The following is a 57,671-nucleotide window of genomic DNA, read 5'->3' on the forward strand; positions in this document are numbered from 1 at the left end:
GGATGACTCAGGTCTTCCAGAGAACTACGAAATTCAAGATATTCCTGCTGATATGGTTGACGACGTTGAAGCGTACCGTGAAGAGCTAATCGAAACAGCGGTAGAGCAAGACGACGATCTAATGGAAGCGTACATGGAAGGCGAAGAGCCGACTATCGAACAGCTAAAAGCTTGTATCCGTAAAGGTACTCGTGACCTAGCATTCTTCCCAACATTCTGTGGTTCTGCGTTCAAGAACAAGGGTGTTCAGCTAGTACTAGACGCTGTTGTAGATTACCTACCATCGCCAACAGAAGTTGACCCTCAAGATCTGACTGATCCAGAAACTGGTGAGCCAACTGGTGAAGTTGCAACAGTATCTGCAGATGAACCACTACGTGCACTAGCGTTTAAGATCATGGATGACCGCTTCGGCGCGCTAACTTTCATCCGTATCTACTCTGGTGTAATGAAGAAGGGTGACACAGTCCTTAACTCTGCGACAGGTAAAACTGAGCGTATCGGCCGTATGTGTGAAATGCAAGCGGACGACCGTAACGAGATCACCGAAGCTCAAGCGGGCGACATCATCGCTGTTGTTGGTATGAAGAACGTTCAAACTGGTCACACTCTATGTGATCCTAAGCACGAATGTACTCTAGAACCAATGATCTTCCCTGAGCCAGTTATCTCTATTGCTGTAACACCAAAAGACAAAGGTTCAACTGAGAAAATGGGTATCGCGATCGGTAAAATGGTTGCAGAAGATCCATCTTTCCAAGTTGAGACTGACGAAGATTCAGGTGAAACCATCCTTAAAGGTATGGGCGAACTTCACCTAGATATCAAAGTAGATATCCTAAAACGTACTTACGGCGTTGAGCTAGAAGTAGGTGCCCCTCAGGTTGCTTACCGTGAAACTATCACTCAAGCAATCGAAGACAGCTACACGCACAAGAAGCAGTCTGGTGGTTCTGGTCAGTTCGGTAAGATCGACTACCGCATCAAACCAGGTGAGCCAAACTCTGGCTTTACGTTCTCTTCAACAGTTGTTGGTGGTAACGTACCTAAAGAATTCTGGCCTGCAGTAGAGAAAGGCTTCGCGAGCATGATGGACGAAGGTGTTCTAGCTGGCTTCCCAACTCTAGACGTTGAAGTTGAACTATTCGACGGTGGCTTCCACGCAGTTGACTCTTCAGCAATCGCTTACGAAATCGCTGCGAAAGGCGCATTCCGTCAGTCTATGCCTAAAGCGGGTGCACAGCTTCTTGAGCCTATCATGCACGTTGACGTATTCTCTCCAGAAGATAACGTTGGTGATGTAATCGGTGACCTTAACCGTCGTCGTGGTATGATCAAAGACCAACAAGCTGGTGCTACTGGTGTTCGTATTAAAGCAGACGTTCCTCTATCAGAAATGTTTGGCTACATCGGTCACCTACGTACTATCACTTCTGGTCGTGGTCAGTTCTCTATGGAGTTCGCACACTACGCACCTTGTCCAGCAAACGTTGCTGAGCAAGTAATCGCAGAAGTTAAAGAGCGTAACGCTAAGAAGTAATTCTTAAGTTAACTCTATGATTTCAAAGCCCCGCCTAGTGCGGGGCTTTTTATTAATCTCGAAACAGACTCCCTTATCATACCAATCTGGAAAATTAACTGTTCAGGGAACAGGGTTCGATAAACAAACTCTATTTGCCATGGATGGCAAATCGAAGCCTCATGGATGGGTTCATGTGTGTTTGTGTTCGATGCCTGTTTTCTGGTTCTCTATAATTAAGTATGACCTCTTTCTTACTTAGGTTGGTATCAATTAACATCCTTCAGTCTGCAAGCGCGATAGTTTTAAAGTCTCTAGTAATCGATTTTTCAAAACTGTCGATCTCTTCCTTCAACCACTTTGAAAACAGCTGTGCTTTAGGCCTCTGCAGGTAGCCTTTTGGAGCGCATAAGTAATAAGCGAATTTAGGCTTGATGGCAATGTCGCCAATTCTAACCAACTTGCCAGTTCGAAAGTATTGGTTGGCTAAACTGTGTTTCACCAACGCTACCCCTTGTAATGATAAGGCAGCCTCAAGTACGAGATGAGAGCCGCTGTATTTTAGCGCTGGCTTTGCGGCACGTTGCCCCAGTCTTTCTAACCACATATTCCAGTCGAGATCAGGCCAAAGATCTTCGATTAGTTCAGCTTTACTCAAATCTTCAATGTTAAAAATACCGTGCTGTTTTTGATACATCGGATGACAGGCGGGATAGAAAGCTTCATCCATCAACCACTGCGATTCTAAATTCGGGTAGTTTCCTGAGCCGTAACGAACGCATAGATCTATCTGACTATCCTGAAAAGAAACCAGTTCATTCGTCGGTTCCAGTAGTAGAGAAATATCAGGGTGGCGCTGTCGAAACGCCGTTATTTTGGGAACCAGCCAATGATGAGCAAACGAAGGAAGTGTTGAGATAGAAAGCTGGTTTGGATTGGGATCCTGGTTAATCAGACGAACACCCTGCTGTATGTGACTAAATCCTCTTTCTGCTTGAGCAAATAGCAATTCTCCCTGCGGTGTTAGGAGTATCTTCCTATGCTGACGAACAAACAGATCAGTGCCCAAAAACTCTTCTAATTGACGGATTTGCTGGCTAATCGCCGCTGGCGTAACAAACAAATGTTTTGCAGCGCTTTTAAAGCTGCCTTCTTTTGCAGCAATGAAGAAATAGTATAAGCCCTGTAAAGGTGGCATTCGATCTTTCACATTAGTTTTCCTTAACTCAATGGCAGATTCTATCGTTTGAGAATAATAGGGTAGTCGTTGATTATTAAGTGGTCAATAAAACGTGAGGAGCCGTAGAGATGGAAAGCACTACATGTACTTGCGAGCAAAGCTTGCTAACGAGGCCGCAAAGCTGGATTGAGTTAATTTTTTCTAAACTCTATCTGTGGAGAAGAAATTATCGAACTCGTCGTCACTTAAGCGAAGTACCTGAACATCTTTGGAATGATATTGGTTTGGAAAAGCATGAGGTGTTAAAAGAAACACGTAAACCATTCTGGAGGACGTAGTTTGAAACAAGAGTAAGTGGCACTCCCCAACAGCTATTGAGGAGTGCTGACTTAATTATAAGTCTTCTTCCCAAAGCACTAGTTGCCCTTTAGGCCAATCATGGCCAAGCTCGTGGTACTTTTGTTCTAGTACATGGCGTTTTATTTTGAGAGTTGGAGTAAGGATGCCATTTTCGATAGTCCAGGGCTCTTTAATCATCAACACACCTTTGATTTGCTCGTGAGATGCCAGCTCTTGATTCATTCGATCAATGACTTTACGTGTGGATCGTTCATAGCGTTGTTTGTCGAAATGAGGGAAATCATGCGGCACGACCAACAATATTGGGCCAGGTAAACCAAGACCAATCAGGCACATCATTTCTATGCGGCTGTATTCGAATAATTTCTTTTCAATCGGAACGGGAGATACGAACTTCCCTTTTGCGGTTTTAAAGGTGTCTTTTTTACGGCCTTGAATGGTGAGGTAGCCATCAGCATCAATCGCTCCGATGTCACCAGTGTGCAACCAGCCTTCCGAATCAAAGGATTCCTGAGTCGCTATGTCATTTTTATAGTAGCCGGAGAATAACCCTTTACCTCGAACCATAATTTCACTGTCATTAGCAATTTTCAGTTCAATACCTGGACCTGCATTACCCACCGAACCTATTTTGTCTGCTCTGAAAGGATAATTAAGAGTGCTGTAAGCAAATGACTCCGTCATCCCCCAAGCTTCAGTAATATTGAGTCCGACGCTGTGGTACCACCTTAGCAGTGCTGGTGATACAGGCGCAGAACCACAACCTAATACTCGGGCTTGATCCAGCCCCAGTCCAACCGCGAGCTTCTTCTTAATCAGTGAGTTTACCAATGGTATCTTAAGAAGAATATTCAGCGATTTTTGCGGTAACTTATCCTGAATACGCTGTTGGAATAACGTCCATAACCTTGGTACTGAGATGAACAGAGTTGGGCGGTGCATCTTCACATCTTCAATAAAGGTGTCTAGAGACTCAGGAAATGCGGTGGGAACGCCACCCATAATTGAAGAACCGAAAATATAGACTCGTTCTGTAATATGCGCGAGTGGTAAGTAAGAGAACAAGCGGTCATTTGGCTGGATACCAATATGATTGATCAACTGTTGAACAGACCAACTGAATGCGCCGTAGGTCAACATGGCCCCTTTTGGTAAGCCTGAAGTACCGGATGTGTAAACCAGCGACATCAGTTTTTCATCATAGTGCTGAGGACGCTCCACACTCGGCACTTGATTTGCAATCAGCTCAGTATATTGATACTGACACATAGGCGCAGTGTTGTATGGCAGTGCGATACTGATCAGATCGCCCAGGTCATTAATCACTTGCTGCGTTGCTTTGGCGTCATCCAACTTACCACATATAATGGCTTTACTCTCGCTGTGTGTGAGGCAGTATTCGATGGTGTCCACCCCAGCGGTTGGGAAGATAGGGACACTCACATAATCACCCAGCATCATCGCCAGATCACAAATAAACCATTCGGCGCAGTTTTTGGAGATTAACGCGACTTTATCGCCGGGTTGGATACCCAGCTCACGTAGCGCGCTGACCAGCTTAAGCGCCTGATCGGCCACGTCAGCGTAAGTGAATTCAACGAATTTCCGATTGATGATTTGTTTTAAGTAGACCTCATTTGGGCGCTCCGATGCCCATTTTAGAATCATTTCGTTAGGTGGCGGGAGAGCGCAAGTCTGCTCATTTAACTTGTTAGCTTGATTCATTCTCTAACTCCATGTTAATCGCAGGATTTATAGTTGTTAATTTTTTGTTAACAATAGCATGGGTGAGGTAGTTTGGGTATATGCACCATTCCACTTTATAAAAAATAACTCAAAACTATCGACAGATAGGGTATTGGTCTCACGTTTCACTTAATCAATAACGCTGAATTGTCGTAGGCAATGACTCGCAGTTGATGATAGATGGATAGCTGGATGCTGGTTATTTATTGATATTCAATACCACGGTAGCGTTCATACAAGTGCATGACTTTTTCAACGTAATGACGAGTTTCTGCGATAGGCAATGTTCGCGTTAACTGAAAATACAGCGCATCTTCGCTTAATTGATTCACATTATGGGTGAAGGTTGTCAGTGATTGTGTAAAGGTAAGTGCACGCATTAGGTTAGACAAACCACAGTTGTATGCCGCAATCATCAAAAGCCGTCTGTTTTTATCTGACCTGACGGCGTGTAAATAGTCATTGCTCAGAATATGTAAATACGCGCTACCGATCTCTATATTAACCTCAGGCAGAGATAAAGTATCGGTTTCTATCTGGCGACCAGAGTAGTACTTTTGCACCACCTCTAAAACAGCACCCTGCGGCATAATTTGCATCAGCCCAATTGCGCCTTTATGCGAGTGGGCATTCGGGTCAAATGCACTTTCCGTGTGCATAATGGCAAGTAGCAGGGCACTTTCAACCTGCCATTTTTCTGCTCCCTCCAGGACGAACGGTAAATACGTCCAACCCGCCGCGGGAAGGTTTGATGCCCATCTTGTATCAATACGGTATGCGACAGGGTTAGTGCTGCCTCTTAGTTGTATCACCGCTGAAGATGTGCCGCTATTAAGGGCTGGGCGGGACTTGGGTGCTGTGACGGTTTTAGAGTTTGGTATTGCCTTTGCGGCTGTCAAAGATTGTTGCGGTCTTTTTAGCATTTTTGCGCTGAGAGATTGATGCTGTTGCTGCTTAATCGCATGTTGATCGACTACGGTTGTTTTGGCATGAGCAGAGAAAGAACAGATGAGCAGCCCTATGACAAGTACAAACATCAACTGCCACTGCAGATCCAGCAAGCGTCTATCCAGTAAACCTCGATCAAGAAAACCTCGCTGTCGATGAAAAATCGGTCGGAAATACGCTTTGGCGAAAAGATTGCAATACAAATCCTCAATCACCGTTGTCCCTCGCTGTTAAGAATGACCCGTTACTCTTGGCTTATAGCGGTAAGCGTCTCATTCTGAGTTTGTCATGAAACCATTGATGGTACTTTCCGTAATCCACGCTACTTGGCCAAATCAAACAGGCGTAGATATGCTTGCTAAATAGACCACTTTCATTGGGCAGCTTTGCCAAGACCTCTTGTTGCCTAATGTGAGTAATGGCATGCTGTGGCACAAAAGCGATGCCTTTTTGCGCGATACAAAGATCGACAATCATATTGATGTCCTCGAGCACCCAAATCTGGTTATTTGCCATATCGGATAGATCGAGTTCGTACTCATAGCCATCTAACAGTAACAGTCGAGATTCGGTCACTTTTGGCATGTTAAGCTGTTGTTGGTGCACAACCCAATGACAATTCACAGGAAACAGTTCGTCGATATTAAAATTCAACGTGGTACGGTGATAGGGGTTACCAATGGCGAAGTCTATCTCATCTTTGTCAATGCATTCGATGAGCTTATGGCTCGGTTTTGTTACAACGGTTAATTCTACACCCGGAAAGGTATCGCAGAATTCGATCAGCGCCGATTTTACCGCAGGGCTGAACAGTAAAGGATCAATACCGATACACATACGCACCAACTGACCATTCATTAAAGACTCAGCGACGTGGTTGAGATCTTTGTATTTTTTAATAATGGGCGAGGCAAGCAGATAGAGCTTTTTCCCCGGCTCGGTCAGTGCGATGGGTTTAGTGTCACGATCAATCAATGCGTAGCCTAGCATCTCTTCGAGGCTTTTTACCGCGCCACTTACGGTCGATTGTGATTTACCTAACTTTCTTGCTCCTGCACTGAACGAGCCATAAGTTACCACCGCATGAAAAGAAATCAGATTATCGAATGCCAGCTTCATCGTGCGCCTACTCTTGTTATCGTTGTTACTATTAGCGTAATTGCTATTTGGCAAGTTGAATAAAGTAGTAATTAAATTGTGATAAAAATCAAGAACTTTGTCAGAGGAAAAAAATCTTATTTTTTATTGATAAATTTCAAATTGAAAGTAATTGATTGAATTATAAGAAATTTTAATAAGTATCTCTAAATAATGAGAATTATTTATAGTATGAGTGAGTGCTAATCATCGGTAGCACCGATATGTTTCATTATTGAGACGGCATTCCTCGATCTATGCTCATAGAGAAAACCAATAACATACAAACACGGAAGAGGGTAACACCATGATTACTAAACTTTATGTCACCGCAAGCAACTACTTACACGGCCTTAAAAATGACGAGCGTGGCGTAACCGCCATCGAATATGGTCTTATCGCTATCGCTATGGCGGTGATGCTGGTAGCTGTATTTTATGGCAGTGGTAATATTATTGAAGAATTGAGAGAGGGCTTCGAAAAAATAGCCACAGCACTGGATACAGCTAACAAAACGAAATAGCTGTAAACCAAAATCACGACAACTAAGACTGTGTTGGTGATTTATGCCCTACTAGCGCTGTTCTGTGCGATGGTGTCGCTGTCGGATCTGCGCCATCGCACCATCAAAAACAGCCACGTAGCGGTGATTGCCGTGTTGGCCATGGTCATTGGCAGTGCAGACTTCTCGCTGGCGAGCATCTGGATACTTGGCATCTGTTGGTCTGCGCTGCTAGTTCTGCATATTTTTAATGTAATGGGAGGGGGAGACGTAAAACTCATTGCTGCTTTCTCTTTGGCACTCCCGACGACTTTTCTGTTGCCTGCGCTTGTGTTGGTGACGGTGTTTGGCGGGATACTCGCCATCATCTATCTGCTCAAATTCTGGTGGATGTCACGGCGCAAAGAGCATGACAGTGCGCAGATCGGTCTCCCTTACGGAATTGCAATTTGCTGTGGTTTTTATTTGGCACTTGTTTTGAACGCAGCCGTTTAATCAGTGGGAGGGGCGTATGCGATCTCGTATCGGGGTGGTGCTGGCTCTGTTAGCGTTGGTGATTGGTGGATTTGGGCTGTTCAGCCAAATGTCTAATCAACCAGAGCAGCAGGCAAGCGTTGCCCAAGACAATAACTCTAATCAACCTCAGGTGCACTACGTTCAGGTATGGCGCGCTAAGCAAGATCTTACCCGTGGCAGCGCCATCGGTATTCAAGATGTTCAAAGAGAGCAAATGCAGCTCAACATGGCGTTAGAGGAGGGGATAAACGCCGATATTCAACTCGATTTTTCACCGACCACTTTGCTGTTTAACGATGTGCCTGAGGGTGAAATCGTATTCGCAGAATACCAAGTCAAGCAAAACGACCCAAGGCACATTGACTTGTTGATTACGGCAGGGAAAGAACCGTATTCACTGCTGGTCAGCACCCGCAATCTAGTCAAAGGCTATATTCGCCCTGGTGTGTATGTGGATGTATTGTCGGTGGGGTCGCCACAAGAAAACTTATCCGATGAGCGCAAAAGCAACATTGAGTTTAACGGGGTCAGCGCACGCCACATCTTACGTAACGTGAAGGTACTAAGCGTGGGCAACTCTAAAGAGCCAGTGGACTCTCCGGTCAAATCTAACGTCTCCAGTGACGACGACAATCAAATTGTCATCGTGGTCGAAGTCGAGCCGAGTGAGATCGCCAAGTTATCCATCGCGCAAAAAACCATGTACCTCGAAGTGTACAGAACCCATCACTACCAAGAACCTGTATTTGCAGAAGTGCGGGATGTGATAGGCAATTACAGCGGGGTTGCTGAGTTAAGAGGGGCATCTCGACAATCTGCACAAGGAGAAGAGCTGTGATGGTATTCACAATAAAAACGACTTGTCGAATGGCGGTGTGTGCGTTGCTGGTGTTGCTATGTAATGCCTCCGTCTATGCGGCCGAGCGATACATTACTGTCGGCGATGGGCAACACATCGTCGTCGACGAAGCCATCTCAACCATTTTTATCAGTGCGCCAGAGGTTGTGGACTACAACGTCGTGAATGAAAACACCGTCGTGGTATTCGCCAAAGGGGTCGGGCAAGCACGGTTGATTGTTTACGGTAAGTCGAACAAGGTTTTGCTTTCTGAGCGAATCATTGTCGATGTCGATCTCTCACTGGTGCGCCGTCAGATCAAGCTGATGTATCCGGATCTGGATATCAAAGTTGAATCGGTGGGTGAGCAAGTGGCAGTGAGCGGTATCGTGGAATCAGAGCAACAACGTGATGACATTTATCGCATGGTTGCGACCTTGCTCGGGCGTGACAAAGTCGAAAAGTGGGAAGCGACACAAATTCTTGAATTTGAGGGTGACGGTTACGACGTAGAAGAGCCGCAAAGTATGATCTTTGCCCGCAATATGACTTGGCAAGGTATTTTGGAGCTGCTTGAAGTCGCCATGGATCAGCAAGTTAACGTTAAGATCTCGGTAGCGCAAGTAACGGAAAGCTTCTCGAAAACGGTGGGGGTAGATTGGTCTTCTGTCGGAGCAGATGTTGGTGAGTTCCTGTTTCAACAATTTGATGCCGCGGATTTAACCACCCTGATTACTGCTCTCGGGAATGAAAATGTGGCGCAAATCTTGGCAGAGCCTAACCTGACCGTCATTTCTGGCGAATCTGCGAGCTTCTTGGTTGGGGGCGAAGTTCCGGTGGTGGTGAGTACCAATAACAACATTAATATTACGTTCAGAGAGTTTGGTATCAAGCTCGATCTCACCGCGAAGGTATTGCATGAAGACAAGATCCGTATGCGGCTTATGCCAGAGGTGAGTGAAGTCGAAAGGTACATTCGTGCCGCAGGGATCGAAGTACCTCAGTTTGCCACCCGACGAGCTATGACCACGATAGAATTGGGAGACGGAGACAGCTTCGTGCTTGGTGGTTTAATGAGTAGCGCCGACTTAGAAGAGCTACAGAAAACGCCACTTTTGGGGGATGTGCCTATCTTGGGAGCGGCATTTCGTAAAGCCTCTACAGACCGACGCCACACGGAACTGATTATTGTTGCCACGGTAAATCTGGTTAAGCCGATGAAGAACAAAGACATTCAAATGCCATACATCAAAAAAACCTCGACACTGCACCGTTGGTTTAATGTGGCCGATGCCAATGATGAAGGCAATAAAGGCAATGACCCAACCATCAAGTTGCTATCTCAGGGAGGGTTTATCCAATGAGACGAACACTAATGACATTGCTAGGTGTGGTATTACTCTCCGGTTGCGCAGAGCGTTACTTTAACGGCCCCGGCGCCGAGGCCCTGATTTATCCAGAAACCCACGTGTATCAATTGACGATTAAATCGACAGCCGAATCCGCCGCGCAATTGGGTGAAATTGTCGACCAAGTGGATGAAATCGATTCAGGTGCCAGCTATTTACTCGAATATCGCAATAGCAAAGGGAAACAGGTGGCGTTGCATACACTCAAAGCTCGCCCGGCATTACCACAGCGAGCCGAAGCATTCGCCCTTAAACAAAACAGTACCTTAGCCAGCGATTTGCAATTGACGGTCACTTACCATGCTCTGATGACAGCGGCGTGTAAACCAGCACAAATCGAACAGGCTAACCCAAGTCGAAACTGCTTTTCTGAAGTCGCCAGGATGAAGCAAGTTTCTCACAAGGAACGCATAGTGGAGGGGCTCTAATGTTTGATTTAGGAAAATCGCTTAAGCAGATCAAACCACCCATTTTAGAGGGCGGACATGGCCCTTCGGGTTGTGTGTTGCTGTATCAAAGCGCCGAGTGTGTCTCTCTGGTAAAGGAAATGTTCGGCTTTGAAGGTTGGAGTGAGCCAACCTGCATCAAGCAAAACTCGGTACCGAAAAACTTCTTTTCTGAACAGAGCGGTAACATTGTGATTCTGGAGCTTTCTGAGTCCTCTGACATCGTTGCCGATGCACAACGGTTAACCAACCAAATGCCGACGCATAAGGGTATTGTGGTGATCGGCACGGAAGATTCGATCAGCGTTTTGCGCCAGTTGAAAGATATCGGATTCTACTATCTATTTTGGCCAATCAATAAACATGAGTTTGCTGACTTCATCATGAACGTTCATCGTAACTTGCAAACCTACACCGGGGTGAGCAAACAGCGCAGAGCAAAACGTGTGGCAGTGGTAGGCAGCAAAGGTGGTATCGGCACCTCTTTTATAGCCACGGAGATCGGCTCAAAACTGGCAGAAAATGACATCGATAACGTGCTGGTAGATCATCAGTATAACAACAGCAATATTGATGTATTGCTGGCGTTAAACGATTATAAACCACGCTCGATAGACGAGTATGCGGTTCCTGTCCATGAGCTCGATACGGAAGGGGCACTCAGCTATCTGACTAAAATCCGCAAAAATTTACGCTTGTTATCCCTTAACAGTGAGCGTTCTCAGGCCGAAATTTTTAACTACAGCCAGGCATTGTGCGAGCTACTTAGCCGCAATACCAACTTCATCATTGAGGATTTTTCCGGCAGTGTCGATTTTAAAGTTGACCCGCATATGCTAATTGATAATTACGATGTGGTGGTGGTGGTTTTTGAGCCTTCTATTGCTTCCATTCGTAATGCCCGCTCTCTGCTTGAACACCTGGAAAGTAAACAGCTTTCCATGAGCAAACGGGTTCGGATCATCACATTGGCCAATCATCATCGCCCAGAAAATACCTTTGTGATTGAGCAAAAAGACCTGAAAAAATACTTAGGATCAGAGGTTAACCTCAATATGGCCTATTGTCGCTCGTTGGCGCATCTGCTGCTGGAGGGTAAACGTGCGCACAAACATGATCGCAGTATTAGCCACACAATTGATGATCTCACGCGTCTTATCAATGGCCAGCCGGCCCAGCACATTAGCGGTTTTCTCGCTAGATTGGGGGTAAGATGAGTTCAAATAAAGAGGTTTATTCTGCGTTCCGGGCCCAGATCTTTGAAGCGTTGGATGTGGAAGCGATACAGTCCCTTGAACGGTCGGAGATCGAGGGACAAATTCGAAATGCCGTGGATGTGTTAGCGCTCAACTTTGATCGCCCCATCACCAGTATGATGAAGTCTAGTCTGGTTAAAAGCATGCTAGATGAGCTGTTTGGTTTGGGGCCGCTCCAGCCTTTGGTGGATGATAAAGCGATCACCGATATCCTGGTCAACGGCCCGAATAATGTCTTTTATGAAAAGCACGGCAAGCTAGAAAAATCCGACATCACTTTCATTGACGAAGACCAAGTACGCACAATCGCCAAGCAAATTGCCGCTCGGGTCGGACGTCGTGTGGATGAACTTTCACCCACGGTGGATGCTCGCCTGGAAGATGGTAGCCGGGTAAACGTGGTTATTCCTCCGATTGCCTTGGATGGCACCTCCATTTCCATTCGTAAATTCCGTGAACAAAACATAGGGCTTGAGGAGCTGGTGGAATTTGGCTCTATGTCCATGGATATGGCGAGGCTGTTGTCTATTGCTTCTCGTTGCCGGATGAACATCTTGATTTCTGGCGGTACCGGGTCAGGTAAAACCACGCTACTGAACTCGTTATCTCAGTATATTAGTGAAGATGAGCGCATCGTCACCATTGAGGATGCCGCAGAGCTGCGCTTGCAACAACCAAATCTGGTGCGTTTAGAAACCCGTGCTGAGAGCATTGAGCATACAGGCTTAGTGACTCAGCGGGATTTGGTGATCAATGCGCTGCGTATGCGTCCTGACCGAATTATTCTCGGTGAGTGTCGTGGCTCGGAAGCATTCGAAATGTTGCAAGCGATGAATACCGGCCACGAAGGTTCGATGTCGACCTTACATGCTAACTCACCTCGTGACGCGATATCCCGTGTGGAATCTATGGTGATGATGGCGAATTTAAACCAACCTCTTGATGCCATTCGTCGTGCGATTGTCAGTGCCATCGAATTGGTGGTTCAGGTTAGTCGCCTGCGTGATGGGTCGCGAAAAATCACCAGCATTTCAGAAATCGTCGGTCTTGAAGGCGAAAGTGTGGTGATGGAAGAGATCTTCCGCTTCCAATACGAAGAAGTTGGCTATGGCGAAGCCGTTCGAGGACGTTTCCTTACCGAGGGCTTAATGCAACGTTCTGAGTTGGTGAAAAAAGCCCATTTCTATGGCTTGTATGACGAGCTGATGAAAGCGTTTCAAGGAGCATGAACATGATGTTATGGATATCTTTCATACTATTTTGTATCGCTATTTTGTTCTTATTGAGCGGTAAAAAGAGCAAGATCGAGAACTATTTCCCGGAAACGGAAGTGGATGAAGATATCATTACGGCGATTAACCTCAATGCACTCCTGGATCAAAACTTGTGGCAGCGGTTAAAAAACAGTGTATCGCCTGCCATTAAGGTGCTTGGTCCAAGAGCGTACTTGATTACTTTTCTATTCTTGTGCTTGTCTGGTTATGTCAGTTATTACGTCGTTTACCAGCTGCTGAATGTTAACTCTGCCATTTTTTCATTCGCCATCTTTGCTTTCTCTATACTTTGGGGCTACTTCTGGCTGCAAAATCGACGCCGATTAGATTTTGAGAAAAAATTCCCTGATGCATTGAACATTCTAATGAGTGCGGTTACGGCTGGGGAAAGTTTGATGCACGCTTTTTCCTTTGTGGGTGACAACATGGGTGGGGAAGTCGGCAGAGAATTCCGTGAAATGGGCGAGCGACTCAAACTGGGGGAAAACCCAGAAAAGGTATTGCTACGCTCGTGCAAAGCGTTCCCTTACCCAGAATACATATTTTTCACTATTACGGTGCGAGCTAACCTCAACCGTGGCGGACAATTAAAGCATGTACTCGCGCGCTTAATTCGTATTCTGGTCGATGCAAGAACGTTAGAGTCGAAAAAAATGGCAATGACGTCAGAGGCAAGAATTTCAGCCAAAGTGGTGGCAGCCATTCCGGTGGTGTTCGCCATCATTATCAGCCAAATTAATCCTGATCATATCGATTTTGTGCTTAATGATGCTCGTGGCCGAATCGTTTTATATTACGTCGTCGGCAGTGAGCTGCTTGGGTTATTTATTGTTTGGCTTCTGGTAAAAGGGGTAAGACGATGATTGTAGCAATAAGTGTATTACTGATTGTGTGCGCGCTTACGTTTGTCTTTTACGATTACTATTACACGCGCAAACGAGAAGTGGCATTAAATAAATATTTAAAACACAGCAGAAAAAAGCAAGAAAAACAAAAGCTGGATACCTTTATTGTTAAGTTTGGTGAAGGAAGTAAAAAAGATTTAGAGCAAAAATTATTAAACGCGGGTTATTACAATAAACAGCTCGCCAAATATTACTTCCCATTTAAAGCCTTATTGTTTGTTGCAGCACTGATCTTTATTTTCTTTATGCAGACAAGTTTTAACAACAAGATAATTCTGCTTCTTGCCGCTGCGGTTTCTATTATTATCTTGCCGGATTTTTTGCTGGAAGTTCGCCGGCGTTGGCTGGTGCGTAAAGTGTCGAAAAACCTGCCTTATGTGCTCGATATTATGGCGATATGTGTGCAAACCGGTATGACGATAGAGGCATCTTTTGCCTATTTAGCCAAAGAGCTGAAACTCTTCGATAAAGATTTGTGTTATCAAATTAGCAAAACTTCAGAATCAGGCAGAGTGCTCGGGATTGAAAAAGCCCTGCACGATCTCTCGCAGCGCTTACCCGCCCCAGAGATCAACAGCTTTGTGCTGACTATTATTCAAAACCTGCATTATGGCGCCTCTGTTGCTGGCGTGTTGAGTGATTTAGCAGAAGATATGCGCCGTATTCATTTGCTCGAGGTAGAAGAGAGAATGGGTAAATTATCAGCAAAAATGAGTGTGCCTTTGATTTTGCTGATCATGTTCCCAATCGTAATTTTCATTCTTGCCCCGGGCTTTTTGCAAATTGATTTATCGACGCTATCGGGGAATGGATAATGAAAATAATCGCCGTTATGAGCCTCTCACTCTTTTTAGTTATGGGTTGCAGCACTACCACACACAATGAAGAAAATGTGGTGACAAGTATGCAGCGGGTAGAAAACCACTCAGGGCTGATCAGTCACTATAAATTGCTTCTGGAACAGAATCCGGATGATGTGCAGGTGATGCAAGAGTTGGCGCATGTCTATTTGGAAAAAGGGGATGTTGAGTCGGCTAAATTTTATGTGCAGTACTTGCTCGATAAGGGTATTGAAAACGCGTTGCTCGTTCAGCTCAGAGGACAAATCCATAGTCAGGAAGGAGAAGACAGCTTGGCGTTAGAGCAGTACCAGCGTGCCATTGCCATGGGACATGATACAGGAGAGATCCAAGTGTTGTCTGGTATTGCCTACAGTAATCTTGGCGATTTTTCGTTGGCAGAGCGTGCTTTCAACCAGGCTCGCCTCAAAGGTTACAACGATGTGGCGATAAAAAATAACCTTGCCGTCGTGCATTTAGCTCAGCAACAGTATAACGATGTGATTGTGCTGTTAGCACCGGTTTACCAAGAGAATCCAAATAACGAAAAGGTGCGCGCGAATTTGGCAATCGCACTTTTCAAAACCGGTGAAGTGTCTCAGGCGAGGGAATTGCTTGAGGATGCCTTTACCGATGCTCAAGTTGCACAAATATCGAGAAAGTTACACCGTTAAATAGGGTGAACGATATGAACCATTTATCTACCAGATATAAGGTAACAAAAACAACGATGTCGTTATCTCGATCACGTTCATTAGCAAGATCGAAAGGGATAACAGTAGTGGAATTTGTTTTGGGCGCATTGGTGCTGGCAATTTCATTGCTCATGTTGTTTGAAATGGGGCTACGTATTTATACCACCAGTGTGGTTGAGTATGCGCTAAGAGAAACCGTGCGTAGTACCAAGATCTTTGAGGGTAGTAGCACTTACAGCAGCTATAACAATACCTTACGAGCTGCGTTAGATGAGGGTGGTACGCTTTGGTCTGCTTTTACCCCTGCGGACAATTTCACTATTACGGGTAAGTATTACTTAACTTATGCCGATCTGATTGCGGACGCCAGTTTGTCCGATGCAGAAATGCTGGAAGATGATTTAGGCTATCAAATTGCTGAAATAACCCTAACGTACAACTACCAGCCTGTTTTGAATGTATTTTCCAGTGATCCTGTTCCTATCACCAGAAGCACTTTGATTAACTTAGAGCATGAAGGTTGGGGGGAATAATGATGAAATTACCAACCCGACAAAAAGGCGCGTTCACCATTGAGCTGTTTTTTGTGTTGATTGCGATTGTGACCATTTTTTATTTTATGACCGATCTTAGCGATAAGCTAATGGCAAGAGCACAACTCGATCGTGGTAGCTTTGCCCTGGTGAATATACTCAAAGAGCGCAGTCGTTATTACGATGAAAGGGTAAATATAGACGCTACGGATACGTCACAGATGCAAATACTGGCAGCCCGTTTACTGAATACCACGGAGAGTAGCGTGGCAATCAAAATTGAAGCGCTGCACAACAAAACCGATTGGCAAGTGTTCGAAAGTCAGCAATACACAAATTTAGGCTGCAGTGCCGTTGCGTTGAAAGATAAATCGGATCTTGTCCCTGTTGAAAATGGCGTCGTGTTTCCCTTGTATCAAGTGACGCTGTGCCAAAAGAAAAACTCTTGGTTTGCAACACTTTGGGGGGAATCTAGCCAACCGACAATGACAATCACATCCAGTTCTGTTGTGGTGGGGAGGTAATCATGAGTTCCATTATCAGGCAACCGTTCAGAACCCCGTCCATACGCAAGCAGAAAGGGGTAGCGGCTATTTGGTTTGCGCTCAGTCTTGTCCCTGTCCTTGGAATCACGTTTTTTGCTGTAGAAGGCACACGTTATATCCACGAGACCAGTCGTTTACGGGACGCAGCGCAAAGTGCCGCACTGGCCATTACGATTGATGACAAGGCAAACCAAGCGGATGCCTTAGCGACGAAATACATCCAGGATTATGTGCGTGATATTTCTCATGTCGATATTCAAACCGTTAGGACCTATCAAGAGCCGACAGAGGCGAACGATAATACTGAGAAAATTCAGTATTCGGTGCAAGCGGTAACGACGCACAATTCTTGGTTTGCCAGTAATTTGATCCCGTCATTTAACGCACAAGAGAAGCTGGCCGGGCAAGCCGTCGCGGCTAAATACCCATTCTATTTAGGCGATAAAATCATTGATTTGGTTTTGGTGAGCGACTTTTCAGGCTCGATGAATAGGGAATGGCAGGGCAAAGTGAAAATTGCTCTGTTGAAAGACGCAGTACAGCAGATCTCTGAGCGTATTTTAGTGCCAAGAGCTGGTGAAACTGAGGTGCTTAACCGAGTGGCGATTGTGCCGTTTAACCTTAGGGTACAAGAGAAAATACAAGACAGATTATATTCAAGTAGCCAGGTCAGATACAAAAATGATGTAAATCCGGATATTTCACCAGTGTCATTCGAACAGGTGGACTGGTCATACTGGGCAGACTTCTCAAAGAGTGAGGTAAACGACTGTGCTAATGAATCGAGTAAATGTCCGGGTGAGGAAGGAGAACAAAGTGAGGCAAAACGAGTCATTGATGTACTTAATCAAAGCTACGGTTATTTAGAATCACCAAGATACGTTAGCTATTCAAAATCTGTGAACGATATGTTTAACGACAAAGTAGCCGATCCTGATTTAACTTTCCATTTTGATTCCAACAATAACAAACTCTACAGTAAGAGCATCACTAGCCCCAAGCCTAATGGCTTTTATACCATTCCGCTTACGGCAGATAAAAGCACACTCGAAGAGATGCAAAGCATGAAAGCGGATGGTGGTACTGCCGCTTATCAAGGATTGTTGCGTGGTTTTCAGATGATGGAAAGCGGTCGCCCCTCCACAGGCAGTAGTGAAGACGATATTCAGCAATATAACGAGCGTCTCAAAATGCTGATTGTGATCAGTGATGGTAAGGAAGATCCATTTACAAATATTTTGCCAAATCTTGTCGATAAAGGCATGTGCGATAAAGCGCGAGAGCATTTTGCAACCGCTGAGGGCTATTTATATATCGGCGTGATAGGGGTGAATTTCAGTGCTTCTGCGCAAAGTGGTTTCCAAGACTGTGTGTTGAACCCGGATGAAGACATCATTGATGTGACAGAAACAGAAGACTTTATTAAGAAAATCGAAGAGTTAATTCAAAAAGGATCTCGTGGTAGTGGTGTGTCGAGACTATATGGGTGAAAAATATGACCAAAACAAGAGTAATAACAGGGATGCTGGTGGTCGGTTTTACAACGTTAAGTGCCAATGCCAGCGACGTAAGCTCAAAAGTGACAGAATATTGCGCGACCGCTTTTTATGAATACTCGCACTCGATTGAAGTCGGAGAAGTGACCGGTGTTGCTACTCACCGCAACGGTTTTTTGCAAGTCACTGAAAGCAGTAATGAGCCTGAGCTAAAACAGGCGTTGATGAGGAATTCTTCACTTTTGACCAACCCAAGCGATTGCCTAACCTATATCTCTAACTTAGGCATTGCGCAATTTAGCGGTGAAGTGGGAGACAAAGGTCGTTTGATTGCCCGGGTTCACTTTGCTTTTGACCGCTTTAATCTCACGCCATTAGCCAGAGAGGTATTAAGTGGGGTTGCCCGTCAATTAGCACTAAGCAACTACCGAGTGACTGTTGAAGGCCATACCGACTGGATCGGTACTGAGGCATACAATCAAGGGCTTGGTTTTGACCGTGCGAAAAGTACCGCCAGTGAATTGGTTAAATATGGCGTGAAACGGGAAAACACCGAGCTGAAGTCGTTTGGTGAATCCGAGCCAATCGCAACTAATGAAACCTCTCAAGGACGTTCGAAAAACCGCCGAGCTGATGTGTACATTCCCGCTAACGAGCAAGAGCAACCTCAAGCGATGGAGTAGACGGTTTTCCATACCTCAACAAAACCGGGCACTTATTTTGTTGTGCCCGTGGTTTGTCTGGAGGTAATTATTTGTTCATATGAGTTCTACATTGCGCCATTGATAAAACCTGAAGCAACAAAAAGCACAATCATCCACAGTATTGAAACCTTTAGTTTGTTAACTAAATAGAAGCCAGTAATAACCAACGCCATATCTATCGGGGTAACTACTGCGCTGCTAAACACTGGCTGGTAAAGGGCCGCAAGTAGTAAGCCAACAACGGAAGCATTTACCCCACTGACGGCACCGGAAACAACAGGTTTCGCTGCCAGTTGTTGCCAGTCTTTTAATACGCCCAGTAGTAGTAAGAAACCTGGCAGGAATACACCCAGAGTTGCTACGATCGCGCTTAGCACTGGTGTGTTAGATAGCTGGAACCCGATGTAAGTCGCGAAGGTAAACATCGGTCCAGGCACGGCTTGTGCGGCTGCATAACCGGTTAAAAATGCGTCCTGGCTGAGCTGGTCACCAAGGATATTTTCTAGTAGGGGAAGCACCACATGGCCACCGCCGAATACTAGGCTCCCCGCCTGAAAGAAGTCATTGAACACAGCTAACATTGGCAGTGTATGGGCTATGAGAGGTAGGCCAAGTAACAACACCGCAAAAATTACCAAGGGGGTCATGCTTGGTTTAAATACTTCTTTTGGTACATCAGAGCTTGTTTTTAAGTAGCGTACGCCTACCATACCAGCGATAATCAAAACCAGCATCTGAGTTGTTATGCCTGGCACAAGCAAAAGGGCGATGGCGGTTGCCACACATAACCCAGCTGTCAATTTGGTTTGGCAAAAGTTCTTGTACATCCCCCAAGTCGCATCGGCCACAACCACAACGGCTAATAGCTTTAATCCGTGAACGATGTTTTGGAACCAAGATGTATCGGTGACTTGGCTGCTTACCATGGCTAATACCAGCATGATCAGCACTGAAGGTAGCGTAAAGCCTATAAAAGCCGCGCATCCTCCTCCTAAACCACCACGTTTATATCCTAATGCAAATCCCACCTGGCTTGAGCCTGGGCCAGGTAAAAACTGGCTCAATGCAACGATTTGGGCATACTCGCTATCATCCAGCCATTTGAGCTTTTCAACGAAAGTTTGCCGAAAATAGCCGATATGAGCAGCTGGCCCACCGAAGCTAATCCAACCGAGCCAGAAGAAAGTTTTAAAAATGGTCAACATGTTGAGCCTATTTAAATGAAGACAAGTTGTATGTTGATAATTTATCGAGTGGTTTTGAATGACTCAAATTGATATTCTGAATTTAATCTATGAATCAAATAGGATTAGATAGCAAGTGAAAGACGAAATCCAGTGGCGTAATATCGACCTGAATCTATTGGTGACATTTTCTTACCTATATCGCTACCGGAGTGTGAGTTTAGCGGCTGAACATAGCTATGTGAGCCAATCCGCGATGAGCCATAGTTTATCCCGTTTGCGGTTACTTTTTGATGATCGTCTATTCGAGCGCAAAGGCCATAAAATGGAGCCTACTGAGCACGCACACAGCATCGCTCCAACGGTACATAAGCTATTGGACTCGATAACTAAAGAGTTACTGACTAAATCTGAATTTCAGCCACTGAGCTACTCGGGGGTCTGTCGTATAGGTTTAACCGATTACGCGGAATTCATCTTTGCTCCACTCATTTATGATGAAATTCATAGGCAAGCACCTCAAGCGAAAATCAGTTTTATTAATGTTGATCGCAGTAGCTACGCGATGCGAACCGAGCGAGATAAGTTAGATGTTGTGATTGGCAGCATTCCTATCCTTGAAGAGAATTTTTCTAGCCAGTACCTTTATACCGAGAAGCACGTTTGTTTATGTGACAAGCAGGTGTTGAATGGTAAGGAGTCGTTATCTATCAGCGCGTTTTCCAAGATTAAGCAAGCATTGGTCAGCCCTGATGGTAGCTTGAAGACACAAGTAGACCAAAAGCTCGCTGAGTATGGTTTGAGCCGTCAGGTCACCGTGGCCTCACGTAATTTTCTTACTATTCGTCATTTACTTAAACAGCGTGACCTCATCGCGATTGTGCCGGAAAAAATGGCGCTTGCTGAAGGCTTTTCTGATGACTTAGTGACGGTTCAGCCACCTGTCGCGGTGGCGGATTTTGATATTTCTTTAGTGTGGCATACCAGCCGTGCAAATGATGAGAAAGGCATCTGGTTGAGAAATTTAGTAGCAGAAACGATTACTTCTCAGTGATAACGTTTACCCTAACTTGGTCGTGTTACGCAAGATTAGCTCGCTAGGCACATAGACTTTTAGAGGTAGCTTACGATCATCACGCTGTTTTTCCACCAATAAGTTCACTCCTTGAATCCCCATCATTTCGGAGTGAATACGCACGGTTGATAGAGGAGGAAAGGTAAAATTCGCAGTTGGAATATCGTTCATACTGATCACAGCAATGTCCTGCGGTATCTGTAGTCCGAATTCATGAATAGCGCGCAAAACTCCTATTGCCATCGTGTCTGAAGTGACAAATAACGCTGGAGGAAAGTCACCTTTAATCAACATCGTTTTAGCTAAGTCATATCCCGACTGGCTTGAACCTTCACCACAATAGATATCAGATTCTGCGACTAAACTTTTTAGGTTAGCGTATTCGACAAAAGTATGTTTTCGATTGTCGGTAGAATCTGTTTGGTTTTGACCACCTATCACTCCAATTCGCTGATATTTCTGATCCGCATAAAAATCGACAACTTGTTTGCTTATTCGTGAAAAATCGGCACTCACACAGTCATATGGACAGTCGTTCTCAGAAGTATCGACGCGGCAAATGAAGTTTTCTAAGCGCTTGGGTAACTTATTGATAACCCTTTGCTCTATGTCGCCAACCAGAAGGATAGCGGTGATTTTCTGCGTATCGACGTCAACTTCGCCGTTATAACTATTGGTGAGAGTTATAGCGAGTTTCGCGCACTGGCTTTCAATACCGTGACGGATAGACAAGTAGTAAGGATCATTGCTTTCTGTTTCTTGTGGATAATTATAGAGGGCTAAGAAATGGTGCCGCTGCTTGCTCTCTTTCGCGGAATTCCTTGAATTTTTGCTGCGATATTCGAGCTTTTCAGCAATGTCTATGATGCGACGTTTGGTCTCGTGTTTCACATTTAACGTTGGATCATTGTTTAACACACGCGATACCGTCGCAAGTGATACACCAGCCTCGTTTGCAATGTCTTTTAATTTTGCCATGTACCATTCCCGTAGACACAACGCGCGATCTCGATGAGAAAGCAGTAATACCGCTATTTTAAACAGTGGGTTATGCAGAAACAAATTTTCCGCACTGTTTTCTTTCTACATTTCATTTGACCATCTACCTTAATGACTTTTCTCCTCAATATAGAGCCCCTTGTTTTTTATTAACGGTGTTTAATTGTTCAACTTAATCAATTAAATAATTAGTGGAAACGTTTACATGATTAGAGATTGATCACGGATCTGGATCGATATTGGTTGCTAGAATTTAGCCTGTTCTTTTTCAACTATGCCCGTGTTGGGCTGATGGTCATGTAGAGCGCACCGTTTAAAAAAACGGTACTCGATGAACTGGCTTTGGAAACACAGTATTCGGTATTTGGGAAGACCAAATAAACCGGAATGGGGGCTCAACAGTGGGGTGTTGAGCTCTGGGGGTTGCTATCAGCAGCAAACTGTTTATTAGTTTGAATTTATAGATAGCGTTTTGGGTGGGCGATTACCAGCTTAACTAAGTCGTTGATCATTATTGTCTTAGACGAGATGAACAGCGACTTATCTAGGATGGTAGTTAGCCCACTTTTTTCTTACTAAGGCAGTTGTGATCTTAATCAGGTGCGGTCAACTCTTGTTGTTAAATTATACTTTTGCTACAGAATCTCTGCGAACTAACGTAGGGCTAAAAATGATCGTCTCATCTTCAACTTTTTCGTTACGAGAAAGCGCTAATGCTAAACGAGTAGCGCGTTCTGCCATCATTTCAATAGGGTAGCGGATGGTAGTTAAGCCTGGATGGACAAAGCGAGCTATGAGTCCGTCATCAAATCCCACCATAGAGACTTGTTGCGGCACATCAATGCCGTTCTGATCCAATGTCGCTAAAGCGCCTGCAGCCATGTAGTCGTTATAGGCAACAACCCCTGTTATATCGAGAGACTTAGTCAGTAGGTTGGTCATTGCCACTTCGCCGCCATCGCTGTTTGGCTCACCATATTCGACATAGCTTTTTGATAGCTCAATACCATGTTCTTTTAGTGCACTTTGATAACCTTGCAGACGTTCGTCGGTATCTTCGATGTCATGAGAAGAGGCGATACAGGCGATCTTACGATGCCCGTGACGAATCAGATACTCAGTGGCTAAGAACGCCCCTTTGCGGTTATCGAGAGAAATGCAGCGTTCGGCCAGTTCGGGAATATGACGATTGATCAATACCAATCCTTTGACTTCTTTGGCATAAGCGATGAGTTCCTCGTCAGAAAGCCCTTTGGCATGAATGACAAGAGCGTCGCATCGGCTGTTGGCTAATAAATCTAGAGCGCGGCGTTCATCGTCTGCATTATGGTAACCATTGCCAATCAGGATGTGCTTACCATTTTCACGAGCAACGTTATCAACGGACTTTACTAACGTACCAAAAAAAGGATCGGATACATCACTTACCAGTACACCAATAGTATTGGTACTCTGGCTTACCAATGCTCGAGCAGCAGCATTAGGGCGGTAGCCTAATTTACTCATAGCTCGTGTTACAGCATCAATGGAGTTTTGGCTCGCTTTTGGCGATTTATTGATTACGCGAGAGACGGTAGCGACGGATACACCTGCTTCTTTTGCAACATCTTTGATGGTTGCCATATTTGACCTTTATGGGCGAGAACATTTGACTGAAAGTATTAAACACCCATAGTGTAATCAGTTCAATTCAATAGAGAGTTTGCAGTTGGAAATGAGATCTTTACCACCTGTTTTTATTAAGTTTACGGTTAGTGTAAACGTTATACCTATTCTTAATGATAGGTTCCCGAACAAGGACTTCTCCTTAATCGGGAGTTAAAAAGTTTTGAAGAATCGGGGGGAGAAACTAAGCATGCTGAGCAATCAACGCATCAATCATTTCATAATGATGGTCATGAACACCCGCGACGTTTCCGTATTTCGGTTGATGGCGATCATTCTCTTTCGCGTGTTGCCAACCCACGGTATGCCTAACGAAGTGCTCAGCAAAAGCGTGCGAAACTTCTAAACAACCAGCCAAAACGGTATCAACGTAGCTTTGCATGATAGGGCTATTCGAGCAGGGTGGCAGTGGTTCATCTTTTACATAAACCCAAATCGCGTGATCGGGATTAAATGGTTGGTCTGTTTCAATTTGATCGGGACGAAGCTGAATGCGGTGGTAGCCACGTTCGCGGCGATCGAAGTCTGCTAAGGCTTCATCATTAACTTCAAGTAGCACGCCGTTAACTTGTCCCTGTCCTTCGTTAACGACCAGTGGAGACAAGGTGTAGCTGTCATCGATTTTGCCCCAATAACGAACTAATCCGTGTGCGATGACTGGAATCGCTGCGCCTGTTTGTCCGGTCAACTTTCGTGAAGCGGAATTAATCAAGCTGCCGTAGCCGAATATGTACATGTTATTTACGTCCCTTAAGTAATTTCGAAGCGTATTTTCTTTATACCTAACCCTTCATAGAAGCACAAACTTTACCCCTAAAGTATAATCTTTTTCCTTAACATGTATTTTTAATATATGTTTGTGGTAGCATCAATTTAGCCGCTGAGAATACGATCGTAGGCAAGAATGATGAGAGTACTGCCAACATTGGTACTAACCAGCATGGAAAGAATTTCGAGGGCAAAATAATGCTGAATATCACAGATAAAAAAGTGGAAGAGAAAATCCCAGCATGGCTGCGTTTAGGGTTTCGACCGTTTTTCCTATTTGGTGCGATTTACGCCATCATAGCGATTGCCTTGTGGGTGTGGATGTTCCAGACAGGACAACCAAGCTCTCTGGGTGTTCCTGCGTTGTGGTGGCACGTACATGAGATGTTGTTTGGTTTCTCAATGGCAATCGTTGCTGGTTTTGTATTGACTGCGGTACAAAACTGGACGGGAATAAATGGTACTAAGCATTATACACTGTTGGCTATTTTTGCCCTGTGGCTTGCGCCCAGAGTCTTACTTTGGACGTCCACCCCCTTGTGGTTAACGAGCACCATCGAAGCGTTATTTTTATTGTTTGTCGCTTATGAGGTAGGAATACGAGTATACCGCTCTAAAGGTTGGAGAAACCTGTTTTTTGTCCCTCTGTTCTTATTGGCAATATTTGCCAACTTTGCCAGCTACGCGACGGTGAAGGGCATGCCTCCATTTTCTTCTTCGGCGGTTTGGCACGCCATGCTGTGGTGGTTTACCTTGCTATTGTCGGTCATGGGAGCTCGGGTCATTCCGTTCTTTACTGCCCGTCGTTTTAATTTCGAAAAAGCGCAACCTTTGGTGTGGCTTGACTGGCTGGCAAATCTTCCTTTGGTGATGTTGTTTATTCTGAGCTTTTTCCCGGTGACGTTTTCTCAATTTGGTCAACCTTTAATGGTGTTTGCTGGCCTGGCTCAACTGGTTCGCTTTTTGCGCTGGAAGCCATGGTTAACCTTAAGTGAGCCACTCGTTTGGTCGTTGCATGCGGCGTATTTATGTTTGCCATTGAGTTTGCTCCTACGCGGTACTTGGGATGATGTCTTTGCAACTCATAACCTGATTCACCTCTTCGCGATAGGTGCCTTAGGCGGTTTGATTTTAGCGATGATTTCGCGTGTCACCATGGGGCATACGGGGCGTATGATTTACAAAGGACCCAATATGAGTATCGCCTTCGCTGCCGTTATTGCTGCAGCCGTGGTTCGCAGTTTTGCTGTGATATTTGACCCTGCCAGAATGATGCTGTGGATAGACATCAGTGGAGGACTTTGGATATTAGCGTTTGGCATGTTTGTGTGGCGATTTGGCTTTATGCTGATTACCCCGCGTACCGACGGTCATCCAGGATAAAGCTACAGTGTAAAAAAGAGGAGAGCACATCTCCTCTTTTTGTATCTTTGCGAAACTACTCGTCGTCGCTCTTGTTGGTTAACCCAAAGCGTTTTAGCAGCAGCCACTCCAGAGCAAATATAATAATTAATGCTACGCAGAACCAAGTGAAGGCGGTTGCAGAGTCCACTCCAGGCATGCCGCCGATATTAATCCCCAGTAGCCCAGTTAAGAAACTGGTCGGTAAGAAAATAGTGGCAACCAGTGTAAACAGATAACTGTTCTTATTGGTTTTGTCATCGCGATTGTGCTTAATCTCTTCCTGGAATAAGGCCACTTCGCCCAGATAAAAGTCGATGGTTTCGTTTATGCGCGTAATATTATTGTGCGCGAATCGGTACTGGTGGGGTCTGGAAACCACAAGATCAGAGCTTGATTCTAGTAAATCACGAATCGCATATTGCTGTGGACGTATAAAGCGTTTGATGGAAATAAGCGCCTTTTGAGCGGAGATATGCTTATAGGTGAACTCGTCGTTCACGTCGAAATGGTTGAGAGTTTCTTCAATCGTATCCAGATAAAGATCAATCTTCCCGTTTAACCCTTCGATGATTTGATTAAGCAGACTTGCCAAACTCTTTGGTCCCTTCTGTTCAGCCAAAGCCTGGCGGATTTCCATAATCGCACGCGAAGGGATTTTCCGTGTTGAAATCAACGCACCTTGGAAATATAAAATCCGAATACTAAGCATATCTTCAGGAGACGCATTCTCATTCATATTGATGCCACGCAGAATCAACATGAAGTTTTCGTCGTCCAGAGGGTGAAAAGAGGGGCGACTTTCATCGGCGAGTAAATGATCGACGGTTGCTTTAGGCACTTGGTTTTGCTCCAGCCAGCCACGAATGTCAGGATGTAACCTTTCGCAGTGATACCAGTGTTTCGCTGTGATGTCTTGTGATGTTGTCGCTTCTTGAGTTGCTATTGGCGTTGAAAAATCCCAATGCTCAATCATAAACCCCATATTCTTGTCCTTATCATGAGATTACTTGCAGTTTATTGAATGAGTATGATTGCATTGTAAGCGAAAAGTCTACGAAAAGTTTGCGTGCCACAGCTAAAACAAAAAGCCTGCACGAAGCAGGCTTGGTCACGGGATTGGAGTCATTAGCTCACTTGTGAGAGGTTCACGACTTTCTGTTGCAACTTTTCTTTTAAGTAGTCAGCAAGAGATAACTTTTCCTCGTCACTCATGTAAAGCCCAAGCTTAGTTCGACGCCATAAAATGTCTTCGTCGGTCAGGGCCATTTCATGGTTGATCAAGTAGTCAATTTCACGCTGATATACGCCACCTGCTTGTGTAGAGAAGGCTTGGCCTAAATCGGCTTCACTTGTCGCTCCCTTTATTAGCTCCCACGTTTGTGTTCCAAACTGAGTGACGTAACGCAGAATAAGCGCTTTTGGTGCCCAGGCGTACTTGGCGTGGATCTGTTTCGCCAGTTGTTCGCGACTACAACTGAAGTTACCGCCCGGCAGTGCTTGGTTTGCTGTCCAGTTTCCGCCCATTTGTGGCAGGAATGGCGCCAGCTTTTTCATCGCTGCTTCACCCAGTTTACGGTAAGTCGTCAATTTACCGCCAAAGACTGAAAGTAATGGTGCCTGATCGAATTCCGCATCGAGTTCCAGTGTGTAGTCTCGCGTGATCGCCTGTGGCGAGTCTGACTCATCGTCGCACAGTGGGCGCACACCGCTGTATGTCCAAACCACATCTTCGCGCGATAGCTGGTGGACAAAGTGTTGGTTAACAATGTCGATCAGATAATCGACTTCGTCATCAGAGATCGCAACTTCTCGTGGGTCGCCTTTGTATTCGACATCCGTGGTACCGACGATCGAGAACTTATCTAAGTACGGAATCATAAACACGATGCGGTTGTCTTTGTTTTGCAGAATATAAGCCTGAGGCTCGTTGTGAATACGAGGAACAACAATGTGCGAACCTTTGATCAAACGAATATTGCGAGGAGAAGCTTGCTCTAGTCCTTCATCAAAGAACTGTTTTACCCACGGTCCCGCAGCGTTAACCAGTGCTTTCGCTTTACGCTCAAAACGTTGATCTGTCATTGTGTCGTGGATTGTTACATGCCAGATGCCGCTTTCACGATGCGCTTTTTCTACCCGGCAGTAGTTACGAACTTCCGCATGGTTTTCACGTGCTGCGAGAACGTTAAGTAAAACTAAGCGAGCATCATCTACCCAGCAGTCGGAGTATTCGAAACCTGTTTTTATCTCTGGTTTTAATAAGCCAGACTTTGCCAGATTAACGGTCTTGCTGCCTGGGAGCGTAGTGCGTTTACCCAAGTTATCGTAAAGGAACAAACCACAGCGGATCATCCACGCTGGACGTAAAAATGGACGATGAGGTAAACGGAAACGCATAGGTAACGCAACATGAGGTGCTTTGCGAAGGATTACTTCGCGTTCTGCGAGCGCTTCCGAAACTAAACGAAACTCATAGTGTTCAAGGTAGCGTAATCCACCATGAATAAGTTTGGAGCTTGCTGAAGAGGTTGCAGATGCAAAGTCGTTAGCTTCGTACAAACCTACACTCAATCCTCGGCCTGCCGCATCAGCAGCGATGCCAGCCCCATTAATGCCGCCACCGATAATGATCAAGTCTAAAGTAGTGGATGAGTCAGTTGTGGAAGCATTTTTTTGTATACTCATAAATTTGACCTCTTTGGTGAGCGAACGAGCATTTTTGGAACATAGAGCAATCCTAACTTAGGTTTCGTTTATGGTCATCCTTTATTTTCGTTTTTGAGCGTTTGTGTGATTTGGGCACAAAAAAACCTCTGTCTAAGTAAGGCAGAGGTCATTTAAAGGTTCAAGTTTGAGCGAATTATTTATTTTTCTTCTTCTGTCGCCACGTTTGCGTTGACGACTTCGAGAGGTATGGAGGCTTCTTTTAAAATAGACAGAATTTCTTCTGGTGGCTGCTTGTTGGTAAATATCATGTTTAGTTGAGCGATGTTGCCCAGTTTCACCATCGCGTTACGGCCAAACTTTGTGTGATCTACGGCCAGAAACACGCTGCGACTGTTATCGATGATGACCTGCTTTACTCGTACTTCATGGTAATCGAAGTCCAGCAGTGAACCGTCGAAATCAATCCCACTGATTCCGAGAATACCGAAATCGAGGCGGAATTGTTTTACGAAGTCCAGAGTGGCTTCACCAACGATACCACCATCGCGATTACGCACTTCTCCGCCAGCCAGTATCACTTTGATTTCTGGGTTAGGGTAAAGAATGGTCGCAACGTTGATGTTGTTCGTGACCACTCGAAGTTGTTTGTGGTTTTTATTCAGTGCTCGCGCAACGGCTTCCGGCGTCGTCCCGATATCGATAAAGAGCGTCGCGCCATCAGGAATGTGTTTTACCACTTCTTCCGCAATCACATCTTTCTCATTGAAGTTAAGTGCTTTACGTGTGTTGTAAGAGGTATTTTCCGAGCTGAGAGGGATGGTGGCGCCACCGTGATAGCGACGAATTCTGTTATCGTCGGCGAGTTCATTGAGATCGCGTCGGATGGTTTGTGGGCTGACATTGAATCGTTCGACCAACTCATCCGTGCTGACATAGCCTTGTTTTTTCACCAACTCGACAATCTGCTGGTGTCTGGGTATTTGCTTCACTTGTCACTCCATTGTGCACGGGTAGCTAGCTCCCAATGCTTAACATTCGAAATATATTGAGTAATTTGGAGATATTGTGCTCGAATTTGCGCGTTGTGAGAAGTGAAGCGATCAAGGAATCGGGGATAAGACGCAAAAAGAGCGCTCGAATGGCGCTCTTTGTTCGTGTTGGTAGGGGATTAATCGTCTTCGTCGTGAAGCTCTGACCAGGTTTGTGCACATTTAATGGCACGCTTCCAGCCTTTATAGCGACGATTGCGCTTTTCTTCGTCTTCGTGAGGCTCAAATGTGCGATTAATAATCGCTTTACCTTGCAGTTCATCAAGGCTATCCCAATATCCTACCGCTAAGCCTGCCAGGTAAGCTGCCCCCAGAGCGGTTACTTCAGTAACTTCTGGACGGAGAACTTGCGTGTTTAGCACGTCAGACTGGAACTGCATCAAGAAGTTGTTTGCTACTGCGCCGCCGTCAACTCTTAGGTTAGCCAACTGGATTCCAGAGTCGGCTTGCATTGCGTCTAGTACGTCGCGAGTCTGGTAAGCGATGCCTTCCAACGTTGCACGAATAATATGGTTTGAGTTAACACCTCGAGTTAAGCCAACAATGGTTCCTCGTGCGTAGGCATCCCAGTATGGTGCGCCCAGGCCAGTAAAGGCTGGCACGACGTACACACCGTTGGATGTGTCCACTTTTGTTGCGAAGTATTCAGAGTCTTCTGCGCCATTAAGAATCTTAAGCTCGTCACGTAGCCACTGAATAGACGCACCGCCCATGAACACCGCGCCTTCGAGTGCGTATGCCGGTTCACCTTTCGAGCCACATGCCAATGTTGTTAACAGGCCGTGTGTAGAGGTCACTTTTTCCTGACCAGTATTCATCAACAAGAAACAACCAGTACCGTAGGTGTTCTTTGCCTGACCCGCTTCAACACACATTTGTCCGTAAAGCGCAGCTTGTTGGTCACCAGCAATACCTGCGATAGGGATACGTGTACCGCCTTTACCACCAATGTTGGTTTGGCCATACACTTCCGACGAACGTTTTACTTCTGGCATCATTGACGCTGGAATACCTAATTCATCCAACAGTTTTTGATCCCAACATAGATCGTTGATATTAAACAGCATCGTACGTGAAGCGTTGGTGTAGTCAGTTACGTGTACACGGCCTTGTGTCATTTTCCAAACCAGCCAGGTATCAACCGTACCAAATAACAGTTTGCCTGCTTCGGCATCTTCGCGGGCACCTTCGACGTTATCAAGAATCCACTTCACTTTGGTACCAGAGAAGTAAGGGTCAAGCACTAGGCCTGTGTTATCACGTACGTAGTCTTCTAAGCCACGGCGTTTTAAGTCTTCGCAAATTTCTGCGGTACGTCGACATTGCCAGACGATAGCGTTGTAAACCGGTTTACCTGTTTCTTTGTTCCAGACAATCGTAGTTTCACGTTGGTTTGTGATGCCGATAGCCGCTAATTGATCGCTGCGGATGCCTGACTTAGCTAAAGCTTCAACTAAGGTTGAACTTTGTGTTGCCCAGATTTCCATTGGATCGTGCTCAACCCAACCTGCTTGCGGATAAATCTGAGTAAATTCGCGCTGAGAGACACTGACGATATTCGCATCATGATCAAGAATTACTGCGCGAGAGCTTGTCGTACCTTGGTCTAGGGCAACAATGTATTTTTGCTCAGTCATGGTAAGAATCCTTTTGTTTCGTTATTTATATTTTAGTAAATGTTCGGGGTGTGTCGGCTCTAAACACGAGCTTGTTCTGTTTCTTCTGTGTCACACTGGTTAGGTATCGTACAGCCGTGACCTTGTTGTGGAAGGTAAGCTGCAATCGCTTTTGGATATAGCCAACCACCAAAGCAAGCACCTGCGATTGGGGCAAGAATAGGGACGATAAAGTAAGGGATATCTTTCGCGCCAGTCAGCGCATAATCCCAGCCAGCAAAGTAGGCGAACAGTTTTGGTCCAAAGTCACGAGCGGGGTTCATCGCAAAACCGGTTAGTGGACCAAGTGAACCACCAATAACAGCAATAAGAATACCAATCAACAGCGGGTTCATTGCTCCGCGAGACGCACCGTTGCTTTCATCACCCAGCGCAAGAATGGCAAACATTAATACCGCAGTAATAACGAATTCGACAGCAAAAGCGCCCAAGAAAGTGAGAGAAGCGTTTGGATAGGTGGAGAAAATTCCTGCTGTTGCTAAGGCCTCTTGGCTACTACGAACGAAATTGTGTGCGATTTCATAATCAGTAAAGAGGTTGGCGTACAAGCTGTAGACCAAAGCTGCGGAACAAAACGCGCCAAGTAGTTGAGCGATGATATATGGCAATACTTTCGCCTTATCGAAGCCATGGAACATGGCAAGAGCTATGGTCACCGCTGGGTTTATGTGGGCACCTGAAACGCCGGCGGTACAGTAAATAGCGATGGTAACACCTAAGCCCCATACTATGCTGATTTCCCATTGTCCAAAAGATGCGCCAGTTAACACCAGGGCTGCGACGCAGCCAACGCCAAAGAATATAAGTAGTCCTGTACCGATAAATTCGGCCAAACATTCTCCGAACAGAGAAGGGTGTTTGTTGGTTGTCATGGTAAGAGTCCTTTAGTTATTTTTGCTTATCTAGCACGATAGTATTGTGCACATAAATGTACTTTCGAAAATAAACGAACATTAAAATTGCGCGTTTGAGCATAAAAATGTTAATCAAACTCTTAATTTTTGTTAAATGGCGCATCTTTTAATCATAAAAGAAACTTGGAAACCATCATTTTTGAAACTTAAGATGTGATTCGTCATTCATGTTACCGATGCGAACAGGAATGGGGAAACTGGTAAGAGGAGTTTTGTGAGGCTGCTGCGTGAAAGGTGATTTGTTGCACTGGTTTAGCATAATAAGTAACCCTAAATAGTTAGATCTTATAAGGAGTTATGCAGGTTCGATGAAAGGATGAAATAAACGCAATGTCCGTTCTAGACCTTGAGAAGTGCTAGTGGCTGCCAGTTTTGTTTCAACTCTGCGTCTAATTTCGGTTGCGCCATTGGGAAGGTGCTTATCACGTTAGTCACTCTGTGTTCGTCGTATTAATTTCGCGACTTGGTGAGGGAATGCTCTTTTGCAAACATCCCCAATATTAACGAAATATGCGTAAAGTTGAACTTAGTTCTAACTAATTAGCTCTAATTAACTGTATTTACTATAATTTAATTCGTATGCAACATTTGTCACAGAAATAGAGTTTTAACTTCATACAATGCGAAGAGTTTCGAACGAATGTTTGTTTTGTTTCGTTTGTTATTTTTAGGTTACTTACCATCGCATAATAAATAATGAGGTTCCTATGTTTGGAATATTCAAACCTAAGGCGCACATTGATCGTCTATCCCCAGACAGTATTGATAGCACCTACTCTCGTCTACGTTGGCAGCTTTTCATTGGTATTTTTGTCGGCTATGCGGGCTATTATCTGGTCCGAAAAAACTTTAGTTTGGCCATGCCATACCTTATTGAGCAAGGCTTCAGTCGTGGAGATCTCGGGGTTGCGCTTGCCGCTGTGTCTATCGCATATGGACTGTCTAAGTTCTTGATGGGCAGTGTGTCTGACCGCTCTAACCCTCGTTACTTCCTAAGTGGCGGCTTGTTAATGTCGGCGCTGGTCATGTTCTGCTTTGGTTTTATGCCATGGGCAACGGGCAGTGTAACAGCGATGTTTATCCTGTTGTTTCTAAACGGTTGGTTCCAAGGTATGGGATGGCCAGCATGTGGCCGAACTATGGTTCACTGGTGGTCGCGTAAAGAGCGTGGTGAGATTGTTTCTGTTTGGAACGTTGCCCATAACGTGGGTGGCGGTTTGATCGGGCCACTATTTATTCTCGGTCTCTGGGCTTTTAACGACGACTGGCGTACCGCATTTTACGTTCCTGCTTTTTTTGCCACGTTGGTCGCGGTCTTTATCTGGATGACGGTTCGAGATACTCCTCAATCTTGTGGTCTTCCGTCGATTGAAGAGTACAAAGATGACTACCCAGATGATTACGATAAATCTCACGAACAGGAAATGACGGCGAAGGAGATCTTCTTTAAGTATGTGTTCAACAACAAGTTATTATGGTCGATCGCAATTGCCAACGCATTTGTTTACTTAATTCGCTACGGTGTGTTGGACTGGGCACCAGTTTATCTCAAAGAAGCGAAGGATTTCTCGGTAGACAAATCTTCTTGGGCTTACTTCCTGTATGAGTGGGCAGGTATCCCTGGCACGCTATTGTGTGGTTGGATTTCCGACAAGCTGTTCAAAGGACGTCGTGCTCCTGCGGGTATTCTGTTTATGGCACTGGTGACCGTTGCGGTTCTAGTTTACTGGTTCAATCCAGCAGGCAATCCGACCGTAGATATGATGGCCCTGATCGCGATTGGCTTCTTGATTTACGGCCCTGTCATGCTGATTGGTTTGTATGCGCTTGAGTTAGCGCCGAAGAAAGCAGCAGGTACAGCAGCCGGTCTGACAGGATTATTTGGCTACTTAGGTGGTGCGGTCGCTGCCAACGCCATTCTTGGCTATACGGTTGACCACTTTGGTTGGGATGGCGGGTTTATGATCCTAATCGGCTCATGTATTACTTCTATTGTGTGTTTGACCTATGCGTTTTTGGGCGAACGCGCGCATCACGAGCAAAAAGAGCGTGAAAAGGAAGCGCTGGCGTAATATTTATTTAAACAGGCAGTGGAATACTACTTCTTGTTTAAACATTCTGCCTCACTATCAAGCCGTGTTCCTACGCTATTTCTAGTCACTGGTTTACTGTGTTTCAACTGGTGATCTAAAACTTGCAGAAACAAAAATCCCCCAACCGTTTCCGGCTGGGGGACTTTTATATTCTGATTCAAAAATTAGTTATTTGAGTGCAGTTCGCTGTTCAATTCAACCGCGCTCTTGTTCGCAAGACACTCAACCTGACCAGTTTGAGAGTTACGACGGAATAGTAGGTCCGATACGCCTGCAAGGTCACGACCTTTAACGATTTCTACTTCGTTACCTTCTTTATCCAGCATACGTACTTTAGTACCAGCAGTTACGTATAGACCTGACTCAAGCGTACAACGGTCACCTAGTGGGAAACCAAGACCCGCGTTCGCGCCTAGAAGTGAGTTTTCACCGATAGAAACCACCACAGTACCGCCACCAGATAGCGTACCCATGATAGATGCGCCACCACCGATGTCTGAACCATTACCAACAACAACACCCGCAGAAATACGGCCTTCAACCATGCTCACGCCTGTTGTACCAGCGTTGAAGTTGATGAAACCTTCGTGCATAACCGTTGTACCTTCGCCCACGTGTGCGCCAAGACGTACACGAGATGTGTCAGCGATACGGACGCCAGTTGGTACCACGTAGTCGACCATTTTAGGGAACTTGTCGACACAATCTACGCTTAGTGTGCGGCCAGCCAAACGAGCTTCGATTTGACGATCTGCTAGTTCAGGCAGGTCGATTGGGCCTTCGTTTGTCCAAGCGATGTTGTGTAGCAGACCGAAGATGCCATCCAGAACGGTGCCGTGTGGCTTAACCAAACGGTTAGAGATAAGTTGTAGCTTTAGGAAACCTTCAGCAACAGATTGTGGCTGCTCGTCAGAAGCTAGGATAACCAAAACAAGTGGTTGTGCAGATTCTGCTGCTTTAGTTGCAAATGATGCGTTTGCAGCATCACCGTTAGCTTCGAAAGCTGATGCAAGTTCTGCGCTTTGTGCTGCAGAGATCTCGATAGCTTGGTTGCCTTGCTCGTATCCAGCTACCGCCGCTAGCGCGTTTACTAGCTTGTCGCTTGGGTTAAGAACTGGGTTTGGAAAAAACGCTTCGATGATTTTACCGTCACGGTTTTTAGTTGCCGCACCAAAGGCTAGAGAAAAGAAAGCCATAGTTGATCTCCGTCTGTTGAGTCTGGTCTCGTCGTTCGCTGACAAGAAATTAATTATGCCAATCACAGTAAATAAGGGTTTAGAGATAGCGCTGGAAAAATGCTTGAGGATAAGGCAAAAATTTTTTGATAAGTAGTTACTCTACAATCAAAATTTTTAACGCAGTTATCACGCATTTTAACAAGCTAGAACGACCGATTATTTACTACGATTGGTATCTGTTGATAGTCATCATAAAGACACTGTTGGGGAGTTTAAAGAGGTGAAATAGAGAAAGTCCGTAGATGAATACCTTTTGTCTTTTAAGAGATATGTCTGTCTGATGAGAAATGTGACCTAAACTCAGCATGCCGCTCAACGATAAGAAGTCCAAGGCTCTGAAATGAAACAAGCCAAGTCAAAAAAGACTTGGCTTCGTGAACTAATAAGTTACTCGGATATTATCCAGGCAGAAGATGGGAATTACTTAACTCGTACCAGTTCAGGTTGCGCATATTCCCAACTAGTCGTGTAGTCATTCAGTGATTTAATCATGTAGATCTCTCCGCCATCAGCGACAAAAGCAAACTGAATGTGCTCTTCTTTATCTCCCCACGAAACTTCACGATTGGTTGCTGCAAAACTTTCCGTGACGGTGTCGCTCATTTTGTCAATCACACGGAGCTGGCGACTTTGCTCACCTTCAGCAATAACATACTCACTGCCTGTATCAATAAACGCAGTGATTGATGGTCGGTAAGTGCCACTCAATTCAGATAACGGAAGTTTACCTGCCCACTTCAGATCTAAGCGGTTGCCATCTTTTAGCGTATAGTAGTTGCCGTCGCCGTCGATATAGTGTTCACCTGCTTTATCAAACCAGAATACTCCCCCATGTGAATGGTCTCCATGGTACTCATCTTCGGTATTCGGCAAATTCCATTGCCCTGACTCAACGAATACGCCGCTAAAACTTTGTGGCGAAAGGTTGGCCTCCAAACCTAACAATACCTCTCCGTTACTACCCAGTTTAATATCGGGGGAGTACCAGTCCACTCCTTCAGAGATCTTACTACTTTTCGTGGAAATATCGATCTTCTCCAGGTTTGAACCAGCAGCAAACAGATCATCACGACGCACAGCAATACTTGGAGCGTTATAACTCGTCGAGATATGTTGGCGGGTTGGCGTCGCTAAATCTGCGGAATTAAAATCAAATACTTCAGCTTGATATTCCGTCGCGACAACAACTCGACCTTGTTTGGCAAGAGTATCAACAGTCAGAGAGACGGGTTGGTTGGAAAGGCTAAAGCTGTGTGTCTCACCCGTTGCTAAATCATATACATACAACTGGTTAGTTGGAGAATCCGAGGTCATAACTAACAGATTTAAGCCTGGAACGTAGGCAGCTTGTAACACTTCATACTCGAACTTCAAGCGCTCGTTCACTGCTAGCGCGTTACTTCCGGTTTGTGTTGGCGTTTCAATCACAAAGTCCATTGGCACCTGAAGTGGGCTACCTGCTACAGGGTAGTCACACTGCTCGTCGTAACATACATTGAGTTCTAAATCGCCGCTATAGTCGCCAACAGCAAGGTTATGTGGCAACTTTAAGTCAATTAAGGCTGTGTACACATCATAGGCTTTTGGTGTCATGGAGAGCTGATTGACCCGCACTTCACCTTCTGAGCGTGATAGCTTGAGCTGATCGCCATGGTTACCGCTAAGACGGATGGTACGCTGCTTGAGGTTATTATCTACGAGAGCGTTGGTTGCCGCGTGGTAGTGGATCGCCTCATCCTCTAACAGGATCGCCTGTTCGTTTAGCTCAACACTATAGTTAATCGTTGCGTTAATTGGTGAGCCAGGAACATGCTCATTACAATACTCATCAAAGCAGGCCAGCATAGAAATCTGATGTTGTGTCGTGCCATTGCCAGCTTTGTAGCCAGGCTCAAGGTCAACCTTTAGTATCCCACCAGTTTCAGAAGTAAACACAATCTCAGCGGTTTTCACCAGAGGGCTTTCGGACGTAACACCCACATGGATCTCTTGTGTGGCCACTCCTTTTGAATCAAATGCGATATGTGCGGTTAATGGCAACATCGTATGACCGACAATATCGACTGTCGGCTGTGGGCTGAATACGCGAATATTACCGCTGCTATCACCACCGCCACCGCCACCACCTCCGCAGCCGACCAAAAATAACGCAATAACCAAAGAACTCAGTTTGTACATAATCTTACCTCTCTAAAATTGACGGTATTTTGTACTGGCAATTCATGAGTAACAACAATTAGTTATCATCAAAGAGGGCGACTGATAAGAATTTCGAGTCATATCAAGTAATGGGCAGAATGTCACAATTTTGGATGGTAGTTACTTCGCAAAATGAACTGGCGACGGCATTGAAAAGAAGTTTTTTATGAGGGGATCTTATTATTTATACGTGAGCATATTAACCTCTTGGGTTAAAGCAAGTGAGGCCTTATGTATATGTTCCATCTGTGGTCAACAGGCATAAAAAAACGCCACAATATGCGGCGTTTTTGAAAAGCTTAGCAAGCTTAAGCGGCGTCTTCGTTTCTGTCTTCTTCGACAGCTTCAAGTTTCTTAGCTTTCTTTGGTGCAGGTCTACGTTTTGCACCTAATGCATAAAGCACTTCTTCTTTGTTTTGCGCAAGGAACATGGCAAGATCTTCCTGCTTACCTTCCTCTTCAAGAAGTTCACTCTTACCTAGCAGAGAGAATAGCTCGTCCGCCATATCCAGCATTTTGTCATAGGCGTCAGCTTCCGCTTTAGAGGTAAAAGTCATTTTCTCTTCTCCATTGCGTTCTACCACGTACTTGACTATTACAGCCATGGTTAGTCCCCTAATTTGGTGAATTGATACTGGCTTTTTATACAGTTTTTAACCAGCTAAGTCTAGAGCAGTAAAGCCTGGCGAGTTAAGAATGCGAAGCGGATAGAGCTAACTGACCAGCTATTGAACTATTTATTATTTACGGGAGACTGCCAACTCTGGCAAAACTCGATAAAGGTTTTTAGCAGTGGACTTTGATATTTTTCTTTGTGCACTAATAGCCAGAATCGACGTTTCATATCCAGCGGCATTTCAAGAACCTTTACACGGCCTTCGCGAATTGCCGGATCGGCTGATAAACGTGACAAACAGCCAAGCCCTAAACCTGCAGATACGGAGTTGATGAGTGCTTCAGTGGTATTGAGTTGAAATGCCTCGTGCCACTGCTCTAGACGAGGTGCGATGACACGTAAAAAAAACTCACGTGAACCTGACCCTGCCTCGCGCAATATCCATTCGCTTTTTTCCAGCTCTGCCAGGTTCATCATGCCTTCGTGCGCTGCGGGATAATCTGGCGGGCAGATCACGCACATCTCATCTTCACTAAATTGTGAAGACTGAAGTTCGGGGTGCAGCGTTTTACCTTCGATTAGGGCGATATCCAGCTCATAGTCAGTCAATTTGTCACATATTTGCGCCGAGTTGGAAATAAACAAGCTTTGTGAGCGGTGATTGGTGTGTTGGCGAAACGCGCTCAGAAGGTAGGGCGCGACTTGATTACCAATTGTATCACTTGCCCCGATTCGCAGCTGACCGGACAGGGCATGGTCGCCTTCAAAAATGCTTTCGATATCTTTGGCTCGGTTTAACAGTTCGTCCGCCAAAGGCAGCAGTTTTTGCCCTTCTTGATTGAGGATTAAACGGTTGTTGACCCGATCGAACAGGTGATGTCCAATCTGCTTTTCCAGTTCAGACAACGCCATACTTACCGCCGCTTTAGAAAGGAAGAGGCTCTCGGAGGCGGCCGTCAGCGTGTTGTGTTGAGTGATGGTGGTAAACACCTTGAGTTGTTTGAGCGAGATATGACTGGCCATAGAATTATGTTTAGTAAATCTGAACGTGAGTTCTCAATAATTAGATAGTTTGAAACGAAGTGCAAGCGTAATAATAAGATTGCCGTATCTAGCGCTTGCGATGCAGCTCGTCGATATCATCGGTCGACACCACACGAATATCTCGTTGTGGGAATGGGATTTCAATTCCATTGTCTTGCAGAGTTTCGAGAATGATCAGCAGTAGGTCTCCTCCAACCCGATTACGACCGTCGTCAATGCCTTCCATCCAGAACTCGACAAACATATTGATCCCGGAGTCACCAAAGCTATCTATTTCACAATCTGGTCGCTCTTCAAATGGAACTTTAGGACCACTTAATACCTGTGGGTGGGATGCGACTGCTTCTTTTATTAACTCAACCATACTACGAACATCGGTTTTATAGGCGACGGAGAAATCGACGCGATAACGCTGTTTGGTATTTTTATGCGTCCAGTTGGTAAAAGAGCTGGAGATGAACTTCTCGTTGGGAACAACAATATCTTTCCCATCAAAGGTTTCTAAGGTAGTTGAGCGCATATTTAGTTCGGTCACCACCCCGGTCCGGCCATCTTCAAGCTCAATGTAATCACCGACTGAAATAGAACGGTCGAATATAATGATAATCCCGGAAATAAAGTTGGAGGCAATGGCCTGCAAACCAAAACCCAACCCGACGCCGACAGCACCGCCAAACACGGCTAACGTCGTCAGATTGATGCCCATAAGTTGCAGGATCAGTAGGATAACGGTGAAGAAAAGTGCAACTTCAAATACCTTAGCGACGATTTCTCGGGTACGAAAATCTAAAGACTTTTGTTTGCGGATGATGGTTTGGCCTGTTGCGTTTGATACGCGTCCAAGCCAGAAAAGTAATGAACCAAAAATTAATGTTCTGGCTAAGCCATAGGCCGATATATGTATGTTTCCCAAGTTTATCGACATCGATTCAAGTACATCTATGATGTCGTCGAGTACGCCAACGCCATAAAAAATAATAATCGGCATACCAATCCAGCGAAAAACGGTTGCAACCAGTGGGTTGGTGATAACCAGACTGATGAAAGAGTGAAAAAGTAGCAGAACAGCCACCGCAAACGCGACTTTGATTACCCAGCCATCCTCAATGTAGAACTGGCTGAATTCGAGCGAAAGCCGAAGCAGTACTATTGCTAATATGGGGAATAACAGCTTGCCGCAACGGTAGATTAAGTGGCGAATAGGAAAATTACTTGCAGGTAGAGGGGGATTTCTCAGGATGGGAGCATACTTATAAACACGATTAGCGACGATAAAAGCCAGTAAATAGATACATAAGATAATACCAATTTGGCTGTAGGTTTCTGTGCTGGAGACGGAGTCAAGAAAAGAGTGGTAGTAGTCAGTAATGTAATCCATCGTCAATTCCTTACTTTCTTATCCAGTGCGTATCTGATCCCCCGCAGATACACATAATGTCTGGTAAGGTTATGTTTGATCCTGTTTAAAGTATGAATTAACAATTCATTAACCGTGTAATAATTGTTGTAATTATCTTCTTCGTTCAGATTGGATGCTGCGGTAACCATGGGGATGTACCGAACAGAAGGATGAAATGTGGTAATTTGGGCGATATCTAACCTTTTGTTATTCCGCGTCAAGAGAAGAGTGCGGGTTTAAATGGGGCTGTGCTAAGCTAGCTAACAGTTTCAATCGGCACTCGGTATTCCTAATTTGTTTACTGTTTATCACTCCAATCAAGTCGACGTTCTTAAATCACTTCTTGTTGAACTGATTCGACTTAGTCCGCTGGAAAACCCGTTCGAAAAAGAACAAATTCTGGTGCAAAGCCCAGGTATGTCTCAGTGGCTGAAAATGGAACTGGCCAAAGAGTTTGGTGTGGCGGCGAACATCGATTTTCCGCTGCCCGCGACTTTTATTTGGGAAATGTTCACCCAGGTATTACCTGATGTGCCAAAACGCAGTGCATTTAACAAAGAAGCCATGACGTGGAAGTTGATGCACCTGTTGCCAGGGCTTCTAAACCAAGAGACGTTTTCACCGTTGGCGCAATATCTCAAAGACGACAGTGATAACTCCAAGCTGTATCAGCTGGCTGAGAAAGTTGCCGACATTTTTGATGGCTACCTGGTATACCGTCCGGAATGGATCGCCAACTGGGAAGCGGGTCAGAGTGTGCCAGAGCTGGAAGACGAACATCCGTGGCAGCCAATTTTGTGGCAAGCATTGTACGATCACACGGTCTCGCTGGGGCAATCTCCTTATCATCGTGCCAACCTTTATGAACATTTTATCGACACGTTAGAGAACTTTAACAGCAACTTCGACCATTTGCCCAAGCGTTTGTTTGTTTTTGGTATCTCCTCTTTACCACCACGTTACATGGATGCGCTAAAAGCGATTGGTGAACACATCGACGTACATTTGATGTTTACCAACCCATGTCGTTACTACTGGGGTGAGGTTCGAGATCGCAAGTATCTGGCTCGTTTGGCTGCGAGACATCGTCAACATGTGGTATGGCAGGATGATCACTCCGAAACGCAAGGTGAAACCGAGCAGCTGAAAGGGTCTGTAGAAGACAATGTGCTCGATGAACTGCACACCGATGTGGTCGGAAACAGTCTATTGGCTTCGATGGGCAAACTTGGCCGCGACAACATGTATCTGCTTTCTCAGCTGGAGTCCCATGAGATTGAAGCGTTTGTTGATGTCGATCGAGACAGTCTGCTCCATCAACTGCAAGCAGATATTTTAAACCTTGAAGAACACCAGGACGACCAGCAGATTGAGCATAGTGGCCACAAGCAAGTGGTTAGTCTGGGCGACAAATCGCTAAGTCTACACGCTTGTCACAGCCCAATGCGTGAAGTTGAAGTGCTTCATGATCAACTTCTGGCGATGTTCGATGCCGATCCGAGCTTAAAGCCACGCGATATTATCGTCATGGTGGCGGACATCAACGCCTACAGTCCCGCGATTCAGGCAGTATTTGGTAATGCGCCGGGTGAGCGTTTTATTCCGTATTCGATTTCAGACCGAACGGCGGATCAGGAGAGCCCGATTCTTGCGGCATTTATGCATTTGGTCAATTTACCCAATACGCGCTGCTTGGCATCGGAATTACTTGAACTGCTGGAAACTCCGGCGATCTTGAAGCGTTTTGAGCTCAGTGAAGACGATTTCTTACAAGCCAAACAGTGGGTTGAAGCCTCGGGTATTCGTTGGGGATTGGATGCCAATACCGGACGCGAATTTGAACTGCCGGAAACGCGTCAAAACACCTGGCAGTTTGGCATTCAGCGAATGTTACTGGGTTATGCGATGCCAGAATCCGCAGGCTTGTTTGAAACCGAGCAAGGCAGTTTATCTCCTTACAACGAAGTGCAAGGCATGGGCGCAGAGCTTGCGGGCAAGTTAGCGCACTTTATCCAACAAGTTAGCACCTATCGCAGCAAACTCGCCCATGTTCAGACGATTGATGGCTGGCGAGAAACGTTAGTTACACTGTTGGATGACTTCTTCTCCGTCGAGTTGGAAGGCGAAATGGCGCTCAAATCCATTCGCGATACGCTTAGCCAACTGAAAGAACAGCTCGCCGATGCCGCATTCGAAGAGGCATTGTCACCAGCAATCATCAGCCAATATTTGCAAGATAAACTGTCCGGTACGCGAGTCAGCCAGCGTTTCCTTGCCGGACAAGTGAACTTCTGTACCCTGATGCCAATGCGTTCGATTCCATTTAGAACGGTCTGTCTGCTCGGAATGAATGATGGCGTGTATCCGCGTTCCATGCCGCCGGAAGGTTTTGACTTGATGACGGGTAGAACCAAGCCGGGTGACCGTTCACGACGAGATGATGACCGCTATCTATTTCTCGAAGCGATGCTTTCCGCACAGCAAACGCTGTACATCAGTTATGTCGGTCGTTCGATTCAAGACAACACCGAGCGCGTACCGTCAGTGCTGGTTTCTGAGTTGATGGAATACTGTCACCAAAATTACTGTTTAGGTGGTGATGAAGGTTTACTGGTTGATGATTCTGGTGACAACTTGTTGAAAGCGCTGGTCAATACGCATGCCATGGTGCCGTTTAGCCCAAGTGCCTTTCAGGGGATGCATTCCAGCTACGCCAAAGAGTGGATTCCGGCGGCGTTAACCCAAAGTAGCCAATCTCAAGGCTACGTTCGTCATGACTTTAATCGCGCATTGGACGATTATCTGCTGGGAGCCACGTTCCCACTAGAGCTTGATTTAGTCGAGCTGCAACGTTTCTGGCGTTTACCGGTACAGTACTTTTTTAATCGCCGATTAAAAGTGGTATTTGAGCCACCATTGCCAGTCATGGAAGACGATGAGCCATTTGTACTCGGTGGCCTGGAAAGCTATCAAATGCGTGATGAGCTATTAGAAACCTTGCTCGAAACCACGTTGATGCAACCAGAAAAGAAAACAGATGTGCTTAAGCACTTTATGAGTCAACAACGTGCGCAAGGTAAGTTACCAGTCGGTGCGTTTGGTGATATCGAGTTTGAAACCAACCGAGTTCAGGCTGAAGAGCTGGTGGACAAACTGGCGTTTTTATCTGGCGCACCACAAGATGATTTAGAAATCGATCTGACCTTTGACGCGTTATTCGAAGGCAATGAAGGCGATGAGAAAAAAGTTCGCCTGACTGGCTGGCTTACTCAGTGTTACCAATCCGGATTGATTCGCTACCGAAGTGGCAGGGTGCGATCGCAGGATTATCTGGCAGCTTGGATTGATCACCTTGCCATGTCAGCCTCTGGCCATGCCAAGAAAACCCATATTATTGGCTATGACCGCAAAGAAGGTGCGGTTCATTTAATCTACCCGGAAATTGCTGATGCATCGTATGCCAAGCAATTACTTACGGAATTGGTTCGTCTGTTCTTCGAAGGTATGACTAAGCCTTTGCCCTATTTCCCCCAAACCGCTTTGGCATGTGTTGAAGCTGGCTTTAGTCGTGGACAGTGGGCTGACGACGAAGAGAAATCTTTAAAGAAAATGGCAGATACATTCAATGATGGCTACATGAGCACGGGTGAGGGCAATAACGCTTATATTGCGCGAATTTGGTCTGCGTGGAGTGATAACTTAGCCACAGAAGTACGCTTGTTAACGGCGTTGGTTCTGCAAGGCGCTCGATTAGTCGTGCAAGATGCAGATGATATAAAAGAATAATTAAGACAATGGGTTAAAGAAAAAAAAGAGTAGGGTGGCCGCCAGAAAATCATTATTTTGTGTAGGGCGTTCGCTGTACGGCCACAAGGTCAGAGGGACCATGATACTTTTGCTTAATTCATTTGAGTGTTGCCGCCAGAAAGGCTTGGCTTATCTCGTGAGGCGCATACTAACGGTACGGCAGATGGATAACCGTGAGAAAGATCCCACAAAGCTCTAAATTATCCAGCTTGTTAAACATATAAATAGAATTTTTAACGATAGATCACACTTCTATCAGTTGATAATCCGGAGAGATTCAGCGTTATGGATCAAATGTCAGGTGCAGACTTACCTAACCATGCGTTAGATAAAACTGAACAACCTCAGCCAACGCCACTAGAAGCGATGACGTTCCCTCTACATGGTGCGAGGTTAATTGAGGCTTCAGCGGGTACGGGCAAAACCTTCACTATTGCGGGTTTATACCTGCGCCTTTTGCTTGGCCATGGTAGTGCGGAGACCAAGCATCGCGTCCCGCTTACCGTCGATCAAATTCTGGTGGTGACCTTTACCGAAGCGGCAACAGCGGAGTTGCGCGATCGTATTAGGGCGAGAATCCATGATGCGCGTATCGCTTTTGCTCGCGGACACAGCTCCGATCCAGTCATCCAGCCTTTGCTTAGTGAGTTCGACGATCACAAACAAGCGGCAGATATTCTTCTCCAGGCAGAGCGTCAAATGGATGAGGCTGCGGTCTACACCATTCATGGTTTCTGCCAGCGCATGCTGACACAAAATGCTTTTGAATCCGGTAGCCGATTTAATAACGAGTTTGTGACAGACGAAAGCCACCTTAAAGCTCAGGTAGTGGCTGACTATTGGCGACGTAACTTCTACCCATTGCCGTTTACTTTGGCGGGAGAAGTTCGTCAGTTGTGGGGGTCTCCATCAGCACTGTTGTATGACATCAGCAATTACTTAACAGGCGCACCGTTAAGCCTTTCTGTACCTGCAATGCAGGGCAATTTAGCTGATTTGCATACGGAAAATCTGAAAAAAATAGATGAGCTGAAAGCATTATGGCGTGATAGTCAGGATGATTTATTAGCGCTGATTTCGGACTCCGACATCAACAAACGCAGCTACAGCAAAAAATCGCTACCGACTTGGCTGGAGGTGGTGAACGCTTGGGCCGCCACCGAAACCACAGGTTACGATTATCCCGACAAACTGGAGAAGTTTGCGCAAAATATTCTCCTGGAAAAAACACCTAAAGGTAGTGCGCCGCAGCACGCTGTTTTTGCAGCGATTGAAACATTTCTTGCCAATCCAATCAGCTTAAAAGCGCCACTGCTGGCCCATGCGATTGAACACTGTCGCGTGATGTTAGCCAATGCGAAAAATCAAAAGCAGTGGCTCTCTTTCGATGACCTGCTGACTCAACTTTCTGCCTCTATCGATAGCGATGAAAGCGAGCTATTGGCAGAGCGAATTCGCACTTTGTATCCGGTCGCGATGATTGATGAATTCCAAGATACCGACCCGTTGCAATACAGTATTTTTAGTCGTATCTATCTGAACAACCCAGAATGCGGTTTGTTTATGATTGGTGACCCGAAACAGGCGATATATGGTTTCCGTGGCGCAGACATTTTCACTTATATTAAAGCGCGTAACCAAGTCAGTGCTCACTACACACTAGGCACTAACTGGCGTTCAAGTGCTGATATGGTACAAGCTGTGAACCAGGTATTTGCCTTGCCAGACAGCCCGTTTATCTATGATTCGGACATTCCGTTCTTGCCGGTTAACTACAGCCCAAATGCCGAAAAACGCATTTGGACCATGGGTGGTCAAAAGCAACCTGCTTTGACTTACTGGTTGCAAGAAGCAGACGATAAGCCGTTGCCGAAAGGCGAGTATTTGACTCGAATGGCGGAGGCAACCGCGAGCCAAATCCAAACGATTTTGACTCAGGCTCAGCTGGGGCAAGCGTGTCTGGTGAACGGTGAAAAAGAGAAAGCCGTTCAAGCTGGCGATATCGCGGTACTGGTTCGTACTGGTAGCGAAGGCCGAATGATTAAACAAGCGTTGGCTGATCAAGGCATTGCCAGTGTGTATCTGTCTAACCGAGACAGCGTGTTTACCAGCTCGGTTGCTCAAGATTTACAACGCCTTCTACAAGCGGTGTTGACTCCGGAAAATGACAGGGCGCTACGTGCCAGTCTCGCCTCTGAACTGTTTGCGTTGGACGCTGCCAGTCTGGATGCACTGAATAATGATGAAACCGTATGGGAAAACGCGGTTAATGAGTTCAAAGAATATCGCAAACTTTGGGTTCAACGTGGGGTATTACCCATGCTGCGAGCGGTGATCAGCAAGCGGCATATTGCCGAACGATTGTTAGAAGAAGGTGCAAGCTCACAAGGAGAAAATGGTGAGCGAGTACTTACCGATTTAATGCACATCGGTGAACTCCTGCAACAAGCCAGCAATGAACTGGACAGCGACCACGGGCTGCTGCGCTGGTTGGCTCAGTCTATCAGTGATGCGGAAAATGGTTTGGGCGGCAGTGACGACCAAATCCAACGTTTGGAGTCCGAGCGTAATTTGGTGCAAATCGTCACTATTCACAAATCAAAAGGCTTGGAATATGACCTTGTGTTTCTGCCATTTGTGTTCAGCTATCGAGAAGCCAGCGAAGCCAAATACTACGACGCCGCCAATGATCGCACTGTTCTGGATATAACCGGTAACGACGCATCAATGCAGCAAGCGGACAAAGAGCGTTTAGCGGAAGACTTACGCTTGATATACGTGGCACTAACGCGAGCTGTGTATGCGTGTTTTATTGGTGCCTCACCTTTGCGCAATGGCCGTTCGACCAAAGAGCCAACCGGTGTACACCGCTGTGCGATTGGCTATTTGATTCAAAATGGTCAAGAAGGTGGCATTAACGATTTGCACCAAGGTTTAGCAAAGCAACAAGACGAGCTTGATTGTGTCGTTTTAGGGGGGCCGCCTAAGCAGCTTGAAGAGATGTACGTCGCGCCACAAGAAAAGGTGTGTGATCTTAGCGCTAAAGAACTACAAAACCCTATCGACAGAAACTGGCGTATCACAAGTTATTCTGGCTTGGTCAAGCAAGGCTCTCATCACGCCGAGCATGATGCCACGATTGAGATTACGGGTTTTGATATCGACTCATCTGACGAGCAAGACGAAGCGGATTTGGTGGAGCCAGAGCGTTCTATTTTTACCTTCCCTCGTGGTGCGCGTCCGGGGACGTTCCTTCACAGCTTATTCGAGGAAATTGAGTTTACTCAGCCAGCCACGACGGAAGAGAATACCCAAATCATTCTCGGTTTGATGGAAAGTGAGCAGTTGGATGAAGAGTGGTTGCCCATTTTACAACAGCTGATTGATACTGTGCTTGCCACGCCGCTAGATGGTAAGTCATTGCTGCTTAATCAAAAAGCACCATCGCAGCGTTTGGTGGAGATGGAGTTTCTTCTGCCAATTGAAGTGTTGTCCGCTCCGGCGCTGAACCGTGTGATTCAACGACATGACCCATTGTCTGCCAAAGCGGGAGATTTAGGTTTCCAAACGGTTCAAGGCATGCTCAAAGGCTTTATCGACTTGGTGTTTGAGCATCAAGGCAAGTACTACGTGCTGGACTGGAAATCGAACCACCTTGGCGACGATGTGACGCATTATCATGGTGAGGCACTAAAATCTGCCATGGCGGATCACCGTTACGATTTGCAGTATCAGATTTATGCTTTAGCACTGCATCGATTTTTGCGCAGTCGGCTGGCTAATTATCAATACGATCAGCATTTTGGTGGCGTGTATTACTTGTTCTTACGCGGCATGGATGGGCAAAGCGATCACGGTATTTTTTCCGCCAAACCAACGTTAGAATTTTTACATGAGATGGATCGTTTGATTGATGGTCAAACACTGGAAACACGATCGACTCAGGCTGGGCAGATGGAGCTACTGTAATGACGACCAATCACAATCTTCCATCGAACCAAGAGAGCCTGCTGGGAACACTTGAACGCTTGGCACACAAAGGTGCGATTCGTCAGCTCGACTACCAATTTGCACGCTTTCTTTATGCTCAAACTGATGATGCGCAGAGTGAATCACAAACAGATGGTCAGGCATTAGCGTTTATCGCTGGTGTCGTCAGTAGTGAGCTTGGTAAAGGACATATCTGTTTGCCTCTCTTCGATACGCAAGGTCAGCCTACAGATTTGGCCAGTAAGTTGGGGCTGTTCGGTGAGGCCGCGTTAACGCTTAACGCTCAATTGCAAGCTATTGGCTGGTTCCAATTATTGCAAAGCTCAACACTAGTTGGAGCTCTGGGAGAAGCCTTACCACTAATGTTCGATGGTGAGCGTTTGTATTTACATCGTTATTGGCACTACGAAGTAACTCTGGCGGAAAAGCTCAATCAACTGGGCGCGGCGGTTAACTTACAGCCGCAAGAGTTTGCTCGATTATCTGAGCTTCTTCACCACCTCTTTGCGCGTCAATACCATTTTCTTTTTAACGCGGTTGCCAAAGCCACTGAAGCTGGGAATAGTAACCAAGTTCTGCGTCAGCAATTGGTGTGTGACCACCTTGATGTGGTCGCAAGCGACGCGTTGGATTGGCCAGCGATTGATGCACTTTTAAGCCAAGCCAATAAAGTTCAGGACTTACAACCTCTGGATGACCTCGTGCCACTTTCTGCTTGTGTAAACTGGCAAAAAGTCGCGGCCGCAGTCGCGCTAACCCGTCGCTTTGCGGTGATTTCTGGTGGACCGGGAACTGGTAAAACGACTACGGTAACCAAATTGCTTGCCGCGCTGATAGAGCAGGCCGCACAAGAGAAGAACCTAACCATTAAGCTGGTGGCTCCGACGGGTAAAGCGGCTGCACGATTGACTGAGTCGATTGGTAAAGCAGTGCAAGAGCTACCTGTTTCTCCTGAGTTAAAAGCCAAAATTCCGACTGAATCGAGCACTTTGCATCGTTTGTTAGGTGCGATTCCTAATAGCGCGGAGTTTCGTCATAACAAGCAGAACCCGCTGCATCTGGATATTCTAGTGATAGATGAAGCGTCGATGGTTGATTTACCCATGATGTACAAAGTGGTCGATGCATTACCCAAGCATGCTCGACTCATCCTGCTTGGCGATAAAGATCAGCTCGCCTCGGTAGAAGCAGGGGCAGTGTTGGGTGATATTTGCTCGTTCCACGCTTTGGGTTATGGCAAAGAGCAGGCTTCGGCCATCGCAAAGCTGACTGGTTTTGACACCTTGGCTCACAGTAGCAACAGTGCGTCGAGTATTGCAGACAGTCTGTGTATGCTGCAAAAAAGTTACCGATTTGATGCGCGCTCGGGGATTGGTCAATTGGCAAAAGCGGTGAACTTGGGTTCTGCTGCCAGTGTTGACAGTGTCTGGGCGCGAGATTTTTCTGATATCGAGCATTTTGCTCTGAGTAGTGAAAACTACAATCAGATGATGCAGACGTTAGTTCAAGAATACGGCCGTTATTTAAAGCGTATCAGCCAAGCCGAAATCGATCCAAATACCGGAGAGTCTGAATATTTAACCCGAAAAGCCAAAGCGGTGTTAGATACCTTCAACCAGTGCCGACTGCTTTGTGCGGTTCGTGAAGGTGACTTCGGTGTAGCAGGGTTAAACCAGCGTATAGAGAAAGCACTTGCAGCGCGTAAGCTGATTCAGGTGCAGGATGAGATTTGGTATCACGGCAGACCTGTGATGGTTACGCGCAATGATCACGGATTAGGTTTGTACAACGGTGATATTGGTATTTGTATGCTTGATGACAGCGAGGAAGAGCCGCGATTAAAAGTGTTTTTCGAACTACCAGATGGCAGTGTGAAATCTGTATTGCCAAGCCGGGTGCCAGAGCATGAAACGGCTTACGCCATGACGATACATAAATCACAAGGCAGTGAATTTGATTACACCCTGATGATTTTGCCACCGGACTTCAGCCCGATTTTAACCCGCGAATTGATTTACACAGGGATAACCCGAGCCAAGAAACGGTTAGCGCTTTATGCTGAGCTGAATGTGCTTAAACGAGGAATAAAGGTGAAAACAACGCGAGCCAGTGGATTGGTGCAGCGACTAGCTAACTAAAAACTAAAAGACCGAGCATTAAGCTCGGTCTTTTACCAGTCTGGATCAGTAAATGGTCAATTTATTGACCCAGGTTAATGGTGTTATTTATCCGCGTTTGGTAAACGCGTTAGTAAACGACACGCTTCGGATTTTATACTGCTTCTGGTGGGAAAGGATAAAGTTGCGAATAGAATCATTTACTGGGAACACACAGTGCACGTCTAATCCTTCTAAAAACTGATGGTCAGCCATATCCCAGAAGCTTTGAAGTGAATTACAAACGATGGTTCTCATAACAGTGCTCGTCTCGGCTTATTAAAAGTCAGATCAACAACTGTCCTTGATGTGTAATACCGGGTTAGCTAGTTACTCAGTACCTGGCATTTTAGGGTGAAGGATGCATATAGTCCAAGTTGTCACTCATCTTGAGTTTATCTGGCTATATCATCACCTAGATCCATTAATTTTGGTTAAAAACCAATCACTAGAGGTCGGAGTATAGCCAAGCATTTGTATATTGAAAAGGTAAAAATGGAACTAATGTCAATGTAATGCATTGCACATTATGTCGACAATCTGGCTGGTCGCATAAAACTATTATTCCTGGAGGGGAAGCAACAAAACCTGAAAACATTCAGGTTTTGTCATCGAGATGGTTACAAGTAGCGTTGTTAACGTTTAGGACTATAAGTCCAGAGCTAAGATTTTTGATTTACGCTGGAAGTTGTATAAACCTTGCTTCGCTCCCGGTAAGTAATCGACACTCACTTCGTAGAACCCTTGTTCTCTGAACCAATGCAGGCTGTGTGTAGTCAGGACGAAAATCTGATTGATGTTCTCTGATTTTGAACGGTGCTTCATATAATTCAGTAAGAGCAAACCACGGTTGCCGTCGCGGTAATCTGGATGAATCGCCACACAAGCCATTTCTGCTTTACGTTCTTCAGCGTATGGATATAAGGCCGCGCAACCAATGATCAATCCATCTTTTTCGATGATGGTGAATTTACCAATCTCTTGCTCTAATTGTTCGCGCGAACGTCTGACTAAAATACCTTGTTCTTCCAATGGACGGATTAAGTCTAAAATGCCGCCAATGTCGTCGATATTGGCCTGGCGGACTTGCTCTGCGCTCGCCATCACGACTTGAGTACCAATACCATCGAAAGAGAACAGTTCCTGAATTAAGGCACCGTCAACTTTATAGCTGATCAAATGGCTGCGTGGTACGCCCGCACGACAAGCTGCAATCGAGCCTTTCAAGAAACGTAGCGTACCTGTGTAGTAGTCTGAATCTGGTGAGCTTTTTTCTGTCAGGGTTTTGATAACATGCTCTGCCTCGATAGGAAGTAGTTCCGCAACAGCATTGCCGTTGTCATCAATGACACCTTGTTCTGAACAGAAACCGATCAGTTTGTCCGCACCTAATTTAATCGCAAGCTGTGTGGCGACCTCTTCAGAAAGTAAGTTAAAACACTCACCTGTGACGGAGCTGGCGATTGGGCCAAGCAACACAATAGAGCCTTGATCCAGAGTGCGGTTAATCGCATCAGTATCGATGCGGCGAATGCGTCCACTGTGGCAGTAGTCGACGCCATCATCGACCCCCAGAGGCTGAGCAATAATATAGTTGCCAGATACCACACTTAGCTCTGTACCCGCCATTGGCGTATTGTTCAGGCTCATGGAAAGGCGTGCAGTAATCGCTAGTTGCAGTTGTCCTGCGGCTTGCATAACTACTGATAAGGCATCTTCATCAGTAATTCGGATGTGTTTGTGGTATGGCGTAGTAAGGTTTTGTTTTAGCAATAATTGGTTAATTTGTGGACGCGCACCATATACCACAACCACTTTGATGCCAAGGCTATGCATTAACGCAATATCATTGATAATGTTGCCGAAGTTGCTGTGGGCGACCGCTTCTCCACCGAGCATGATCACCATAGTTTTACCACGGTGTGCATTTACATAGGGGGTTGATTGGCGGAACCCTTTAACGAGTGCGGTACTACGAATTTTCACTACAGCCATTCCTTGTGTTTATTTATGCTTAAATAATGTCTTTTTATTCAGTTAATATCAAGGCTAATTTTTTGGAATAAAGGACAAATATATAGATAGTCTTCCTTTGGGGACAAAAGGAGGAAGGATAAAATACATCGACCTTTCCGCTATCATTGGTTGCCATCTCATCAACCCTAAACAGGAATGTAAAGATTACTACTCAGTCCCAAGCCATCCCATCAATAAAGTCTAAGTTTCGCAAAGGATTAGAGCGTTTTCTTATGCTTACTACAGCAGTTGGAGCCGTTATAGTAGGCATGCTCTATAGTGACTTGTTCTCCCGGTATATCAATCCATCTGTACCAAAATCAGCCATTTATGGAAAGTGGATCGAGCAGGAAGTCGCACCTTATGCTCGTGAGGTGTTTGTCGTCAGCGAAAGAGGTGTCACGATAAATGGATCTACGGTTGCGACCGATTTTGAATTTGATGGACATTCATTTTCTTATAGGTTTGGGTTGAGTGTTCGCCGCTTTGAGTTTATCGGACAGCAACACACAGAAATGAAGTTAGATGCTAACGCGTATTACCGACCTATTTTTCGTTTAGAAGGGAGTCCAAACATCGAACTGCGTTAAACGCATATTGGTTGCCATTGTTATTTAGCGCCGTTAAGTGAACGTAATTTCAAACATTGTCTGGACAATTGTGTATTTGCTCTCCTGCTATCATAATGTTAATACGAAACTAATTGTATTAAATGGCAGCAGGTAGAATTACTGACTTAGTTTTGAAACACTTTGACGCCGCTTTTCAATTGCGTTGCCTGTCTTTGTTTGCCATCCTTTTACTATCTTTTATTACGGAATAATTACGTGCTAAAAAAAGTCCTTCCTATTGTTACTTTGAGCCTACTTTTTGGTTGTGCTCAAAAGAATGATCTTGCCCAGCAATATGTAGATGGTGAGTTTCCTCAAATCCTCAATAAAGTGGATGTGGTTGAGTCGAATAAACCTCGCGACTTTACCGAGTTCAACAAGCAGGTTGAACAGGTTGTGATGAAGTCGCCTTCCATGGCGAAGATGTACCAACCTCTTTATCACAGACTCAGTGAGTGGGCTCAGCAAAGTGGCGACACCAGTGTTCTTAGTGCTTACGGTATTCAAGCTGCGCAACTTGGTGGTGGCGACAAGAAAGGCAACGTATTGTTCACCGGTTATTTCTCTCCGGTGATGGAACTGCGTCATCAGCCAAATAACATCTTTAAATATCCAGTCTATGGCAAGCCTAATTGTTCATCTAACTGTCCGACGCGTGCCGAGATCTACGATGGTGCATTAGATGGTAAAGGTCTGGTGTTGGGTTACGCGCCTAACCGCATCGATCCATTTATGATGGAAGTACAAGGCAGTGGTTACGTACATTTTGAAGATGATGACACGTTGGAGTACTTTGCGTACGCAGGAAAGAACAACAAAGCCTACGTCAGTATCGGGCGAATTTTGATTGAGCGCGGTGAAGTGCCACGTGAAGAAATGTCGATGAAAGCGATTAAAGATTGGGTGATGGCTAACGATGAGGCGACCGTTCGTGAGCTGCTTGAACAGAACCCATCTTACGTGTTTTTTGCCCCTAAATCAGAAGCACCAGTGACAGGCTCGGCAGGCATTCCGTTATTACCAATGGCATCGGTAGCGGGGGATCGTTCAATCCTGCCTATGGGAACGCCGGTTCTGGCTGAAGTCCCACTACTCAATGCGGACGGAACCTGGAGCGGTGCACATCAATTGCGCATTCTGTTGGTACTCGATACAGGCGGTGCGGTGAAACGTAACCACTTGGATTTGTATCATGGTATTGGTGCAAGAGCGGGAATCGAAGCCGGGCATTACAAACACTTTGGCCGTGTGTGGAAGCTAGGGTTGGAAAACACGCCGACGCAAGCGCCTTGGGCTTTGTCACCAGAAAAGATACAATAGTGGATTGATAAGAGAGAGGAACGTCCTCTTGTCTAGACTTTTTCTCAAAGAGTGCGTATAAATCGCACTCTTTGTTTTTCTATCGATCATCTGGATTTCAATATGCGCGAACTCGATACTCCGGCCTCTGACAACTACAATCAACGCTTTGGCGGCACTCGTCGTCTTTATGGTAACAGCGAAGTCGAAATTCTTCGTGCTGCGCATGTGTGTGTGATTGGTATTGGTGGTGTTGGCTCGTGGGCAGTAGAAGCACTTGCACGTAGTGGTATTGGTGAACTGACGCTGATTGATATGGACGATGTGTGTGTGACGAATATTAACCGTCAAATCCACGCCATGTCAGGTACTGTTGGCCAAAGCAAAATTGAAGTGATGGCAGAGCGCGTTAAGCTGATTAACCCAGAATGTAAGGTGAATCTGATTGATGATTTCATCACGCCAGACAACCAGCATGAATACCTGAGCAAAGAGTATGATTACGTGCTGGATGCGATCGACAGTGTGAAAGCAAAAGCTTCTCTGTTGGCTTACTGCCGTAGTAACAAGATTAAAGTAATCACTACCGGTGGCGCGGGTGGTCAGGTCGATCCAACACAAATCATGGTGGCGGATCTGACCAAGACGATTCAGGATCCACTGGCTAAGAAGATTAAAGACACCTTGCGTCGTCATCATAACTTTCCAAAGAATCCTGCGCGTAAATTCGGCATTGACTGCGTGTTCTCTACCGAGCAGCTAAAATACCCACAAGCGGATGGTTCAGTCTGTGGCGTGAAGTCTACGGCGGAAGGTCCGAAACGAATGGATTGCGCAAGCGGATTTGGCGCGGCAACCGTGGTGACTGCAACATTCGGCTTTGTCGCGGTTTCACGCATTGTGGAAAAGCTGATCCAAAAGTATAAGAAGTAATAACACAGAGAAGTAGGGCATCATGACTGACTTTCCAGTTTCACCATTTGGTTCAGAAATAACGAGTGATGATATCGTCGCGACGATGCAGCAATTTAAAGGTTGGGAAGATCGCTACCGTCAGGTTATCCAATGGGGGAAAAAATTGCCTCAAATGCCTGAGGAGCTGAAATCTGACCAAGTCACAGTATCAGGCTGTGAAAGCTTAGTTTGGCTGGTTAGCAAGCAGCAGGATGGCGTTTGGCATTTCTGCGCGGATTCTGATGCACGTATTGTCCGTGGTTTGATTGCTTTGGTCATGGCGGCGTATGACGGAAAAACCGCTGAGCAAATCCAAGCGTTTGACATCGATGCGTATTTTGAACAGTTAGGTTTGATAGCCCATTTGAGTCCATCTCGTGGCAACGGGCTGAAAGCGATTGTTGAAGAAATAAAGGTCCTAGGTAGAAAAGAAGGCTCTAGGTCCTAGAAAAAAAGGAATACAGAGCGCTTCGCTTACGGATTACAGAATACGGGTTGAACTGTCTGTACTCCGTATTTTGTAATCCAAAACAGCAAACATCGATGCCAACATTGGAACACTGAAGCCTTGAGTATCACGCCTAAGACCTAGGATCTTTTCTTTTCCCTAGTCCCTTCCTTACAACATATCGACCGCTTTCTCGACTGCTGCAATCAGCCTCTCAACATCTTCTTCCGTGTTATAAATACCAAAAGAGACGCGTACTGTTCCTTTAACCTTAAGTGCATCCATTAACGGGTGGGCACAATGGTGTCCCGCACGTACAGCGATACCTTGCTGGTCGAGCAGCGTCGCGATGTCTTGATGATGCACACCGTCCATTACAAACGTCAGTACCGATGCCTTCGGCTGGTAACCAAGGATGCGGATATCATCCAATTGGCTAAGTGCTTGATAGGTTTTGTGTTGTAGAGCATGCAGGTGATCTTCGACTTCTTGGTGATCAAACCCCTGATACCACTCAATCGCTTTTGCGAGAGCTATCGCGCCAGCGACGTTCGGAGTGCCCGCTTCGAATTTTCCGGGTAGCGCAGAAAAGGTGGTTTTCTCAAACGACACTTTTTCTACCATTTTTCCGCCACCGTGCCATGGAGGCATGGCTTCTAGTAGCGCTAACTTGCCGTAAAGCACGCCAATCCCGGCTGGGGCATAAAGCTTATGACCGGAGAAAACGTAAAAATCGATGTCCAGTTCAGCAAGGTTCAGCTGCTCATGCACGATACCTTGAGCGCCGTCCACCACGACAACCGCACCGAACTGATGCGCCAGGGTGGTAATTTCTTCGATGGGCTGACGCGAACCGGTGACGTTAGTGATTTGTGCACACGCCACAATCTTACAGCGTTCAGACAACAGCGACTTAAATGCTTCCAAATCAAACTGACAATTGGAAGTCATTGGCACTTTAACGACTTTTGCTCCGGTCTGCTCAGCAACAATTTGCCATGGCACGATGTTGGCGTGATGTTCCATCTCGCTGATCAATATCTCATCGCCTGCTTGTAAGTTACTACGAGCATAGGTCTGAGCGATCAAATTGAGCGCTTCTGTCGCTCCGCGTGTCCAGATGATTTCTTTTGAACTGGCCGCGCCGATAAAACGGGTGACGGTTTCACGAGCCGCTTCGAACTGGCTGGTGGCGTTGGCGGTTAAGCTGTGACTGCCACGATGAACGTTAGCATTTTGAGCACTGTAATAATGACTGATAACGTCAATCACACATTGAGGCTTTTGCGTGGTTGCAGCACTATCAAGGTAGACCAAAGGCGTGTCATTAATTGACTGATTTAAAGCGGGAAACTGCTTACGGACCGCATTGACGTCAAACATTACTCTTCACCAATTTTGTGATAGTGCAAAGTCGGAATGGTCACCATAGGTTCGGCGATAGTCCACGCATGTTTTTTGCCGGAGAGCTTAATGATCACTTCCATCGCAAATTCTAACGCTGTTCCCGGCCCCTGACTGGTGATCAGGTTATGGTTAATATCGATAGTCA

General features: G+C 45.7%; 48 protein-coding genes (2 of these 48 cut by a window edge). 26 read left to right on the top strand and 22 right to left on the bottom strand.

Features of this window, described 5'->3' with window-relative positions:
- On the top strand, positions 1-1,540 hold the 3' portion of the coding sequence (gene fusA / locus OO774_RS03250) for an elongation factor G (protein ID WP_264904662.1). It extends 548 nt beyond the left edge of the window; only the last 1,540 of its 2,088 coding nucleotides appear in the window; its start codon lies off the left edge, out of view; its stop codon occupies positions 1,538-1,540.
- Positions 1,541-1,802: 262 nt separating this feature from the next.
- Here the strand turns inward: fusA and OO774_RS03255 are convergent, their stop codons facing one another.
- A complete protein-coding gene (locus OO774_RS03255; protein WP_264904663.1) occupies positions 1,803-2,729 on the bottom strand; it encodes a LysR substrate-binding domain-containing protein in 927 nt (308 codons plus the stop codon).
- 98 nt (positions 2,730-2,827) lie between these two features.
- On the opposite strand from OO774_RS03255, the gene OO774_RS03260 reads away from it, so the two are divergent.
- On the top strand, positions 2,828-3,037 hold the full coding sequence (locus OO774_RS03260; protein ID WP_264904664.1) for a DUF1127 domain-containing protein: 210 nt from the start codon (positions 2,828-2,830) through the stop codon (positions 3,035-3,037).
- Between the two features lie 55 nt (positions 3,038-3,092).
- Here OO774_RS03260 and OO774_RS03265 read toward each other — a convergent pair whose 3' ends face one another.
- From OO774_RS03265 to OO774_RS03275, 3 genes are all read right to left on the bottom strand, one after another.
- Positions 3,093-4,784, bottom strand: a complete 1,692-nt coding sequence (locus tag OO774_RS03265; protein ID WP_264904665.1) for an AMP-binding protein — start codon at positions 4,782-4,784, stop codon at positions 3,093-3,095.
- Positions 4,785-5,008: 224 nt separating this feature from the next.
- Positions 5,009-5,866, bottom strand: a complete 858-nt coding sequence (locus OO774_RS03270) for a transglycosylase SLT domain-containing protein (protein WP_264904667.1) — start codon at positions 5,864-5,866, stop codon at positions 5,009-5,011.
- A 142-nt stretch (positions 5,867-6,008) separates the two neighbouring features.
- Positions 6,009-6,872 (bottom strand): LysR family transcriptional regulator, encoded by an 864-nt coding sequence (locus tag OO774_RS03275; RefSeq protein ID WP_264904669.1) that lies wholly within the window; start codon positions 6,870-6,872, stop codon positions 6,009-6,011.
- Positions 6,873-7,197: 325 nt separating this feature from the next.
- On the opposite strand from OO774_RS03275, the gene OO774_RS03280 reads away from it, so the two are divergent.
- From OO774_RS03280 to OO774_RS03345, 14 genes are all read left to right on the top strand, one after another.
- The gene (locus tag OO774_RS03280; RefSeq protein ID WP_264904671.1) at positions 7,198-7,413 is read left to right on the top strand and encodes a Flp family type IVb pilin; all 216 of its coding nucleotides are present in this window, start codon (positions 7,198-7,200) and stop codon (positions 7,411-7,413) included.
- A gap of 36 nt (positions 7,414-7,449) precedes the next feature.
- Entirely contained in the window at positions 7,450-7,887 is a 438-nt protein-coding gene (locus tag OO774_RS03285; RefSeq protein ID WP_264904672.1) for a prepilin peptidase, read from the top strand.
- Between the two features lie 16 nt (positions 7,888-7,903).
- Positions 7,904-8,746, top strand: coding sequence for a Flp pilus assembly protein CpaB (gene cpaB, locus OO774_RS03290; RefSeq protein WP_264904673.1), 843 nt, complete (start codon positions 7,904-7,906; stop codon positions 8,744-8,746).
- Between the two features lie 29 nt (positions 8,747-8,775).
- Positions 8,776-10,110 carry a pilus assembly protein N-terminal domain-containing protein gene (locus tag OO774_RS03295; protein ID WP_264906054.1) on the top strand — a complete coding sequence of 445 codons (1,335 nt, stop codon included), beginning with the start codon at positions 8,776-8,778 and terminating at the stop codon, positions 10,108-10,110.
- Positions 10,107-10,583: a hypothetical protein gene (locus tag OO774_RS03300; protein WP_264904674.1), complete on the top strand. Its 477-nt coding sequence runs from the start codon at positions 10,107-10,109 to the stop codon at positions 10,581-10,583. Before OO774_RS03295 ends, OO774_RS03300 begins: the two co-directional genes overlap by 4 nt.
- Positions 10,583-11,818, top strand: a complete 1,236-nt coding sequence (locus tag OO774_RS03305) for a chromosome partitioning protein ParA (RefSeq protein WP_264904676.1) — start codon at positions 10,583-10,585, stop codon at positions 11,816-11,818. The genes OO774_RS03300 and OO774_RS03305 overlap by 1 nt, the downstream gene beginning before the upstream one ends.
- On the top strand, positions 11,815-13,086 hold the full coding sequence (locus OO774_RS03310) for a CpaF family protein (protein WP_264904677.1): 1,272 nt from the start codon (positions 11,815-11,817) through the stop codon (positions 13,084-13,086). The genes OO774_RS03305 and OO774_RS03310 overlap by 4 nt, the downstream gene beginning before the upstream one ends.
- A 5-nt stretch (positions 13,087-13,091) precedes the next feature.
- Positions 13,092-13,994 (top strand): type II secretion system F family protein, encoded by a 903-nt coding sequence (locus OO774_RS03315; protein ID WP_264906056.1) that lies wholly within the window; start codon positions 13,092-13,094, stop codon positions 13,992-13,994.
- Positions 13,991-14,851, top strand: a complete 861-nt coding sequence (locus tag OO774_RS03320) for a type II secretion system F family protein (RefSeq protein WP_264904678.1) — start codon at positions 13,991-13,993, stop codon at positions 14,849-14,851. The genes OO774_RS03315 and OO774_RS03320 overlap by 4 nt, the downstream gene beginning before the upstream one ends.
- Positions 14,851-15,549 carry a tetratricopeptide repeat protein gene (locus OO774_RS03325; RefSeq protein WP_264904679.1) on the top strand — a complete coding sequence of 233 codons (699 nt, stop codon included), beginning with the start codon at positions 14,851-14,853 and terminating at the stop codon, positions 15,547-15,549. The genes OO774_RS03320 and OO774_RS03325 overlap by 1 nt, the downstream gene beginning before the upstream one ends.
- A 107-nt stretch (positions 15,550-15,656) precedes the next feature.
- Positions 15,657-16,103 carry a pilus assembly protein gene (locus OO774_RS03330; protein WP_264904681.1) on the top strand — a complete coding sequence of 149 codons (447 nt, stop codon included), beginning with the start codon at positions 15,657-15,659 and terminating at the stop codon, positions 16,101-16,103.
- Positions 16,103-16,627 (top strand): tight adherence pilus pseudopilin TadF, encoded by a 525-nt coding sequence (gene tadF / locus OO774_RS03335; RefSeq protein ID WP_264904682.1) that lies wholly within the window; start codon positions 16,103-16,105, stop codon positions 16,625-16,627. The genes OO774_RS03330 and tadF overlap by 1 nt, the downstream gene beginning before the upstream one ends.
- A 2-nt stretch (positions 16,628-16,629) precedes the next feature.
- Entirely contained in the window at positions 16,630-18,138 is a 1,509-nt protein-coding gene (locus tag OO774_RS03340) for a pilus assembly protein (RefSeq protein ID WP_264904683.1), read from the top strand.
- A 5-nt stretch (positions 18,139-18,143) separates the two neighbouring features.
- Positions 18,144-18,827 carry an OmpA family protein gene (locus OO774_RS03345; protein WP_264904685.1) on the top strand — a complete coding sequence of 228 codons (684 nt, stop codon included), beginning with the start codon at positions 18,144-18,146 and terminating at the stop codon, positions 18,825-18,827.
- An 86-nt stretch (positions 18,828-18,913) separates the two neighbouring features.
- On the opposite strand, the gene chrA is transcribed toward OO774_RS03345, so the two are convergent.
- Positions 18,914-20,053 carry a chromate efflux transporter gene (gene chrA / locus OO774_RS03350; RefSeq protein WP_264904686.1) on the bottom strand — a complete coding sequence of 380 codons (1,140 nt, stop codon included), beginning with the start codon at positions 20,051-20,053 and terminating at the stop codon, positions 18,914-18,916.
- Positions 20,054-20,168: 115 nt separating this feature from the next.
- Here chrA and OO774_RS03355 point away from each other — a divergent pair, with 115 nt between their 5' ends.
- Positions 20,169-21,086 (top strand): LysR family transcriptional regulator, encoded by a 918-nt coding sequence (locus tag OO774_RS03355; RefSeq protein ID WP_264904687.1) that lies wholly within the window; start codon positions 20,169-20,171, stop codon positions 21,084-21,086.
- Positions 21,087-21,092: 6 nt separating this feature from the next.
- Here OO774_RS03355 and ebgR read toward each other — a convergent pair whose 3' ends face one another.
- From ebgR to OO774_RS03370, 3 genes are all read right to left on the bottom strand, one after another.
- Positions 21,093-22,085, bottom strand: coding sequence for a transcriptional regulator EbgR (gene ebgR, locus OO774_RS03360; protein WP_264904688.1), 993 nt, complete (start codon positions 22,083-22,085; stop codon positions 21,093-21,095).
- Positions 22,086-22,730: 645 nt separating this feature from the next.
- Positions 22,731-23,729: a substrate-binding domain-containing protein gene (locus OO774_RS03365; RefSeq protein WP_264904690.1), complete on the bottom strand. Its 999-nt coding sequence runs from the start codon at positions 23,727-23,729 to the stop codon at positions 22,731-22,733.
- A 226-nt stretch (positions 23,730-23,955) separates the two neighbouring features.
- The gene (locus OO774_RS03370; RefSeq protein WP_264904691.1) at positions 23,956-24,507 is read right to left on the bottom strand and encodes a gamma-glutamylcyclotransferase family protein; all 552 of its coding nucleotides are present in this window, start codon (positions 24,505-24,507) and stop codon (positions 23,956-23,958) included.
- A gap of 230 nt (positions 24,508-24,737) precedes the next feature.
- Between OO774_RS03370 and OO774_RS03375 the strand changes: the two genes are divergently transcribed.
- On the top strand, positions 24,738-25,922 hold the full coding sequence (locus tag OO774_RS03375) for an NnrS family protein (protein WP_264904693.1): 1,185 nt from the start codon (positions 24,738-24,740) through the stop codon (positions 25,920-25,922).
- Positions 25,923-25,977: 55 nt separating this feature from the next.
- Here OO774_RS03375 and OO774_RS03380 read toward each other — a convergent pair whose 3' ends face one another.
- The 5 genes from OO774_RS03380 to OO774_RS03400 all read right to left on the bottom strand — a co-directional run bounded on the left by OO774_RS03380 (position 25,978) and on the right by OO774_RS03400 (position 32,207).
- Complete coding sequence (locus tag OO774_RS03380) at positions 25,978-26,925, bottom strand: CorA family divalent cation transporter (RefSeq protein ID WP_264904695.1); 948 nt, start codon at positions 26,923-26,925, stop codon at positions 25,978-25,980.
- Positions 26,926-27,068: 143 nt separating this feature from the next.
- Positions 27,069-28,628: a glycerol-3-phosphate dehydrogenase gene (gene glpD, locus OO774_RS03385; RefSeq protein WP_264904696.1), complete on the bottom strand. Its 1,560-nt coding sequence runs from the start codon at positions 28,626-28,628 to the stop codon at positions 27,069-27,071.
- A 179-nt stretch (positions 28,629-28,807) separates the two neighbouring features.
- A complete protein-coding gene (locus OO774_RS03390) occupies positions 28,808-29,599 on the bottom strand; it encodes a DeoR/GlpR family transcriptional regulator (RefSeq protein ID WP_263837346.1) in 792 nt (263 codons plus the stop codon).
- A 179-nt stretch (positions 29,600-29,778) separates the two neighbouring features.
- The gene (glpK, locus tag OO774_RS03395) at positions 29,779-31,296 is read right to left on the bottom strand and encodes a glycerol kinase GlpK (RefSeq protein ID WP_264904697.1); all 1,518 of its coding nucleotides are present in this window, start codon (positions 31,294-31,296) and stop codon (positions 29,779-29,781) included.
- A gap of 59 nt (positions 31,297-31,355) precedes the next feature.
- Complete coding sequence (locus OO774_RS03400) at positions 31,356-32,207, bottom strand: MIP/aquaporin family protein (RefSeq protein WP_264904699.1); 852 nt, start codon at positions 32,205-32,207, stop codon at positions 31,356-31,358.
- 749 nt (positions 32,208-32,956) lie between these two features.
- Between OO774_RS03400 and glpT the strand changes: the two genes are divergently transcribed.
- Positions 32,957-34,321 (top strand): glycerol-3-phosphate transporter, encoded by a 1,365-nt coding sequence (gene glpT / locus OO774_RS03405; protein WP_264904700.1) that lies wholly within the window; start codon positions 32,957-32,959, stop codon positions 34,319-34,321.
- Positions 34,322-34,506: 185 nt separating this feature from the next.
- On the opposite strand, the gene dapD is transcribed toward glpT, so the two are convergent.
- From dapD to OO774_RS03430, 5 genes are all read right to left on the bottom strand, one after another.
- On the bottom strand, positions 34,507-35,538 hold the full coding sequence (gene dapD, locus OO774_RS03410; RefSeq protein ID WP_264904702.1) for a 2,3,4,5-tetrahydropyridine-2,6-dicarboxylate N-succinyltransferase: 1,032 nt from the start codon (positions 35,536-35,538) through the stop codon (positions 34,507-34,509).
- A 462-nt stretch (positions 35,539-36,000) separates the two neighbouring features.
- On the bottom strand, positions 36,001-37,758 hold the full coding sequence (locus OO774_RS03415; RefSeq protein ID WP_264904703.1) for a PKD domain-containing protein: 1,758 nt from the start codon (positions 37,756-37,758) through the stop codon (positions 36,001-36,003).
- 329 nt (positions 37,759-38,087) lie between these two features.
- Positions 38,088-38,384 (bottom strand): YebG family protein, encoded by a 297-nt coding sequence (locus OO774_RS03420; RefSeq protein ID WP_264904704.1) that lies wholly within the window; start codon positions 38,382-38,384, stop codon positions 38,088-38,090.
- 128 nt (positions 38,385-38,512) lie between these two features.
- A complete protein-coding gene (locus OO774_RS03425; protein ID WP_264904706.1) occupies positions 38,513-39,418 on the bottom strand; it encodes a LysR family transcriptional regulator in 906 nt (301 codons plus the stop codon).
- 88 nt (positions 39,419-39,506) lie between these two features.
- Positions 39,507-40,817: a mechanosensitive ion channel domain-containing protein gene (locus OO774_RS03430; RefSeq protein ID WP_264904707.1), complete on the bottom strand. Its 1,311-nt coding sequence runs from the start codon at positions 40,815-40,817 to the stop codon at positions 39,507-39,509.
- 315 nt (positions 40,818-41,132) lie between these two features.
- Here OO774_RS03430 and recC point away from each other — a divergent pair, with 315 nt between their 5' ends.
- The 3 genes from recC (at position 41,133) to recD (ending at position 50,773) form a co-directional block, all read left to right on the top strand.
- Positions 41,133-44,624 carry an exodeoxyribonuclease V subunit gamma gene (recC, locus tag OO774_RS03435; protein ID WP_264904708.1) on the top strand — a complete coding sequence of 1,164 codons (3,492 nt, stop codon included), beginning with the start codon at positions 41,133-41,135 and terminating at the stop codon, positions 44,622-44,624.
- Positions 44,625-44,939: 315 nt separating this feature from the next.
- A complete protein-coding gene (gene recB, locus OO774_RS03440; protein ID WP_264906057.1) occupies positions 44,940-48,614 on the top strand; it encodes an exodeoxyribonuclease V subunit beta in 3,675 nt (1,224 codons plus the stop codon).
- The gene (gene recD / locus OO774_RS03445) at positions 48,614-50,773 is read left to right on the top strand and encodes an exodeoxyribonuclease V subunit alpha (RefSeq protein WP_264904709.1); all 2,160 of its coding nucleotides are present in this window, start codon (positions 48,614-48,616) and stop codon (positions 50,771-50,773) included. Before recB ends, recD begins: the two co-directional genes overlap by 1 nt.
- Positions 50,774-50,860: 87 nt before the next feature.
- Here recD and OO774_RS03450 read toward each other — a convergent pair whose 3' ends face one another.
- On the bottom strand, positions 50,861-51,049 hold the full coding sequence (locus tag OO774_RS03450) for a hypothetical protein (protein ID WP_264904711.1): 189 nt from the start codon (positions 51,047-51,049) through the stop codon (positions 50,861-50,863).
- A 390-nt stretch (positions 51,050-51,439) separates the two neighbouring features.
- Positions 51,440-52,777, bottom strand: a complete 1,338-nt coding sequence (gene argA / locus OO774_RS03455) for an amino-acid N-acetyltransferase (protein ID WP_264904712.1) — start codon at positions 52,775-52,777, stop codon at positions 51,440-51,442.
- A gap of 164 nt (positions 52,778-52,941) precedes the next feature.
- Here argA and OO774_RS03460 point away from each other — a divergent pair, with 164 nt between their 5' ends.
- The 4 genes from OO774_RS03460 to csdE all read left to right on the top strand — a co-directional run bounded on the left by OO774_RS03460 (position 52,942) and on the right by csdE (position 56,119).
- Positions 52,942-53,397 (top strand): DUF2850 domain-containing protein, encoded by a 456-nt coding sequence (locus OO774_RS03460; RefSeq protein ID WP_264906058.1) that lies wholly within the window; start codon positions 52,942-52,944, stop codon positions 53,395-53,397.
- A 237-nt stretch (positions 53,398-53,634) separates the two neighbouring features.
- Entirely contained in the window at positions 53,635-54,738 is a 1,104-nt protein-coding gene (gene mltA / locus OO774_RS03465) for a murein transglycosylase A (RefSeq protein WP_264904714.1), read from the top strand.
- 102 nt (positions 54,739-54,840) lie between these two features.
- Positions 54,841-55,650: a tRNA cyclic N6-threonylcarbamoyladenosine(37) synthase TcdA gene (gene tcdA, locus OO774_RS03470; protein ID WP_263837336.1), complete on the top strand. Its 810-nt coding sequence runs from the start codon at positions 54,841-54,843 to the stop codon at positions 55,648-55,650.
- A 22-nt stretch (positions 55,651-55,672) separates the two neighbouring features.
- A complete protein-coding gene (csdE, locus tag OO774_RS03475; protein ID WP_264904715.1) occupies positions 55,673-56,119 on the top strand; it encodes a cysteine desulfurase sulfur acceptor subunit CsdE in 447 nt (148 codons plus the stop codon).
- Between the two features lie 171 nt (positions 56,120-56,290).
- On the opposite strand, the gene csdA is transcribed toward csdE, so the two are convergent.
- Both csdA and OO774_RS03485 read right to left on the bottom strand, forming a co-directional pair.
- Positions 56,291-57,502 (bottom strand): cysteine desulfurase CsdA, encoded by a 1,212-nt coding sequence (csdA, locus tag OO774_RS03480; RefSeq protein ID WP_264904716.1) that lies wholly within the window; start codon positions 57,500-57,502, stop codon positions 56,291-56,293.
- Positions 57,502-57,671 carry the 3' end of a DJ-1 family glyoxalase III gene (locus OO774_RS03485; RefSeq protein ID WP_263837333.1) on the bottom strand. It continues 430 nt past the right edge of the window, so the window shows 170 of its 600 coding nt (coding positions 431-600); its start codon lies beyond the right edge, outside the window; its stop codon occupies positions 57,502-57,504. The genes csdA and OO774_RS03485 overlap by 1 nt, the downstream gene beginning before the upstream one ends.

The sequence above is a fragment of the Vibrio sp. STUT-A11 genome (assembly GCF_026000435.1).
Lineage (GTDB): Bacteria > Pseudomonadota > Gammaproteobacteria > Enterobacterales > Vibrionaceae > Vibrio.

Excerpts from the sequence above, each read along its gene's own strand:
- OO774_RS03325 (WP_264904679.1), top strand. The coding sequence starts at position 14,851 with ATGAAAATAATCGCCGTTATGAGCCTCTCACTCTTTTTAGTTATGGGT.
- dapD (WP_264904702.1), bottom strand. The coding sequence starts at position 35,538 with ATGGCTTTCTTTTCTCTAGCCTTTGGTGCGGCAACTAAAAACCGTGAC.
- csdE (WP_264904715.1), top strand. The coding sequence starts at position 55,673 with ATGACTGACTTTCCAGTTTCACCATTTGGTTCAGAAATAACGAGTGAT.
- chrA (WP_264904686.1), bottom strand. The coding sequence starts at position 20,053 with ATGTTGACCATTTTTAAAACTTTCTTCTGGCTCGGTTGGATTAGCTTC.
- OO774_RS03260 (WP_264904664.1), top strand. The coding sequence starts at position 2,828 with ATGGAAAGCACTACATGTACTTGCGAGCAAAGCTTGCTAACGAGGCCG.
- OO774_RS03275 (WP_264904669.1), bottom strand. The coding sequence starts at position 6,872 with ATGAAGCTGGCATTCGATAATCTGATTTCTTTTCATGCGGTGGTAACT.
- OO774_RS03420 (WP_264904704.1), bottom strand. The coding sequence starts at position 38,384 with ATGGCTGTAATAGTCAAGTACGTGGTAGAACGCAATGGAGAAGAGAAA.
- OO774_RS03305 (WP_264904676.1), top strand. The coding sequence starts at position 10,583 with ATGTTTGATTTAGGAAAATCGCTTAAGCAGATCAAACCACCCATTTTA.
- OO774_RS03365 (WP_264904690.1), bottom strand. The coding sequence starts at position 23,729 with ATGGCAACCATCAAAGATGTTGCAAAAGAAGCAGGTGTATCCGTCGCT.
- cpaB (WP_264904673.1), top strand. The coding sequence starts at position 7,904 with ATGCGATCTCGTATCGGGGTGGTGCTGGCTCTGTTAGCGTTGGTGATT.
- tcdA (WP_263837336.1), top strand. The coding sequence starts at position 54,841 with ATGCGCGAACTCGATACTCCGGCCTCTGACAACTACAATCAACGCTTT.
- OO774_RS03300 (WP_264904674.1), top strand. The coding sequence starts at position 10,107 with ATGAGACGAACACTAATGACATTGCTAGGTGTGGTATTACTCTCCGGT.
- ebgR (WP_264904688.1), bottom strand. The coding sequence starts at position 22,085 with ATGGCAAAATTAAAAGACATTGCAAACGAGGCTGGTGTATCACTTGCG.
- OO774_RS03345 (WP_264904685.1), top strand. The coding sequence starts at position 18,144 with ATGACCAAAACAAGAGTAATAACAGGGATGCTGGTGGTCGGTTTTACA.
- glpK (WP_264904697.1), bottom strand. The coding sequence starts at position 31,296 with ATGACTGAGCAAAAATACATTGTTGCCCTAGACCAAGGTACGACAAGC.
- recB (WP_264906057.1), top strand. The coding sequence starts at position 44,940 with ATGTCAGGTGCAGACTTACCTAACCATGCGTTAGATAAAACTGAACAA.
- OO774_RS03400 (WP_264904699.1), bottom strand. The coding sequence starts at position 32,207 with ATGACAACCAACAAACACCCTTCTCTGTTCGGAGAATGTTTGGCCGAA.
- OO774_RS03280 (WP_264904671.1), top strand. The coding sequence starts at position 7,198 with ATGATTACTAAACTTTATGTCACCGCAAGCAACTACTTACACGGCCTT.
- OO774_RS03295 (WP_264906054.1), top strand. The coding sequence starts at position 8,776 with ATGGCGGTGTGTGCGTTGCTGGTGTTGCTATGTAATGCCTCCGTCTAT.
- OO774_RS03310 (WP_264904677.1), top strand. The coding sequence starts at position 11,815 with ATGAGTTCAAATAAAGAGGTTTATTCTGCGTTCCGGGCCCAGATCTTT.
- OO774_RS03265 (WP_264904665.1), bottom strand. The coding sequence starts at position 4,784 with ATGAATCAAGCTAACAAGTTAAATGAGCAGACTTGCGCTCTCCCGCCA.
- OO774_RS03380 (WP_264904695.1), bottom strand. The coding sequence starts at position 26,925 with ATGGGGTTTATGATTGAGCATTGGGATTTTTCAACGCCAATAGCAACT.
- tadF (WP_264904682.1), top strand. The coding sequence starts at position 16,103 with ATGATGAAATTACCAACCCGACAAAAAGGCGCGTTCACCATTGAGCTG.
- glpD (WP_264904696.1), bottom strand. The coding sequence starts at position 28,628 with ATGAGTATACAAAAAAATGCTTCCACAACTGACTCATCCACTACTTTA.
- OO774_RS03450 (WP_264904711.1), bottom strand. The coding sequence starts at position 51,049 with ATGAGAACCATCGTTTGTAATTCACTTCAAAGCTTCTGGGATATGGCT.
- OO774_RS03370 (WP_264904691.1), bottom strand. The coding sequence starts at position 24,507 with ATGTACATATTCGGCTACGGCAGCTTGATTAATTCCGCTTCACGAAAG.
- OO774_RS03415 (WP_264904703.1), bottom strand. The coding sequence starts at position 37,758 with ATGTACAAACTGAGTTCTTTGGTTATTGCGTTATTTTTGGTCGGCTGC.
- OO774_RS03375 (WP_264904693.1), top strand. The coding sequence starts at position 24,738 with ATGCTGAATATCACAGATAAAAAAGTGGAAGAGAAAATCCCAGCATGG.
- OO774_RS03430 (WP_264904707.1), bottom strand. The coding sequence starts at position 40,817 with ATGGATTACATTACTGACTACTACCACTCTTTTCTTGACTCCGTCTCC.
- OO774_RS03425 (WP_264904706.1), bottom strand. The coding sequence starts at position 39,418 with ATGGCCAGTCATATCTCGCTCAAACAACTCAAGGTGTTTACCACCATC.
- recD (WP_264904709.1), top strand. The coding sequence starts at position 48,614 with ATGACGACCAATCACAATCTTCCATCGAACCAAGAGAGCCTGCTGGGA.
- OO774_RS03315 (WP_264906056.1), top strand. The coding sequence starts at position 13,092 with ATGTTATGGATATCTTTCATACTATTTTGTATCGCTATTTTGTTCTTA.
- csdA (WP_264904716.1), bottom strand. The coding sequence starts at position 57,502 with ATGTTTGACGTCAATGCGGTCCGTAAGCAGTTTCCCGCTTTAAATCAG.
- glpT (WP_264904700.1), top strand. The coding sequence starts at position 32,957 with ATGTTTGGAATATTCAAACCTAAGGCGCACATTGATCGTCTATCCCCA.
- OO774_RS03340 (WP_264904683.1), top strand. The coding sequence starts at position 16,630 with ATGAGTTCCATTATCAGGCAACCGTTCAGAACCCCGTCCATACGCAAG.
- OO774_RS03320 (WP_264904678.1), top strand. The coding sequence starts at position 13,991 with ATGATTGTAGCAATAAGTGTATTACTGATTGTGTGCGCGCTTACGTTT.